This window comes from Pedobacter sp. KBW01 (assembly GCF_003852395.1).
GTDB lineage: Bacteria > Bacteroidota > Bacteroidia > Sphingobacteriales > Sphingobacteriaceae > Pedobacter.
Genome location: NZ_QAJQ01000010.1, coordinates 396,998 through 448,032, shown reverse-complemented (window position 1 = coordinate 448,032; position 51,035 = coordinate 396,998). Strand labels below are relative to the sequence as shown.

The following is a 51,035-nucleotide window of genomic DNA, read 5'->3' as shown; positions in this document are numbered from 1 at the left end:
TGGCACACAATAAAAAAGCCTCCCTTAAAAAAAGGAGGCTTCTCATTTATTATTGGAAATGATTACAAGCTAAATCCGTAAGCTAATCTGATACCAGCGAAACCAATGCTACCATTATTTGAATAACCTTCATATTTGGCTGCTAAATCTAATCCGTTACTCCAGGCATAACCAACTGCCGGTGAGTAAACGAAAGAAGTTCCAGAACCTTTATTTGTACCAAAACCTGCGCCAATTTCTGCTAAGCCATATGCACCCGCACCAGAATCATCAAAGAAATATTTTGCTCCTGCTTTAACCGGGATTACTCCAAAGCTTCCGCCTCCGTAAGAGTCTTTAATAGAAAAATTATTGTAACCTGCAGTTACCGGAATAGACAATTGCTTATCTACGTTAAACTGATACCGGATATCACCTCCAATCACTAAACCATATCCAGTTGACGTTCCCGCTCCTACATTTAATCCTATTCCTAAGTTCCGGCTTGATTGTGCATTAACATTTGTAGTAAAGAATAACGCTACAACAGCTGCTGATGTAGCAATAATTTTCGTAATTGTTTTCATGTTTAAGATATTGTTTTTGAGTTAAACTAATATGCTTCAACAAACACAAAGGCTGTGCCAAAAGGGCTTTTTAAGCACTTTTCAACTCATAAAGTAGCCTTAAAACGACTAATTTTGTTAAATTAAACTACGATGAAACTTTTTGCAAAACCAGCTGTTTTAACTGGTTGGTAGTAGCTGAAGCATCGAGCCAATTGATGTTTACATTGTCCTTTTCCATCTTTCTGAAAAAGGTATTCTGCCTTTTGGCATACTGGCAAATGGCAATGCCTAACCTGAGCTTTAACTCATCTAATGTATCTAAGCCCTCGAGGTAATTTACAATGAACTTATACTCGAGTCCGTAGAAGATGAGTATTTCTTTACTAATGCCTACCTGTAACAATTGTTGTACCTCTTCTATTAAACCTGCCTTAAACCGTTCTTCTAACCGGGCCAGTATTTTAGCACGCGTAACTTCTACCTCGTTCTTTAAGCCAAAAATTACCGGTTTGAGCAAAGGTCGTTCAACCATTTCGAGCGTATTCTCCTTTAAATAAGCTGCAATTTCTAAAGCCCTGATTAATCTTTTTTTAGAAGATAGATCGACGTGCCCTACATTTTGACTAGGATTGTTTTGCAATTGCATAGTCAGTTCTTCTTTTGGAAGCAACTCCAGTTGATCTCTCAGAGGCTGGTTAACAGGAATAGCTGTAAAAGTTTGGTTCTGCAGCAGGCTATGGATATACATGCCTGTACCACCACAAAGGATCGGTATTTTGTTTCGGCTGATAACCTGCTCAAAAGCTTCGTAAAAATCGTTCTTAAAAGCGTCTACATGGTAACGTTCACCGGGCTCTAAAATATCAATCAGGTGGTGAGGAATAGTTGTACCTGCTATATTATACTCCTGGAGATCTTTCCCGGTTCCAACATCCATTCGCTTAAAAACCTGACGACTATCTGCACTGATGATTTCACCATTTAACGCATGAGCCACCTGAACAGCTAATTTGGTTTTGCCAGATGCAGTTGCACCTAAAATGATGATAAGGTTGTGCTGATTCATTAAAATTTGAGGATGAATTTTAAACTCCCGGTATTGAATATTTGTGCATCTCCAATTTGTGCGTCTTTGATTAACTGGCGTTGAAGCTGTCCGTTTAATCCATAATATTGAGGAGTTACCACTGCTGTTTGTAAGAAACCAAGCCTTAAATACGCTTCGCCTGCCGACCAATCCCGATCGGCGTAAGTCATTAAATCGTTTGGTTGATATAATGCTGCAAAATACGAAATGAGTTTGCTCAGGCCTCCAGTAATAGAATAACCTGCCTTCACTGCAAAGCGGATCAGCTCTGCCGATTTATAATTTTCGGTATGGTTCATTTTACGGAGGGCAGAAAAAGTAGCTACAGCAACGAGTTCGTCCTTTTCGAACAAACCAATTTTATAGCGACTGCTCACTGCACCCTGCAAATGGTTTTCGTTTAAAAAAGTATCGGCTTCGGGTTTGGCAATCTTATGAATTTTTGTTTTCCGGCCATGAACTCGTTTATTCTGACCAAGCAATGAAGTAAGTCTGGCCAAAACCTGTGCAGGTTTTAGGTACCAAATATCTTCCCAGAGGTGAATAAGCTTAAGATTCGCTATGGCATACTTTTCCTGAAGCTGAATAAGGTTTTGGGGATCAAATGGATTATTTAAACTCACCAAATTAATGACGAGTTGATCTGTTAACTTTAACAATTGAAACTCCCCCTCTAAAAAGAATCTGCAATCTACCTTACAAGCGGCAAGTGCTTTTATTAATTCATTATGCCAGCTGCTATCGGAAGTTAAAATGCTCAATCACCAGAAGTTTAGTTCAGAAAAAATTCAGGTGCAAATTTAGCATCAAATTATTAAATCCACTCTTTTTCTTTAAAGTTAGTATGGATAATTTCAATAAGGGTTTCCACTTCCCTTAGTCCTGCGTCATCGAGTGAGGTATTTTTTAAACCTGCTTTATTTGATCCAAAGTCTTCTAAATGCTGGTTCGAAGCAGAAAATTCTTCGGTATTAACCTTCACCTCTACCTCCTTACCGTTAATATAAACCCCTGAAAAAAAACGCTCGGTTATTTTTTCACCATTAACGGCTATATTTTTTTCGCTGTATAGGTCGTAGCCTGTTTCAGAATTTTCGTGCACGGTATAGCCACGTGTAGCGTAAGGCTGCATACCAGCCCTAATGGTTTGAAAAATTTCTACAAGATCGGTTTTCATGATGGTATTATTTTTCAATTAAACACCGCTAAGTAATTATTGTTTAATTTTTATGCTTCAAGCCACCAGTTTTCTGTTGGCATATATTGGTTTAAAATTATTGTTTCGCCTAAACGTGGGGTAACCAGAGGCAAATGTTTAACAGCAGCGGCTTCTACTACCCTTTTAACCGGTTCGTTCCACGGGTGCATGGCTAAGCTAAATTTACCCCAGTGTACCGGCATTAAAACTTTTGCCTTTAAATCAATAGCGGCCTGTACCGTATCTTCCGGAAACATGTGTATGTAAGGCCAATAGGCATTATACTGCCCGCATTCTAATAAAGCCAGATCGAACGGTCCATAGGTCCCTCCAATTTGGGCAAAATGTGTATCGTAACCAGAATCACCACCTAAAAACAGTTTACAATTAACAGTTTTTAATACGAAGGCCGACCAAAGTGTTCGATTGCGTTTAAATTTCCTTCCGGTAAAATGCCTGGCCGGAACTGCCGTTAATTCGTGACTATCAAATAAAGTTATCGATTGACCCCAGGCCAGTTCAGTAATTTTATCTGGCTTAATTCCCCATTTTTCTAAATGTTCGCCTACACCAAGTGAAGTAACAATCGTTTTTGCACCGGGCGCAATGGCTAACATACTCTGATAGTCGAGGTGGTCATAATGATCGTGGGTAATCACCAGCACATCGATATTTTTGAAATCAGCTGCTTTTACTACATCGGTACCAGGGAAAGCCTTGCTCCCAATAAATGAAAAGGGCGAAGGTGCTTTACTAAAAACCGGATCGACCAAAATCCGCAATCCATCAAGCTTGATTAAATAAGAAGAATGCCCAAACCAGATAATTTCGGGCGCATTGCTTTTAGGTTGGGTATCTAAATCAGGTTGATTAAAAGGAAGTGCCTGCACAGGGATCTTACCGGGATGCTTTTCGAAAAAGAATGCCTTTAATATGGTAAAGAAACTTACACCTTCGGGTTGCATTGGCGTAACTGAAAGATTTTGTAAGGCTCCCTGATTATAATTGGGTAACTGTTGGGTTTTGGCCAGTCTTAACCCTCTTGGTAAGCGACCAAAAACAGGCAGATTGGTTATTACTAAAAACGCAATAACGAGAAAAAGTATTATGTATAAGGCTATCATGTTATTTATAAATTGGAGCAAAATATGAATATGCTTTTATAAATATAATACACTAAAGATAAATGACGTATGGATTACTTGCGGGTTAAAACAAAAAAGTTCTCCGGTTTTAGTGCCGGAGAACTTTTTCAATTGATTAAGAGCGAATTATTTTAACAGCCACATAGCCTGGTTTACATCATCGTTACCTCCGTACTGGCTGGCAATGGCGGCCGAAAGGTTAGCCGAATTGTAACTCAGTTCGTTTGAAGGATACAACCATCTTAAAGGAAAATTAGTAGATGGCGAATTTAAGTTTGTAGTAGAATTAAGTTTAAATACCGGATAACCCGTTCTTCTGTTTTCGAACCAACCCTGATATTTGTTCCCCTGCAAAAAGCTGGCTAGATACTTTTGTGTAATTACCTGTGCTATTTGCTGCTCGGTAGTTCCCGTTAAAGCCACAGTAGCCGGAAAAGCATCGATATAAGCCGCATCCATTTTCATGTTATGGTTATAATCGGCCAAATCAGGGGTGTATTGGGCTATAAACTTCATTGAGTTGGTAATACCGTTGGCATAATAAGTTTGCGCAGGTGTACCGGTTATCCAGCCGCGTATGCTAGCTTCGGCCAGAATAAATTGTAAATCCCAATAGTTAAAAACGCCTACAGGCTCTGCGTTTACCAGGTTTACGTAACGGGCATTGATATCGGCATAGTCTTTATTCACCCTTCTGGTTTGTAAACTCGAAAATGAATCGGAAGGCTCTACACTGGGATATGCTGCCATATCGCTTTGCGAAACACCGGCAGTAATTTTAACCGGAGATGGCTTGGCATAATAGAAAAGACGCTTATCGTTAGTTCCCTTTAGTGGTTCTAATAGTACATTGGTTAACATGGTATAATTCGACTTAACGAATGAGTTACCCGATCCAGCGGGAACATCGCTCCATGGATAATTCTGACCAGCAGTTGCATTGTAAGCCAATGCAAAGTTATCATTGAAATCGCGCATTAAAGGGCGGTTGGCTACGATATCCTTAAAGCGTTCAATCACTTTCAAATCGGCATCACCTGTTTTTTTATAGAGATTGATTAATACATGCAACTCGAAACTATTGGTTAACCTTCTCCATTTATCGGTACTGCCAGCAAAAATAGGATCGCCTTCAAAGGTAGCTCCTGATGCAAATAAGGCATTGGCCTGATCCAGCTCGTTCAAAATACCAAGGAAAACCGTTTTTTGGCTATCATATTTAGGTTGTAATATCGCCTCCGATTCGCCTTTAACAGCATCGGTATAGGGAATATCACCAACCTGCATGGTGGTCATAAAAAATTGCCATGCTCTTACAAAATGGCCCAATGCCTGGTAGGATTTTTTTAGCCCATCGCTGGTGGCGTAATTTTCCATAGGGGTAATATTGCGCAAGAGGGTTATCCTACTAAAATCAGTGCGGCTAATTTTGTTGTATTGAAAATTCTCTTGTCCTTCGCCCCAGGTTAGATATTTGCCCAGTAAGAATGGCTGCATAAAAGATTTGGTGCTGCTGATATCTCCTCTGGTAATATTTAAAATCATACCCGTAGCCAGCATGGCTGAATTTACCTGTGTTGTTGTATTGGGATTGGTATTGATATCGTCGAACTTGCTACAACCGTTACTTAATAGTGCCAATGCAGGCAATAGTAAGCTATATTTTAAAAATTTACTTTTCATAAAACCTTCTTTAAACAATAAATAACTAGAAACCTACCTTAACATTAAAACCTACCATTCTCATTGATGGTGAGTTTAAGTTCTCGGTATCAACATCGGGATCTGAGTATTTGAAATTGGTCCACATAAACAGGTTCTGCCCGGTTAACGAGAAAGATGCGTTCTTTAAGCCCAGTTTAGTTGCTGTTTTTGATGGTAAGCGGTAACCCAGTGAAACTTCACGTAGCTTAACAAACGATTCGTTCTGTACCCTTGCATCGCCACCACGGTACCATTGTGCATAATCCTGATAGCCAATTGGCACATCATTTACGGCATATTTACGGGTATCGCTGGTAATCTGACCGTATTTATCGTAAGTAACACTTCCTGATACCACTTTAACCCCCTGGCCAACATAATTATTCTGCCCAAGTACTACCTGATTGTAACGATATTCGTTATCTGTTTCGGGAGCAGTACCTGAATCGAACATTTTATCGTAAACGTAATTGTACATTAAGCCACCAATACGCCCGTCGATATTAACGCCAAGCGACCAGTTTTTATAGGTGAAATTATTGATAAAGCCAAAACTGAAATCGGGATCTCCGTAACCTAGTTTTTTAACATAATCGCTCCAAACCGGGTAACCACTTTCGTGAATTACATTCCCTTCGGGATCTTTAACCCAGTAATTATCAGTATAGGTATCTAACCTTTCTCCTTTTTTAACCCATAAATTATCAGGAGAGTATACCGGATCTAAATTTACATAATAACGGTGCTGGTTAGACCAGTTGATAGTAGAATACCATTCGAAATCTTTGTTTTTGATCACTGAACCATCCACTGTAATTTCAAGCCCCCTTCTTTCAAAAGTTTCCTGGGTGTTTATAATAGCCATAGAAAAGCCCGAAGAATTTGGCAAGAATGCTGTATTACCATTTTGCTTCAAATCGGTTTGTCTGTTGTAATAGTATTTATTAAAATAGGCTACATCAAAATGCAGGCGTTTTTTAAATAAATATCCGGCAGCTCCAATCTCGTAAGTTCTGTTAGAGCTTGGTAATAAACCTTCCCCGATAAGGTAATTTGGATAACTTGCAGAATTTAGGCCATTCCAGGCAGCAGTAGTTGTACCGTATGCTTTATTAATTGCAAACGGATCGAATGCTGTTTTAAATACGGCCCACGAACCACGGATCTTGAACATATCAATAACCTTTGGTAGTTTAACCAATTCAGAAACTACGATACTCGAACCAATTGATGGATAAAAGTAAGACCGCGACGCTTTTGGTTGTGCAGAATTCCAATCGTTTCTACCGGTAAAATCAAGGAAGATGGCATCGTTATAGCCAATAGAAGCCCTGCTATACAAACTGTTGATCTGTCTGGTTCCATATCCTTGTGATACTGTTGGTGGCTCTACCGAACCTGCTAACGAATAAAAAGTTGGCGAAATTAATCCGTTCTTAGTTGTTCCACTTAAGGATTCGTCTATATAATAATAAACCGTTCCACCCGCCAAAGCATCTATTGTAAACTTGTTAAGTTTCTTTTTATACCCCAGTATTAAATCATCATTTGTACTAAAGCCTCTCGAATCCTGAATAGAATACATTCCTCTGGCATTCCAACCACTTCCATTCACCGCACCACCACGGGTAGAAAATATATTTGCAGTTGGGTTGCGGAAAGTAGTTTTGTTATTATAGTTATCGTAACCTAAGCGTACCAATAAATTAAAGTCGCTATTGATCTGATAACTGGCCGTAACATTCGCATTTAAGGTATTGTTTTGGGTACCATTTAACTTCTCGTAAGCGATTAAATATGGGTTATCGTACCAGTTGGTGTACATCCAGTTCTGGGTTTTATAAGGCACTTTCCAGTAATCTTTATAATCGCGAATATCGTATTCAGTACCTGTCCACATAATTAACTGGTACAAATAACCCTGGTTGTTATAACCTCCGCCCCAAATTTGGTCGGCCCAGCGGCGGCTTACCCCCATGTGTCCTTCCAGTTTAAATTTATCGCTTAGCTTCATCTCACCGGCCATGGTTAAATTCACCATGTTCAGGTTCTGATTTGGGAATTGTCCTTTATTGTAAATATCATTTAATCCAATCCTAAAGCTTCCGTTCTCGCCGGTTTGGGCAATACTGATATTGTTATTTAAAATAATCCCTGTAGATGTAAAATTCTTCAGGTTATCTTTCCCTTTCGATACCAAAGGCATATTATCTTCAAACTGCTTGGTAACAGGATTCCAGTCTCTGGCAGTTTTACCTGCATCAAGCTTAGGACCCCAAACGTAGTCGTTATCAATAACGCCATTCTGTCCCCTGCCATACGAGCTTTGTACCTTAGGTATAGCCAGGAAACCCAATGATGCCATGGTATTGCTGTTGATATCAATTGAGAATCCTTTACCTGCAGCACCTTTTTTGGTTGTAATTAAAAGTACACCTCCCGATGCTCTTGAGCCATACAATGCAGATGCGGTTGGGCCTTTAAGTATATCCATACTTTCAATATCATCAGTAGGCACATCTCTTAACGACATGTTACCATAAGGCACACCATCTATAACCAACATAGCTGGTTCGCCACGTAATTCAATAGTAGGACGGGCATTAAATTCGGTTGAGTTTTTTATTACCAAGCCAGAAACCCTTCCGGTTAATGAAGTAGCAACATCTACACCTTTAACGGTTTGCAGATCTTTGCCCGCTACCTTTTGTACGGCATAACCCAACGATTTTTCTGACCGTTTTATTCCCAAAGCTGTAACTACCACATCTGTTAATTCGGTTGTGGCAGCTTGTAAAGAAATCTTATAATCACGTTTGCTGTCAATAACAATTTCTCTGGTAGTGTAACCAATAAACGAGATAATCAGCGTGGTACCTACATTGGCATTAACTGAAAAGTAACCATTAGCATCAGTTGAAGTTACCGACTTGGTTTCTTTAACCATTATGCTAGCGCCAACAATAGGCAAGCCATTTTCGTCTGAAACTCTGCCACTAATCGTTTCGAAAAACGGATTTGAGATCAGCTCATTTTTTTTTCTGAGTACAATTGTTTTATCAAATATTTTGTAGCTCAGTAACTGATTTTTAAGGCATAAATTAAGCACCTGCTCAAGTGGTGCATTTTTCACATCGATGCTTATATTGTGTGCATTTTGCAGTTCAAGATTATCGTAAAGAAAAACGTATTGGGTTTGTTTCTCTATCGATTTAAATATCACTTCCATCGAAACATTTTTTTGTTTCAATGTGATGTTCTGACTATAAACACTTGCGCTTACCTGGCACAGACAAGCGAATAAAAATAGTGCGGTTAGTTTCATCACCAATATTAATTGTGTGGGCTTACGCCGGATTAATGATCCGGTCATAAAAAATGTACTAAAATTCATGATTGAATTTGGGTTTAAAACATAATTGCTTAGATAACTTATTGTGTCCCTGCTGCAGATCAGCTGGCGCAGGTTTTTACCCCACTCATTGCAAATAAAGTGGTACGAACACTTTGCATTGCTTTTAAGCGGATTGAGATCGAATGTCTGGAGTATTATATCTTCATATGCTGCACTTTATAGTTTGATTTGGTTTGGTTATTTATTTAGGGTTCACTGTAATCTGATTGTATTCTACTTTGCAATGAATACCACTGTAAGCCAGCATTTCGACTAATTTTGCTATACTCACATTTCTAGGTATTTTGCCTGAGTATTGTTTTGCCGGAATTTTGCCATTGTAGATCACCTCCGCATCATACCAACGCGAAACCTGGCGCATCACTGATGGGAGATCTGACTTTTCGAACTGGAAGTAGCCATTTTTCCAGGCAACTACAGCCTCGAGATCTGCTATCTCATTTACTGCAATACCATCAACTTTACCATTCAGGCTAGCCTGTTGACCAGGTTTTAAAAGTGCCTTTTTATTGCCCCGTTTAATTTCAATACTACCTTCGAGCAAGGTAGTACGCTGATAAGCTTCATCAGCATAAGTATTTACGTTAAAATGAGTGCCCAGCACTTTAATATCAGATTGATCGGTATGAACAATAAATGGCTTTGTTTTATTTTTAGCTACTTCAAAGTACACTTCACCGGTAACTTCTACTTTACGTTCATTGCCAACAAAAGCGGAAGGAAATTTAACCGACGAGCTTGCATTAAGCCACACCTCAGTACCATCTACCAGAATTAAATGGTATTGGCCACCGCGTGGGGTGCTTACTGTGTTGATGGCTGCTGCTTTTGCAGTTGTGTTACCTGTAAACCTGTAAAGCAACTCGCCGCTTTTCGTTTTAATTACCTGCACCCCGGATTGGTTTGCAACTTGCCCATCAGCAGTTTTATTGAGGATAACCTGAGAACCATCGGCCAGTTGCAGTACTGCATTGTTGCCTCCCGGAATAATTGGTTTTGTATTTGTTTTAATTGAGGTAGCCAAAACGGGAGAGCGATCGCTTTGGTTGAAATAGCTATATATACCCGCAATTAAAGCAATTAAAATAACCGCCGCTTTAAAAAACAGTGCATAATTTAATTTAATCTGCTTAGGTTTTGGTTTATCGATATGGATTATTCTAGCAGTTACCCGATTTAAAATTTGTTTTTTAACTTCAATATCTGCTAACTCGTTATGTGTTAAATCAGCACCATCAATACGCTCGTACCACTCCTCTACCAGCTTTTTTTCGGCTGGTGTAGCAGTTTGGTTATTGTATTTTTCGATTAAATATTTGATTTCGTTCGTATTCAAAATAGTGGCTTTTATATGTGTATACGGTTGCCTGGCATAAAGTACCATGGCATTATTATTTTTTTTTTATAATAAATTGCTAAAACCTGCCTAAAGGTCTATCAAAGGCATTAATAACCAATTATTGGGCAAAATGAAAAGGAAAATTATAAGTGTTTGGCAATAAACAGAGCCAGTAAGGCTAGCGAAGAATCATAATCCTTAACACGCGTACGCAAGCGCTGGTAAGCCATTTGTAACTGATTTTTCACGGTTTGCTCGGATAAAGACAAGTCCTGTGCGATTTGCTTTATAGAAAGGTCGTCCTCTCGTTTAAGCAGGTAAATTTCTTTCATTCGTACCGGCATCCGTTCTACTTCGGTATCAATAATGGCTTTCAGTTCTTTTTCTAAGATTGTATTTTGAGAATGTATATCGGATGACGCTACATTAGCGGTTACACTAATGGCATATTTTAAGCGAACGCTGTCTTTTTCGTAAAGTTTTAAGATTTTGTTGCGGAGGATCGCAAATAAATAGGCCAGCACACTGCCTTCGGCATCCAATAATTCAATCTTATCCCACAAACTTACAAATACATCCTGAACCAGATCCTGGGCCAGATCGGTGCAGTGTACCTTTTTATAAGCTTGTTTGTATAGCGCATTCCAGTAAGCATCGAACACCAGGTTAAATGCTTTATTTTTGTCTAATTTGACCAGAAGAAAAAAGTTACTTTCTAATGCTTTGTACATAAACAATCTGGGATGACGGTTAAGGTTTTTAAGGTGCGCCAAAGAAATAACATCATTATTAACCTAATGTTAAATTTATTAAATTATTTGGTACAGCGTTGTTAAATTAAAAATTTGCTGATACAAAAAAGAATACCTGATATAACTGGGATGTGATTATTTGATGTAAAAAATGGGTTTCTACTTATCCTTTAAGTGTACTGGTTATCTATTTGGTTAAAAATATATTGCTGCACAAGATAGCATTTCCTGCAACAAATTACCCTGTTAAAAAACGCTTAAAATTTATACCTTTGAAAAGGGTTAACATATAGCTTAGATAACTTATTGTTTCCTGCTTGCAGGAATAAACCCGATTTAACGAGGAGTGGTACGAACACTTCTCGTTTTTTTTTAAAACACCCCTCGTTACAAGGGGCATTTCTGTTAATCATTGGGGGTGTTTCTTTATTCTCGCTAAGACTAATAATGTGCTAAAACCATTTTTTTAGTCTCCAGGAATTGCTTTCTATCTATAAATTTTATATTATTAAGTATTAATCAGGCAATCTGTTTTGTGGCCCGAATGTATCGATATTTAATGCTTTGAAGAAAAGATTTGAAAGAAAAAAACAACGCAAACGTTTGATTAATTTTGTATTATTACATATTGAAGAAATTTAATGTAGTTTAGCACTTAGAATGCAATCGAAACCAACAACCATAAAGGAAATAGCCAGAATTTTAAACATCTCACCCTCCAGTGTATCAAGAGGGCTGCATGACCATCCGAGTATTGGAGCAGTAACCCGTGAGAAGATTAAACAGCTGGCCAAGTCTCTGAACTATGAGCCTAATAATGCGGCTATACTTTTTCAAAAAGGCAAAACTTACACTATTGGAGTAATTTTACCAGAACTTTCTGAACACTTTTTCTCTATAGCCATTTCGGCAATTGAAGATGAGGCCATCAAGAAAAACTATACGGTAATTTTTGCCCAGTCGCACGATAACTATGAACAGGAAGTAAAGCTGGTAGAAAAAATGAAAAACCAACGTGTGGATGGATTATTGGTCTCGATCAGTAAAGACACCTCGAAGTTTGATCATTTTGAAAAATTAAATTCTTTCAATATTCCGGTAGTATTTTTTGATCGGATCCCTCCTTTTAAAAATGTCCACTATGTAGCTTGCAGCCTCGAGAGCGCAACCATTAAGGCGGTAAACTACCTGCTTAAAAAAGGGCACAGAAGTATTGGTATGATTAACGGGCCAAGCACACTGTACGCCAGCGAAGAGCGTAAAGATGGGTATATGCAAGCCATTACTTTTAACCGTTTAAAGTTCGATCCATCTTTAGTAGTCAACTGCGATTTAACCGAAGAAGGTACCATAGAAGCTGCTGAACAGTTTTTAAACCACAAAAGGAAACCAACCGCAATTGTTGCATTTAACGATTATGTGGCTTTGTTTTTAATCAAGTACTTTAAAAAATTAAATGTAATTAACGATTTCGATGTAGTGAGCTATGCCAATCTGCCTATTATCAGTTACCTGGATAATTCGCCGGTTGCTTCGGTAGAACAATACCCCTATTTACAAGGACAAAAGGCTGCAAACATCCTGTTGGATTTGATTCATAGCCCCGTTCCCGAAAATCAGGCCTATTACAATACCATTGTAGAATCAGACCTGATTATTAATGAGGTTAAAGAATAGTACGGGCAAACGTTTGTGCTAAATAATTAATGCTTATTTAAACTACCTGGCAAAACCTCGTATTGTTTTTTAAAGGCAGCAATAAAATGCTGCGTGTTTTTATAACCTACCAAAAAAGCGACTTCGTTAACCGTTCGCTTTTCTTTAGCCAGGTAGTAATGTGCTTTTTCCATTCTGATTTTATACAGATAGCCAAATACTGTATGGCCGGTTAGCGCTTTAAAACCTTTTTTAAGTTTAAAATCGTTAATACCGGCTTTGCGCGAGAGCTCAATTAAAGAGCTTGGCCTCTGCAGGTCGCGCTCTACCAGTTGCCGGGCATAAATAATCTTTTTTAAATCTTCTTCCTTTAAAACAACCCGTTGTTTATCCAACTTTTGGTTACTGTGGATCACAATTAGATCAAGCATACGCGCTTCTAAAAACAAACGCTTTACCCTGCCCGAATGATTGGCATGACTTAAGCTTTGTAAAATTGAGCTTACTTCGGGTGTTATCGGTTCTCTTAAAGGCAAAAGCGCGTCCTGATGAAATTCGCGTCCCATTGCCTTCTGAAAATAAGCTTCGGTAAGTTGAATATATACCAAACTTGTTTTTTCGGCTACCCGGAAAGCAATGTGGTTTACTTTACCCAGATTAAGGTTTTGCTGGTTTTTAGTCAGCGATAAAAAATTTTGTTCTGCCCCACTACAGGATGTTAAGCTTCCGTTTAAACAAAATAACAGCCCAATGTGCTCGTGTGATGATTCAAAACATAAATCTTCAGGTTGATCACTTTCAAGCTCAACCAAACTGATATGAATGCCTTCGAACCACATTTCCTTTACATCTACATGCATATGTGGTGTGTTAATGGCAATCTCTGCTTCCTCTATATCCTTTAAGCCTGCAAAATTTGCCGGATAAATATTTTTATAGCATACCGTTCCATTAGCCTTTATTGAGCGCTTAATCTTCATTGATAACCAATTTATTTAATTCTTACGGGTGATACTTTCCTATCCTTTTGAGCGATATAAAAAGCCTAATCCCTATCTGTGCTTTCAATTTAATCCGTTTAGCGGCATTAATTATCCGTTTAACGTTATCTCCTTTTGGTGATAATGCACAAATTTGCACAATTATTTATAATTAGTCTAAATAAATGAGAATATATTTATCAATTGCCTTATCGCTTTGTGGATTTGTTACTGTGGCTCAAGAAATTAAAGTTGATACCGCTAAGGCAAATGATTTAAAAGAAGTTGTCATTACCGGTCAGTTCGGCCCACAATCGTTACGTAACTCAGTTTACAACATCAGAACCATTAGCGCAGAGCGGATTAAGCTTCGTGCAGCAAATAGCGTACAACAGGTTTTAAATACCGAATTGGGCTTTCGTTTCAGCAACGATTTAACTTTGGGTACAACCGATGTTTCTTTAATGGGCATGACTGGCAGAAATGTTAAAATATTACTGGATGGTGTGCCCCTTGTTGATCGCTCGGATGCACGAGAGAGCTTAAACCAGATCGACATTAATACTGTAGAAAGGATAGAAATTGTAGAAGGCCCCATGTCGGTAGTGTATGGTACAGATGCCCTTGCAGGTGTAATTAATATCATCACCAAAAACCCCGGCAAGGCCTTGTTAAGTGTTAATGCGCGCATACAGGAAGAAACTGCAGGAAATGAATATAACCTGCTCAATGGTGCAGGGCAACACAATCAAAATTTAAGTGTAAGCTGGCAGAAAAATGGCTGGAGTGTACTGGCCGGTGCCTCGCATAACGAGTTTGGTGGATGGAATTTAGCACCAAAAGATGCTTTTATACAAGAATTTAGTTTATACCAAAACCAATGGAAACCCAAAGCACAATGGCTTGGAAATGCCAAAATTGGTTACCGCAACCAGAACTTTAATATCTGGTACCGTTTGGATGGCGTTAAAGAAGATATCGACAGTAGGTTTGGAATAAATTCTACCACTTTTGAGGGGAAGCTTGCCACTTACACCACCAAACGTTATAATCAACAGTTACAATCTGAATGGAGGATAAACAATAAACTACAATTAACTGCAATTGCCGGTTATACCGATTTGCAGAGATCAACCCACACCGTTATCCGTAATTTCACCAGTAACAGCGAAAGATTAAGTTCGGATAAGGGCGAACAGGATACCGCCAAATTTAACAATGGCATTTTTAGAGCTACAGCTATCTATGTACATAATCCATCTGTCTCATTTCAACCAGGAATTGAATACAACCGCGATGCTGCCAGCGGACAAAGAATTAGCGGATCGCCGGTGATTAACGATTATTCGGCATTTGTTTCTGCAGAAATTAAGCTTTCACCTAAAATTAACATTAGGCCCGGATTAAGGTTTATTAAAAATTCGGTGTACGATGCGCCACCTGTAATTCCGTCATTAAATACCAAATTCATTATAGCCAAAGATCTCGATTTACGTCTTGCTTACGCACGTGGCTTTCGCTCTCCGGCCTTAAGAGAGTTGTTTTACGATTTTATAGATGCCAGCCATACTATTTTAGGCAATCCCGATTTAAAGGCTGAGCAATCAAACAGTTTTAACGGCTCTCTGGCATGGTCGGGTATACACCGTGGAGCTATACAGTTCCGTTCTACCTTATCGGGTTTTTATAACCTGTTTAAAAACAGGATTATGTTTGCGGCCTCACCTACCGACAACTCAGTTACATCGCTATTTAACGTATCAAAATACAAAACCACTGGCGGCACTTTAGATAATACCTTGATTTACAAAAATCTGCAAGCCACACTGGGCATATCTTACATAGGACGATATAATGAATTAAGCGAAAACAAAACCATTGAAACACCAGAGTTTACATGGGCTACTGAAGTAAACTCGAATATTACCTACTCCTTCACTAAAATAAATGCCGGGATTAGTCTTTTCTATAAATATACTGGCAGTTTACCCAGCTACCAATCGGTTACAACAAACAATGAGCAGACCATAAAACTGGTTAAAATTGCTGCTTTTCATACAGCTGATTTAATGTTTAACAAAAACCTGTTTAAATCATTAACCCTTAATGTGGGTGTTAAAAACCTGTTTAATGTTACACAGCTTTCTAATACATCAACAGCAAGCGGTGGTGCACATAGCACTGGTGGTGATGTTCCATATAGCTATGGCAGATCGTATGTACTGGGCCTTACTTACAACTGGAATAAACTTTAAAATTAAAACAACATAATTAAAATAACATGAATAAATTAAACTCAATGATCGCAATCGCCTTTTTAGCGATAAGCTTTACGGCTTGCAAAAAGGATGCTGATGAACCTGTATTTGTTGCGCCACCATCAGACGGGAGCACTTTAACCCTTAACGGATTAATAGGTGCCGAGGCCGGAAGTGCTGCTGGAAACAGCGTTTATGTAGATTTTAGTGCCGATAAACAAACTTCAGTTGAAAGAGATAGCTGGGATTTGGGTTTTTATTCAGGAGCTGATTTTAAAGTTATCTTAAACTCTACTAATGGTGCTTCTGCCCTGGTTATTAATAAAACAGACTTAAACGCAGTAACCGCCGCTGATTTTGACCCAAATGCATTAAAAGTTGGTCAAGGTCAAGGTAGCTTCACTATAGTTGACGACGGCAGAGAGGCAAATATTTTAAACAAAATCGCCATTGCAGCAATTTCTGCAACTGATACCGAAAACAAAGTTTATATCATCAATAGAAAAGGTGGTGCAGCAACTGTTTTACCTAACGATGAACTTTATAAAATCAGGATAATTAGGAAAGGTACAACAGGTTATACTTTACAATATGCAAAAGTAACTGAAACGACTTTTAAAACATTAGATGTTACCAAAAACGTTGATGCTAATTTTCAATTTACTTCTTTAGTAAAAGGAACTGTTGTTTCTGTTGAACCTGCAAAAGCAAACTGGGATATTGTTTGGGGCTATAGTATGTACTGGACTGCTACTTTCCCATATGCATTTTCGGATATGGTTTTCATTAATAATTTGGCGGGTGTAACTGCAGCATCTGTTGCTACCACTGTTAAAAGCTATGCTGCTTTTTCAGAAGCAGACATTGCAAGTGTAAGTTTTTCATCAGCAAGAGATGTGATTGGCTCAAAATGGAGAACCTCACCTAATCAACAAGGTGTAGGTGGAGGTGTTAGCTCAGATTTCTTTTACGTGATTAAAGACGGATCAGGAAATGTATATAAATTAAAATTTGTTAGCTATATCTCAGGAGATGGCGGTACCCGCGGTAAACCGGTAATCGAGTATAAATTGGTTAAAAAAGGTTCGTAGCCAATAACCTCAATCAAAAAAAATATGTTTTGTTAGTTGGATAGATGCTCTCCGCGATGGGGAGCTTTATCTTTTTATAGGGAGGCAACCTACTATCGAAAAATCGAAATATAAGCGTCTTGCTGAACTTGTTTCAGCATCTCTCTAATAAAGAAGGCATGATGAAACACCTGTGTCTGGATATCCGGGAATTTAAACACAGCAACCGCCTAATACTCCCCCCTGAAACTAGTTCAGGAAGACGAGCTAAATAGCATTTCTTATCTCTGCACATTAATGCAATCAATCGCACCAGCCTTCGTAAGGTGCTTAAACGCAAAAAGGGCTCTGGCGTACCAGAACCCTTTTTGTTTCTTACTCGCGAAATATTATTTGCCAGAGTTTTTCTTGTCAGTTACTTCTGCACGGATTTCTTGTGCTAAAACTTTAAGATCTTGCATTGCTTTACGCACACGAGTACCAGCAGCTGCATTGCCAGCATTATAAAATTTTTCTACATCTGCTTCAATCGCAGCAACAGCAGCTTTAACTTTTGAGAATTTTTCCATCGCTAATTGATGTTTTTAAGGTTTAAAAAATTTATTTTTTTCAATAATACATATTTACCTTGAATATACAACAGAAAGCAAATATTAATTTAAAATAAGTTTTGCACATTTTCACAAATCAAAAAAATGCCCTGGCACTATTATAGACGTATTTTTTCGATTTTCAGGATTAAAATTCAGCAACTTAGTTGAGTTGTTTCGCCAGGTTTATGAGGTTATTAAAGGTAAGATTGGCACTATTTATACAGGCTTCGTAATCGGCCTCTACAACCCTTTCATTAAGCACAGAAACAAAGGTTTTCCATTTTACACTCAATTCGTCGCCATAAACGCCGTAGTAATTTAAGCCTTCTTCGTGCCCCTCAAAGTGCTTATTGGCTAAAATATGGCGCTTAATTACGTTTCCACCCAGTGTAGCCCCTTCAAACACATATAAAGCTCCCAAAACTTCGCCTGTATTTTTCTTCGGAACAAAGAGTTCGAAATCCAGACCGGGTAGCGTTAAATTATCAATTTGCCAGTAATTAAGATCTTTCTCTAAGGCAGCGAGTTTTAACCTGCTGTTCATATCCAGTTCAGCGGCAATATCTGCATCGAGCATATTGCTCAATTCGTTTTCGAGCTTTTGGTGGATGATGTAATTAACAGTTAGTAATTTTCTATATTGTTCTACACTTAAAGTGTTATTCATTATTTCATTTACGAACATTAAAGATTCGAGCGCTGTGTGGTTCGCGGCCGTTTCGCTTCTCAATAAACTGGCAATCATAAGGGGTATTTAAATTTAAGTATTAATAAAAGAAGAAAAGATCCGGCTTTACAACCGGATCTTTTAATATAATTGTTGCTAATTTAACCTGAGATGTTGATTAAACCAAAAATCGTGCACAGAGTGTACACATTTCACCAGGTTATCGTAGCCATTAGGTTTCGTTAGATAGGCATTGGCTCCAAACTCCATCGAAGCCTTTACGTCTTCTGGATTGTCGGATGTAGAAAACAAAATTACCGGAATTGATTTCAGATAAGGAATATCCCTGATAAACTTCAACAAATCGAGTCCTGATAAACCGGGCAGGTTTAAATCAAGTAAAATTAATTTGGGTTTGATTTTACTCTCAGCAAAATTTCGCAGCTTCAACAGCGCCTCGCTCCCATCTTCCACAATGGTGAGGTTTAAAGTATCTTTAACTTCCTGCACTGCACTCTGCATAAAGAATGCATAATCTATATCGTCTTCTACGTAAAATATATCTGGTGTTTTCATTTTATCTGTTTTTAAATGCCACATAAAAGGTAGAACCTGCGTTGAGTTTACTATCAAACCAAACTCTTCCGTTATGCCGCTCTACCACTCTTTTTACAATAGCTAATCCTACCCCTGTTCCTTCAATATCCTTAACATTATCCATGCGCTTAAAAAGCTCAAAAACCCTGTCGTAATATCTGTTATCAATCCCAATACCATTGTCTTTAATGGCATAAACCGTTTCTTCGCCATCAACATAACCCGAGATCTCAATTCTGGGCTTATCGACCGTTGATGAGTATTTTACTGCGTTCCCAACCAAATTGGTAAACACCTGAGCAATCATCGTTCTATCACCCTTTAAATTAGGTAACTGGCCAAAAACCAATTCAGTCTTATCTGCTTTAAAAGCATTCCAAACTTCGGCTTCTATTTCCTTTAACAACAAAGGCATGTCAACTGTTTCAAAATTTATATCCGAACGGCCAACTCTGGCTAAATTTAGTATCTCCTTAATCAGGAAATTCATCTTATTGGCGCCATGCAAAATACGGTCGAGCATCTTTTTGCCATTATCGTCGATACTTTTGTTTTTAAGCAACAGTTCGGTATATGTCTTAATCGAAGTTAAAGGTGTTCTTAGATCGTGCGAGATGGTATAACTAAAGGTATCCAGCTCTTCGTATGCAGCCTGTAATTTCTCGTTAAGCAGCCTAATCTCGTTGGCTTTTTTATTGATATCGGTAATAATGATCTCGCGAATGCGTAGAACAGAAGAAATTTCTTCGGCGCGCCAATTTTCGGAAGTATTGTTTACCACTTGCGACCAGGTTTCGAAAGATTTTCTGGGCGACAGATTTAATAAACCATTTCTATCAGGACTTACTGGTTTCTCGGGATTACCCGCCCAGTTAACAGTGGTGATCTGTTCGGGCTTAAACCAGATAATCATTTCGCCCAATTCTTTATTTAGGGTACAGGAAAGCATTCCCGATGCGATCTCTTTATATTTTTTTGCTGGCGAATGTATTTCCGATAAGCGGTGGGTGTAATAAATAGACTCATCGGTGGTTTTCTTTAACCACTCGGCCAGTTCCCGAATATCCACCTCAAGCGGCACTTCTCCAATGGTTTTGAGTTCATTTTCGAAAATAATGGCCACGCCTGATGCCGTTGTAGCATCTAAAATCGTTCTTCTATGCCCTGTTATGGCTTCAATTAAATACTTATCGCGTGTTAAATACTCTGAAAGCACGTTAGCCGTATCTTTAAACTGCTCTACTACTTCTGCTTCTTCCTCTTCCTGGCGGTATTCTAAGGCCGATGAGAGAATTTGTCCAATCAGTTTAGAACCTTCCCTTGCCTTATAATCAATAAATTTCGGACTGTAATTGTGACATGCAATTAATCCCCATAGCTCGCCATGCGAAATAAGTGAAATGCTAAAACTCGATTGAACGCCCATATTTTTTAAATACTGGATATGTATAGGCGAAACGGCTCTTAATCCTCCGTTGGTTAAATCGAGCGGCTCATTTTCTTTAAAGGTTAAAATGGGTGCATCGAGCTTATTTACATCGGCAATTAAACGGGTAAGGTTCAGTTTGTAAAGCTCCCGAGCCTGTTTTGGTATATCGGAAGCAGGATAATGCAAGCCAAAAAAAGGCTCTAAATCAGGTTCTTTTTCTTCTGCAACTACCTCACCATGACCATCGTCTAAAAACTTGTAAATCATGATCCTGTCGTAATTGATCAGTTTTTTAACCTCGAGTGCAGCACCGCTTAGCAAAGCAGAAACGCTCTTGCCCTGAAGCATGGATGATGCCGAACGGCCAATTGAACTTTGTATATCGTATTGCAGGGTTACCGGTTCAAACTCCAACAACCAGTTTTTTTGGGATGAAGAAATGATCAGGTAAAAGGGATCACCGTCCAGCTCAACAGGGTGCGGACTAATGGCGTCGAAATTATCGCGGATAATACCCAGCTTAAGCAGATCTTCTATATTAAACTCTGGATCTTGTTGTTTAATAAATGTATTAACCACAGCAAGAGGTTTATTTAACAGGTTTTTAGCCTGCTCACTAAAAAAATCTCCTGCATTTTCGCTGATGTAACTTATGGTAAGATCCTTTTTATCAACGGCTATCAGAAAACCGTGCGACTGAATTTTACCAGGAATGTGAATGGGTTCTTTATCACAATTGGTTAAGTCGACAGAAAATTTATTCATATATTATAGATAAGACAAACGCATTTGAATTTACGAATTAACAAATATTAGTTTATTTTTTAGCATGCTGTACGAATTCGACAAATTCGGTTTCAAGGATAGTTTTTTATTCTATATTTGTTCCAACTAATAAAAAACATCCCCGTTTTGGCAAAAAAAAACATTTTGGTTATCGAAGATAATCATGCAATCCTTGATGTTATTACCCTAATTTTAGAAAGCGAGGCTTTTAATGTGGCCGGTTTAAATAAGGGCGCAGACTTCATCAGCCATGTCCACGATTTTAATCCAGATGTGATTATTATGGATATTATGCTGCCAGACACCGATGGAAGGGTACTTTTGAAGGAAATTAAGGGTACCGATACAACACAACACATCCCGGTTTTAATGATTTCGGCACGTTATAATGCAACTAACTATATCCTCGATGGTATTGAAGCAGATGATTTCATGGCCAAACCTTTTAACATTGACGATTTGATGGATAAGATCTACGCCTTACTCAAAAAAAGAGTAAGTTAATCAGGCATTCCTGGTAATTTTATTCCGTCCAGTTTTAGGTTTTTCATCAATTCCCGCTGAAAAGATAATTTTGTATCGGTAAAACCATGTGCCTTTACCCAAATATTGAAAATTACTTTATAACCACTTTCTTCTAAAACCGATACCCCTATTCTCCGCTCGGGTGTTTTTAAGCAAGCCTTAAATTCATCTACCGTTTTATTAAAAATCCCGACTAACAGATCATAATCTATCCCGTAACTAAATTTCATCTCAATATCTACCCGTCTGCTGCCTTCTCTGCTAATGTTGATAATAACTTCGTTTGATAATTTTCCATTCGGAATAACTACCGTGCGGTTATCGAAAGTTTTAACAATGGTATAGAATATCTGGATAGATGTAACCGTTCCCTCCTGCCCCTGTGCAATGATATTATCGCCTACCACAAACGGCTTAAGCAATAAAATAAGTACTCCGCTTGCAAAATTTTGTAAGGTTCCGGATAAAGCCAAACCAGCTGCAACGCCAATACCTCCTATCAGTACGGTTAAAAATGTGAGCTGAACACCAATAACCTGCATTATGGTTAGTACCAGTAAAATGCGCAGTGTAATCAATATTAAACTGGTAAGAAAAGGACGCAACGATGGGTTTACATCTTTACCGTGCATTCCATTTTGCAACCATTTGCCAAGCAGCTTAATAAGCCATAATCCTAAAATGAGTAAAACAATACCTAATATTACTGAGGGGCCTTTGGTTATAATCCAATCGTAAGCTTTGTTATAAAAGCTGTTTAGGTTAGCGGTGTCTAATGTCATAAAACTGGTTCAAAAAAATTACGGTTTCTTATGTTTTACCGGAGCATCTTTGGTTACCTCTACTTTTTTGGCATCCTTGGCCGATGTTACTTTTTCATCGGCTCCTTTTGCTTTTGCATTTTTCAGCGCTGTAGCCTTGCTACTTTCAGCCGGCGTTTTTGAATTTTTCATAGGTAGTATTTATTAATCATTATTGAGTAACCAGGCTTTGGCCGCTTCAAGTTCATCGGGCTTAAAACCTTTAGAAGAACCGGGAGTGGCTACAGTAAAAATATCGGTAAACCACTCCACCCCTTTTTCGGCAGTTACAACAGCTATTTTTTTCCATTTGGTAAAATTTTGTAGTCCTGCCATGGCATCCTGTACCCAGGCGCCTGCGGTAAAATTTTTAACATCGGTATCTAAAACAAGTAAATACCTGATTTCATTAAACTTATCGGCTGTTCTTTTAAGGCCTGGCTGCAGAACATGTTTAATATCTTCGCTGGTTACTTCGCCTGTGGCCCTTACCCCAAAAACCTGATCGGGTAAGCCCGTTATTTCTGCTAACATATTTTTTTTATAGTTAGAACACCATAAAAGATAAAGATGTTTGGATTTTGATCAGATTCTACCAAGTTGTAAGGCGGTAAAAACTCTTAACTGATTCACACTGTTATAGAAGCAACAGAAATAAAATTAAACTCATGAAAATCAAACATTTAAAAAACACAGCATTTTTACTTGCGGGTATAATGTTGCTTTGGGCATGTAGCAGCAATACCAAAACGAGTAGCACGAACGATACTACCTTAACCGATTCTACTGCTGTTACCAGTTTAAAACCTGTTGGTCCACCACCCGAATGGGGTAAAACCATTAAACCTGAAATGCAAACGGTTATCGAAAAATTAGCCAGTTATGGCGATAAACCCCTTGAAACATTAAGCGCTACCGATGCCCACAAAAACCACACACCTACTGATGCTGTTATGGATCTGGTTGAACAAAACCGCATTAGCCTGCCTACACCAAAAGTAGATACTACCGGTAAAGATATAGCTGTTAGTGGGGGTAAGATACATCTGCGTATTTACACTCCAAAAACAGGTAATGGCCCTTACCCACTTATCGTTTATTACCATGGAGGTGGTTTTGTAATTGCAAACCTCGATGTGTATAATGCTTCGGCTCAGGCTTTGGCAGAACAGGTTGGCGCGGTTGTAATTTCGGTAGCTTACCGTTTGGCGCCTGAAAATAAATTTCCAACAGCCCATAACGATGCTTTTGCTGCCTACGAGTGGGCGGTTAAAAATGCATTCGATTTAAAGGCCGATCCTGGCAAAATTGCAGTAGCAGGCGAAAGTGCGGGAGGAAATTTGGCAGCCAATGTTTCGGTTATGGCGCGCGATAAACAGATTATGATTCCGGTACATCAGCTTTTGGTTTATCCCATTGCACAAGCCAATATGAATACTACATCATACAAAACATACGAAAAGGCCAAACCTTTGAATAAAGCCATGATGGGTTGGTTTACAGAAAAATATTTAAACACCATGATTGAAGCCGAGGATCCTAAAATTTCGCTGGTAAATGCCAACTTGAAAGGCTTGCCGCCAACAACCATTATTACCGCCGAAATAGACCCGCTACACGATGATGGAGTAATGTTGGCCGATAAGCTTAAAGCCGCCGGTGTTAAGGTGTCGAGTAAAAATTACGATGGTGTAACGCACGAATTCTTCGGGATGGCCATTGTTGTTCCGGAAGCTAAAGCAGCACAGGCTTACGCAGCAGAGCAACTGAAAGCCGCTTTTAAATAAACCTTAAATAATGGAGCGAAGTGATAAACCGCTCCATTATTACCTTTATACTTCAGCTTGTTTTGGGTTTATTGAGTTGCATTTACCAAAACCGCAAACTATTTAGACTTAGCAATGTTGTTTAAATACGAATTTAGCTGACCTACCTATGAAAATCGCTTATATTTCTACATCCCTGCCGCGCGAGTGCGGTTTGGCAACATTTAACCACAACTTAGTTACTGCTTTAAGTTTAAATGGTGATTATGATCCGGTAAAAAGCTTTATTGTTGCACTTAACGAATCAGATAATATCGGTGAACATGTTTACGGAAAGGAAGTTAAATTTGTAATCAGGCAGCAAAACCAGCACGATTATATTGAGGCAGCCGATTTTATAAATAATAGTGAAGTTGATACCTGCATTATAGAGCACGAATTTGGAATATATGGTGGTAACAGTGGTGTGTTTTTATTATCTCTGGTAAACAGATTAAATAAACCTTTTATCATCATTTTGCATACGGTTTTAAAGGAACCTAATTTTATGCAGCTTACTATCCTCAAGGAGCTTGCGCGTAAATCGGCCAAAATTGTGGTGATGAGCAAAAAAGCGGTGATGTTTTTAACCAGCATTTACCAGATTCCTAAGGCAGCCATCCGCTTAATAGAACATGGTGTACCCGATTTAGAGCCAGCTACAAATAATGAAATTGCGGAAAACAGCCTGTTTAGAGACCGTAAAGTATTGTTTACTTTTGGTTTAATTAGCCGCAATAAAGGCCTGGAAACTGTAATTAAAGCCTTGCCTAAAATTGTAGAACAGCACCCGGAGGTTTTATATGTTATTTTAGGGAATACGCATCCTGGTGTAGTAAAACATAATGGCGAAGAGTACCGCAACAGTTTAAAAGCATTGGCAAAAAATTTAGGCGTAGAAAACAATATTACTTTTGTAAACAAATTTGTATCAGAAAATGAGTTACATCAGTATTTAACAGCCTGTAGCATCTACATTACTCCTTACTTAAATGAAGCACAAATTACCAGTGGCACCCTATCTTACGCCGTTGGTGCCGGTGCAGCCGTAGTTTCTACCCCATATTGGCATGCTCAGGAGCTATTGGCCGACAACCGGGGCAGATTATTTGATTTTAAAGATGACGCACATCTGTCCTCTATTGTAAATGAATTGCTAAGCGATAATGATACCTACCAGCAACTTAAACAAAATGCTTATGCTTATGGCTTAAATTTGCGGTGGCCTGCTATTGGTAATGTATATCTTAAAACTTTACGAGAAGCATTAAATGAGGAAAAGAAACCCGAAAGAGCGATTCCTCCAATTATTGATGTAGAACGGATGCCCGCACTTAACCTGAGCCATATTGCATTATTGACAGATGATACCGGAATTATTCAGCATGCACGTTTTGGAATACCCAACCTAAAAGAAGGTTATTGCATTGATGATAACGCAAGAGCCTTAATTATGTCGCTAATGGCTTGCGAGTATGACAAGAACCCTAATGCATTAAAATTTATGCCGGTTTACCTCAGTTTTATCCAATACATGCAAACCGAAAATGGAAATTTCAGAAACTTTTTAAGCTTTAACAGAAAATACCTCGATGAAGTAGGCTCTGAAGATTCTTTCGGCCGCACCATTTGGGCGCTAGGTCACTTAATATGTAGTGCCCCAAACAATTCTTACCGCGAATTTGGAAGAGAACTTTTCTGGCATGCTGTTCCACATTTTAGAGATTTGAAATATATCCGTGGAAAAGCCAACACCATAATTGGCCTTTCTTACTACCTATGTGCACATCCCGGCGATGAACTGATAGTCAATGAAATTAACCAATTAGCCAACGCACTAATAACTGCCTACCAGCAAAACAAAGATGGCGACTGGCACTGGTTTGAGGATATTTTAACTTACGATAATGCCATTTTACCCCTGGCATTGTTGCACCACTATGAAGTTACCGGCCATGCAGCATCGTACAAAACTGCAATGGAAAGTATTGCATTTTTAAATACATTTTCTTTTCAGAATGGATACTTAAACCCGGTGGGAAATGCCGGATGGCTTAAAAAACATGGTAAAAATCCGGTTTACGATCAACAGGCTATTGAAACTATGGCTATGGTGTTGCTGTATGCCAAAACTTTCGAAATCACTAAAAACGATCAATATCTAAGTTTAATGCACACCAGCTACGAATGGTTTCTGGGTAAAAACAGCCTACACATTCCGTTATATGATTTTGAAACCAACGGTTGTGCGGATGGCCTGCAGTTTAACAGCGTAAACAGAAATCAGGGTGCAGAAAGTACTTTAGCTTATTTCATTTCACATTTGGCTATACTTAAAGCCGCAGAAGCCGAATATGAGACTTTATTATCGCCTTTAGTTGAAGCAGATAAGTGTAGTTAGTCTAATTGTACTAATTAATTTGCGAGTGTTCTACACAGATTACTTCAGCTCACATAGCCCTGCTTCGCAATAACGAATTCTTTTAAGTTTCGAAGCAGGACGGATTGGCTTACCAGAAACCTAATTATTCTCAAGTAAGCGGTTCAGCAATAATTCTAAATTTACAGTAGCAAACGAAGAACTATAATCCGATAATCCGTAAGGAATGATTAATTCGCCATTGCTGATAATGGAACCACAAGAATAGACTACATTGGGTACGTAACCTTCCCGCTCATCGCCATTAGGTATAATTAAAGGCTCTTTTAAATGACCGATTTCTTTCCTCGGATCTTCCAGATCGAGCAGACTTGCACCAATACAATACCGCCGCATAGGCCCCACTCCGTGTGTAACTACAATCCAACCCTTTTCTGTTTCAATTGGCGAGCCGCAATTACCGATTTGAACCAGCTCCCAGTCATAACGAGGTTGTTTTAACAAAATCGGATTTTCCCAAACGTTAATCTTATCCGAAAACATGAGGTAATTATTCCAGCCATCAATGCGGCTCATCATCACAAATTTTCCGTTAATTTTTCGTGGAAACAATCCCAGGTTCTTATTCTGCGCACCATCACCATACAATGGAATAACTTTGAATTCATAAAAATCCTCCGTTTGCACCAGTTTGGGTATAATCAGCGAACCATCAAATGCAGTATAAGTGGCATAGTATAAAACCTTGCCATCGTCTCTTACAAATTTTACAAAGCGGGCATCTTCAATGCCTTTGCGTTCAAATTCCGAGATCGGAAAAATAACACGATCAGAAATATCGGTATCTTTAGAAAAACTGATGGTATGGTAAGTATCTGAAAGCCAAAGTATCTTATCATATTCGATTAAGCGTGCAGGGTTTTCTTTATTGAGGCTTTTAGAATCTTTGATGAGATTGCTTAAACTGGTATATTCAAATCTATCATCCAGTTTAGCCTCAATTTCTTCCAAAACAGACGGATCGATCTGTGCATAAGCAGCCTTTTTTAAAAACAGTTTTTTAGCATAAATGGCATTCTTTACCACTTCAGCCTCATCTACATAATTGCCTACAGGCAAAACCTGAATATTATTATTTTTATCGATTAAAGCCCGGCGGAAAACAATGGAAGATATATGCCCCTCGCCCACAGCCCTAAAACTGATGATTACCCTTTTCTCTCCCTCAACCAAATCGGTTTGATCGGGATCTTCGACTATGCTTGGATTAAAAAAAGCAGCCGATTCAATAGAATATTCGTGTGTAAAGTAAGCGCCAATCAGCAAGCGTGTATATTCGTCAATATGCTCAAACGAGGTACCGAGTGTGGTAAACTGCTTTTTTAGTTTTTTACAATGTCGCGTTAAAACTTTGGTTATGTTTCTATGCCGTTTAGAATATTCCTGCAGTATTGGCGATACCAGAGAAAATACTTTTTCATCAGAAAACAGCAATACTTTTTTAATTACTTCTAATGCACGTTCCTCTCCGTTAAAAAAAAAACGGGCAATAACTCTTTTTGTATCAGGATAAACCTTAACAGGCTTACGTTCAATATATAGTCTCATTATTTATTTATTTGGTGGTAATTAAACAATTGGCCTCCCTTACCTGCAACTTTATATTAACTAAATTTACTACTTAATTGTTTATATTATTTATCAGTTTAATCATAATCTTTACCTTTATCGCAACATCTCTTTATTTAAAACAATCAGGCCATGCACAGTGAAAAAGTAGTTGAAAATAACAAGTCCCAATACGAAGCGCTGCGCTTAGCTAAACTAATGCATTACGAAATTCTGAATACTACAGCCGAATATACTTTCGACAGAATATCCCATTTAGCTGCTGGTATATTTGACGCAGCCGGTGCAGGCATCTGTTTTGAGGGGAACGCATCGCTCTTCCAAAAATCGATAGTTGGTCATCCATTGGTTAATCCTAAATTGCCACTTTGCAATAATGTTAATGTTGTAACCGAAGGAGGCAGCTCCATCATAACCGCTCCGCTCCTAACTCCGGAAGGTTATCTGCTGGGCGTAATTTATGTTTCTACGGTTGAAACGATAGCGCCAACCGAAATACAAACAAAAATGCTCAACCTGCTGGCAGAAATGGTGATGGACAAACTGGAATCGAGAATGGCAATGCGTAATGCGTTCAGGGCTTATGATGATCGCCTGCACGTGCTTATCCATGACCTTAAAAACCCAATGACTACCATTTCCCTGCAATCGGAGTTGATGGGCAGAATACCTGCTATTGATGATAAGGCTGTATTAATTGCCGGTAAAATCAATTCGCAGTCGAAAAAAATGGTCGATAGCCTGAATGAAATTTTAATTCCGGCTAAAAAAGCTGCTACCGGATATAAACCAGAAAAAGCTCAGATTGATTTAAAAGAAGTACTGGAATCCGTAAAACTAAACTTCGATCTGCAGCTAAAAAACAAAGGCCAATCCATTTCGATCAATATTTACGAGCCCCTCTTAATATTTGGAGATGTAAATAAACTTACTGTAATTTTTAGCCAGCTGGTTGATAATGCGATTAAGTTTTCTCCATTGGGAACAGAAATCAAAATAACACATCAAAGCACTGCTACCGAGCTTACCATTGCTATTAATGACAAAGGTGTAGGCTTAACTAATGAAGACCTGGAAAATACTTTTATCAAATTTGCTCCATTGAGTGCCGCACCTACGCAAAAAGAAAGTAGCAACGGTCTTGGCTTAATTACAGCAGGTGCATTTATAGATATGCATAAAGGAAAATTATGGGCAGAAAGTGATGGCAAAGGTTTAGGTGCAACTTTTTATGTGAAACTACCGATTAGGTAAATCTGTTTCTACTAAAAGTTCAAGCTTCATTTCTTCGAGCACAATTCTTTGTGGCTGGCCCGTTCTATGGCACGACCATTTAATTAAGCGGATTAAACCATTTTCAATTTCTATCCCGGTAATATCGCCATCATTGAAACAGCAACAGCCACTGTTAAAGTAATTGGGTTTATATTTCCTAAACCTCGGAGCCTTATCACCTGCCCGGGTTTGCTTAACCAGCTCTGCGTTTAAGGCTGCAATAACTTCCTGGCTATTATCTCTTTTGGCTTGCTGTAACTTAAGATAAATTCTTTCTAAATGTGTTAATGAAGCAAAAACGGGTTGGTGTGTATGCCCCGTAATTAATACTTTATTGGTTTGTGTAGCCACCCAGCTATACATCATAATATTGTGTGCAGTTTTTAGTTGGTTATCGTATGCCGGTGTATTGGGGTTAATTTGAAGATAAGCCTGCAGCGGAGCCCATACTGTACTTACAAACCATTTACTAAACCAGTTTCCATCACTTTGCAAATCGCCCTGATGACCATGTGTAAGAAAAATATCCAATAATTGAGCGCCAATAGGCGTGCGCAATATAGCCCCCTCATAAATGGGTATTTTTTTGCCGTAAATCCTGTTTAAGTTAAAACCTGAAAGCGGGTCGTTGTCCCAATACAAATCGTGATTACCAAATATTTTGGTAAACATCCCCTTATTTATAAAAACCTTTTCCGCCTCGAAAGTCTTTTTATTGTGCCTGATAACTGATTCCATCAAGTTTTTCCAAAGCTCTTCACTATCGCCTAAATTGATATAATGGAAATCGTTTATGGCATAATGTTCAAGTGCTTTAAGATAGTTTATTTCCGCAAGGGTAAAATCGTCAGCGTTATCGCGAGCACCTTTATGCTGGTCGGAAAAGATGATAAACCGGTCTGCTTCGGTAATTTCTAAAACGGGTCCACGCTTGTCGGGTGTTTTAACAATGGTTCTAAATAGTTTGTTTAATGCGCCATGTATACGCCTGCGGTTGGGCCGTGAGCCGTATTTATTAGACATGCGAATAATCCAATTGTTCAATAAACGTTGAAGAAATTTGCGCATCAGCTGTTTTAAATTTATGCCTCCGGTTGAAGATAACAAAATATAAGGCCAATCGTTTAACCAACACGGAAGTATTTTTAAATTCCAAAACCAAAGCATAAGATCAATTGTAAGCCATGGAGACACGGATTAGCACGGAAATATTGTTGATTCTAATCTCAGCGGCAATAAACAGAAATTATTTCCCTATAGCGCAATATTTTTACTAAATTTGTTAGTATTGAAAAGATCAGGAAGCGCAGATTTACCTTTACATTACGGCCAGGTTCCACCCTGGTTGGCACAACGTATGGCCAAACTGGGTCTTGCGATAACTGAAGCTATTTTAGCTGAGTATGGCAAAGCAGAAGTAATACGGCGATTAAGCAGTCCGTTTTGGTTTCAGAGTTTAGGTGCAGTAATGGGCATGGACTGGCATTCATCGGGTATTACTACTTCCGTAATGGGTGCCTTGAAAAAAGCCATTAATCCACTTTCAAAAGAACTGGGCATTTACATTTGTGGTGGTAAAGGGAAGTTAAGCCGTGAAACTCCAAACGAACTTTTGCGCGTTGCAGAAAAAACCGGATTGGATGGGCAAATGCTCGTGAGATCGAGCAAGCTTAGTGCAAAAGTTGATAATACGGCTATTCAGGATGGTTTTCAGCTTTACCTCCATAACTTTATTTTAAGCAGTGATGGCGATTGGGCCGTAGTGCAACAAGGGATGAGCAATTTCAGCGGCACAGCCAGACGCTACCATTGGCACTCTGAAAACTTAAAATCCTTTGTAGAAGAACCGCATACAGGGATTTGTGGAATTAACCAGGGCCAAATATTAAATTTAACCGCCTCTGCAGCCAATCCTACCCGAGAAGCCATAATGGGACTGACTACCGAAACACCTACCCGAATGATCGCCGAAATACAAAAACTGGTATTACCTAGGCACCATGAGGTGAAAGCAAAAGATATAAACCTAAAAAGATTGGGTAGTATTTTGTGGCTGACACAAGAGAAAAGACCAAGTGATTTTGAAGAGCTGCTCTTACTCGAAGGCATAGGACCCCGCACACTACAATCTATGGCGCTGGTGAGTGAGGTAATTCATGGAACGCCATCACGTTTTACCGATCCTGCCAGGTTTTCTTTTGCACATGGAGGTAAAGATGGTCACCCTTTTCCAGTTCCGGTAAATGTGTACGATGAAACCATAGACTTTTTACGCCAGACAGTTGAGAAGGCTAAAATTGGCAATACCGACAAACAAGAAGCCATAAAATCGCTGCATCGTATTGCCGGTAATGCAGAAAAAGACTTTGTGCCCAACATGGAATTTGAGAAGGTGATTGAGCAGGAAAGAAAAAACAGCTGGAAATACGGTGGAAGAACAGTGTTTGGTAAAGAGAAACAACCGAAGGATGAGCAGCTGAAGTTGTTTTAGATTTGTGTTATGATTGCACTAGAATATAGCCACGGATACCCAAACTACACGGAGAGTTTTTTCTACAAGCGAAAGGTCGGTGTCCCCACCGACCTCTTTATTTAGCACTCGTTGTCCATTATTTGTTTCGGTCGGTGCGGACACCAACCGATAGAATAAGACTCCGTGTCAATCCGTGCATCCGTGGCAATAAATAGATGCAGCTTAAAATATTTTTTATAGCATCTGCTTCAATTGGTGAGGACACTAACCGATAGGATAAATCTCACCATCCATAGTCATCTTTAAACAAAAAAAGCCGTGGTTTGCACCACGACCTTAAAAATATAAATTTTAAAACCTACTAAGCATAAGCAATTGCATCTCTCGAGGCCAGTTTAGTTGTTCCCATTAAGTATTCATCTACTTTACGGGCAGCTTCCCTACCTTCTGAAATGGCCCAAACTACCAACGATTGTCCGCGGCGAACATCGCCCGCTGCGAAAATCTTAGCAATATTGGTTTGATAAGTGTGTTCAGAAGCTTTTACGTTTCCTCGGTTATCTAGCTCTACACCTAATTTTTCAATTAATCCCTCTTTTTGTGGATACAAGAAACCCATTGCAAGAAGTACCAATTCGCAAGGCAACTCTTTTTCCGATCCCGGAACTTCCTTAAAAGTAACCGGACGACCATTTGCATCAATCTCCCACTCTACATCTACCACTTTTAATGCCTTAAGGTTTCCGTTTTCATCAGCAATAAAGTTCTTGGTATTTACAGACCATGCCCTTTGTGCACCTTCCTCGTGCGAAGAAGTGTTTTTCAATAGCATCGGATAAGTTGGCCAAGGCATATTTTCGCTACGCGCTTGTGGCGGCATTGGCATAATTTCGAACTGCGTTACCGATTTAGCACCATGACGATTTGAGGTTCCGATACAATCTGAACCTGTATCACCACCACCAATTACGATTACATTTTTACCTGTAGCCATAATATCTTCGGTTTCAACCTTGCGGTTAGCCACACGTTTATTTTGTTGTTTTAGGAAGTCCATCGCAAAATGAACACCTTTAGCCGAACGACCATCAATTGGCAAATCGCGTGGAATAGTAGAACCACCAGCCAATACAATGGCACTAAAATCTCTCAATAAGGTACCAATCTCTACGTTCTCACCTACATTGGCGTTACATTTAAAGATGATGCCTTCTTCTTTCATTAAATCGATACGGCGATCGATTACATTTTTCTGAAGCTTAAAATCAGGAATACCATATCTCAATAAACCACCTGGTGCATCGTCGCGTTCGAAAACGGTAACTTCATGTCCAACCTTATTTAACTGAGCAGCAGCAGCTAATCCTGCCGGACCTGAACCAATAACTGCAACCTTTTTACCGGTTCTGATTAATGGTGCCTTTGCTTTGATAAATCCTTTTTCAAAAGCAATTTCGATAATATGCTTTTCAATTTCCTCGATAGAAACCGGCGGACGGTTAATACCCAGTACGCAAGCCGACTCGCAAGGCGCCGGACAAATCCTGCCTGTAAACTCAGGGAAATTGTTGGTACTTAATAAAATGTTGGCAGCCTGCTCCCATTTGCCCTGATAAACTGCATCGTTAAATTCAGGTATTACGTTACCTAGTGGGCAACCCGATTGGCAAAAAGGTACGCCGCAATCCATACAGCGCGCAGCCTGATTATTTAATTCTTTTGCGGGCAATTCGTTTAAAAATTCCCCATAGTGTTTTACACGCGTTGCAGCCTCTTCTCTGGTGGGCGCAACTCTATCGTATTCTTGAAATCCTGTTACTTTTCCCATGGCTTAGTGTGTTTTTACTTGTTGGTTACGTTTTGCTAAAACTGCTTTGTATTCTTTAGGGAATACTTTTACAAAGTGAGCTGATTGTGTTTTCCAATCACTTAAGATAAACTCAGCTACCTTACTGTCTGTTAATCTGATATGCGATTTAAGCAAAGCCAAAATACGCTCTTCATCTTCAGCCTGCAACGGATCTAAATCAACCATTTCCTTGTTGCATTTGCGTGCAAAAGTTCCGTTTGCATCGTAAACCCAAGCTACACCACCACTCATACCTGCAGCAAAGTTACTTCCTGTATCACCAAGAATTAACACCTCACCACCGGTCATGTACTCACAACCGTGATCGCCAACTCCTTCTACAACTGCTGTTGCACCAGAGTTACGTACGGCAAAACGTTCACCAGCTTTACCACGTGCAAATAACTCGCCCGAAGTAGCACCATACAATGCCACGTTACCGATAATAATATTTTGCTCAGGTATAAAAGTTGAATTTGCAAAAGGATAAACTGCTAATCTTGCACCCGATAATCCTTTACCCACGTAATCGTTCGCCTCACCTTCCAGTGATAAAGTAACCCCACGGGTATTGAATGCGCCAAAACTTTGTCCGGCCGAACCAACAAATTTAAAGTTGATGGTATCAGGCGGCAAACCTGCACTTAAATGTACTTTAGAGATTTCGTTAGATAACATAGTACCTAATGATCGATCGGTATTTTTAACTTCGAAACTTGCAAAAACAGGTTCGTTGTTTTCAATAGCAGATTGTGCCGCTGCAATTAGTTTATGATCTAAAACGTGATCTAGACCATGATCCTGTGCTTCGGTGTTAAATAAAGGCAGGCCGTTATCTTCAGCTTTGTATAAAATAGCCGATAAATCAAGGTGTTTTAATTTCCAGTCGATTGCAGGCAACTCGCGTGCTTTTAAAACATCAGCCTGACCAATCATTTCGTGAATGGTTCTGAAACCTAATTCAGCCATAATTTCGCGTAACTCTTCTGCAAGGAAATAAAACAAGTTTACTACGTGATCGGCATCACCGGTAAATAATTTTCTCAATTCCGGATCTTGTGTTGCCACACCAACCGGACAAGTATTCAGGTGGCATTTACGCATCATGATACAGCCCGAAGTAACCAATGCAGCAGTAGCCACCCCCCATTCTTCAGCACCCAATAATGCTGCAATAGCAATATCCCTACCTGTTTTTAACTGACCATCAGTTTGTAAAACGATTCGGTTACGTAATTTGTTTTTAACCAATGTTTGGTGTGCTTCTGCCAAACCAAGCTCCCAAGGTAAGCCAGCATGCTGAATAGAAGTTAACGGCGAAGCACCGGTACCACCATCAAAACCCGATACCAGAATTACATCGGCATGTGCTTTAGCAACACCGGCTGCAATAGTACCTACACCTGCTTTAGATACCAGTTTAACGTTGATCCTTGCAGCGCGGTTGGCATTTTTAAGGTCGTAAATTAACTGGGCCAAATCCTCAATCGAATAAATATCGTGGTGCGGAGGAGGCGAAATTAAACCTACACCTGGTGTTGAGTGACGAACTTTCGCAATCCAGTCATCCACCTTGTGACCAGGTAACTGACCACCTTCACCAGGTTTTGCACCCTGAGCCATTTTAATCTGCAACTCATCGGCATTGGTTAAGTAGTAACTGGTTACCCCAAAACGGGCAGAAGCTACCTGTTTAATGGCCGAACGCATACTATCGCCATTTGGCAATTTAGTATAACGCATTTCGTCTTCACCACCCTCACCGGTATTGCTCTTTCCGCCAATGCGGTTCATAGCAATAGCTAAAGTAGAGTGAGCCTCGTGAGAGATAGAACCGAACGACATTGCTCCCGTTGCAAATCTTTTTAAGATCTCGGTAGTAGATTCTACCTCATTTAACGGAACCGCCGGACGGGTATAATTAAATTCGAACAAACCTCTGATGGTATAAGCCTGTTGAGTTTGCTCATTTACCAGTTTAGAGTATTGTTTGAAAATGTTAAAATCGTTTTTACGCGTCGCATTTTGCAACAAGTGGATGGTTTGCGGATTAAATAAATGCGCTTCACCTCTGCGACGATATTTATAGGTACCACCAGCAGGCAATAAGTTTTCGGTCTGCGTTGCCGGACCAAAACTGCGGTGGTGCTTAATTAATGTTTCTTTTGCAATTTCATCTAAACCTAAACCACCAATACGCGAAACAGCACCAGTGAAATAAGTATTAACCACTTGTTTGTTTAAACCTAAAATTTCAAAAATCTGTGCACCTTGATATGACTGCAAGGTAGAGATACCCATTTTAGAGAAGATTTTTAACAAGCCGCTGTTTACTGCGTAGATATAGTTTTTAGTTAATTCTTCTGTAGATAAACCAGATTCTTCCTGAAAACCACCAATGGTTTCTAGTGCCAGATAAGGGTTAATTGCTGTAACACCAAAACCTAATAACGTAGCAAAATGGTGTACTTCCCAGATATCACCAGCCTCGATAACAATACCAACAGCGCCACGATAACCTTTACGTATTAAGTGGTGGTGTACTGCCGAAACTGCCAATAATGAAGGCATTGCAGCATGTTCAGAATCGATAGCCCTATCACTTAACACAATTACCTGGAAACCATCTTCAACCGCATCAACCGCATAACGGCACAAACGATCTAAAGCTTTCGCCATTGCACCCGGCTTACCATCGGCCCTGAAATAGGTTTGTAAAGTTTTAGCCTGGAAAACACCGGTATCGATACTTCTCAGTTTTTCTAACTCCTGGTTGGTTAAAATTGGATGCTTAATTGCAACACAGTGTGCTTGTCTAGGATTTTCATCTAACAAGTTACCGTTGCTACCCATAAAACTAGCCAAACTCATTACCACTTTCTCCCGAATCGGATCAATAGGCGGATTGGTAACCTGAGCAAAAAGCTGTTTAAAATATGAAGATAAATGTTGCGGACGTTGTGATAAAATAGCAAGTGGCGTATCGGTACCCATCGAACCAATAGGCTCTTTACCTTCAAGTGCCATTGGCTTAAGCAAAAGATCTACATCTTCCCTGCTGTAGCCAAAAACCTGCTGATATTTAAAAATAGATTCGGTCGATAAACCGGTAAACATTAAGCGCGGCTCAGGCAACTCCTCTAAACGAATCTGATATTGGTTAATCCAATCCGCATAAGGACTTCCGCCACAAACCTGTGTTTTAATTTCTTCATCGCTAATGATCCTGCCTTGCTCCATATCCACAACGAACATTTTACCTGGCGTTAAACGACCCTTTTCGATAATTGTACTTTGATCAATCGCTAATGCACCAGCTTCAGATCCCATGATAACGCGATCATCGGAAGTAATAGCATAACGCGAAGGGCGTAAACCATTACGATCTAATGTGGCACCAATTAATTTACCATCGGTAAAAGCAATTGCAGCCGGTCCGTCCCATGGCTCCATTAAAGTAGCGTGGAATTCGTAGAAGGCTTTTTTAACCGGGTCCATATCATCGTTACCATCCCATGCTTCAGGCACTAACATCATTAAAACATGAGGCAACGTTCTTCCGGCGTGGAATAACAATTCGATTACGTTATCCAAACAGCCAGAATCGGAGTTGGTTTCGTCGATAACAGGTAAAAGCATATCCAGCTCTTCAGGCGTAAAATGCGAAGAAGCTAATGATTTAACACCTGCCCTGAACCAGTTTAAATTTCCCTGTAAGGTATTAATCTCCCCGTTATGTGCAATAAAGCGGAAAGGCTGTGCAAGTCTCCACGACGGGAATGTATTGGTTGCGAAACGTGAGTGAACCAAACCTAAGGCCGAAACCACACGTTTATCGCTTAAATCGCTAAAATAAGTACGAACCTGCAAAGAAGTTAACTGACCTTTATATATAATAGTTTGCGCAGATAGCGAAACGATATAAAAATCTTTACCGCCATGTACGGTATTAACAATCAGTTTAATCAGGTAATTCTTAAAAATATAAAGCTTACGCTCAAAATCTGCTCCTGATGCTACGGCATACGGACGGGCAATAAATACCTGTTCAATTTCCGGCTCAACAGAAAGCGCCATACTACCTATATCTGTTGTATCTACATCAACTTTTCTGAAACCTAAAATCTCCAGACCAAGTTTTTCTGCAGCACGGTAAATCAGCTCTCTACACTCTTCTCTTGATCGGATATCTTTTGGCATAAACAGCATACCTACACCATAATTATTGGTTTCCGGTAAGCTGAAGCCAGCTTTTAAACATTCATCATAAAAAAATTCGTGAGGAATCTGAATCATAATCCCAGCGCCGTCGCCAGTATTCGGTTCTGCTCCACTTGCCCCTCTATGGTCTAGATTCTCTAAAATAGTAAGTGCATCGGAGATGATTTGATGCGATTTTCGCCCTTTCACATGCGCAACGAACCCAATACCGCAGGCATCGTGTTCAAATTGCGCATCGTACAATCCACTGTTTGGTTCCATTCTTTGCTCGTTAGTTGTTAGTGTATAGGAAACACTAAGATATAAAAAATTTCTGGTAAATTACAGAGTTGACATATTTTTTTGAAAAATTTTATCCCTTATTCAATTAAAAGCAGTTAAAATAGAAAATTTATAATTAAACAGCTATATAATTACAATTAACATAATGATAATATTGTACAATAATTTCACTTTTTCTGGTAAAATCAAGCCTAAATCGATTTAACTATTAATTCATATATGAATTAAATACTCGAATATAAATAATTCATGAATGCATCAATTATTTTTGGTTTTATATAGCCTATTTAAAAGTACACAATTAAATTTTATTAATTTACTAATCAGTCAGATAGCAACAATCTATAAAAAATTCAAGAAATGGGTTTTGCAAAACAACTTCTTTTTCTACCTTTGTGGCCGGGCAAGTCTTTTACGACCAGCTCCCTTTGAACTCCCCCAGGATGGGAACATAGCAAGGGTAGAAGGTTGTAGCGGTGCGATAGAAGGTGCTTGCCCTTTTTTTTACCCCCTAACCCCCTGAAGGGGGGATATTAAATTCTTCAGGGATTCTAACAGCAGAACCTAATAATCACTTTAAGAATTTATAAGCATGAAATTTTTTATTGACACAGCAAATCTTGATCAAATCAAAGAAGCGCAAGATCTTGGCATTTTAGATGGTGTAACTACCAACCCTAGCTTAATGGCTAAAGAAGGTATTACTGGCGATGAAAATGTAATTAACCACTACAAAGCCATCTGCGATATCGTTGATGACAACGTAAGTGCTGAAGTTATTTCGACCACTTTCGAAGAAATCATCAAAGAAGGTGAAGCATTAGCTGCTTTAAACCCTAAAATTGTGGTTAAAGTGCCAATGATTAAAGATGGTGTTAAAGCCATTAAATATTTTTCTTCAAAAGGAATCAAAACCAACTGTACTTTAATTTTCTCTGCCGGACAGGCTTTATTGGCTGCTAAAGCAGGAGCAACTTATGTTTCTCCATTTTTAGGTCGTTTGGATGATATTTCGAGCGATGGCTTGGTTTTAATCGAAGATATCAGAACTATTTTTGATAACTACGGTTACGAAACACAAATCTTAGCAGCATCAATCCGCGGACCATTACACATTGTAAACTGCGCTAAATTAGGTGCTGATGTAATTACAGCTCCTTTAGCCGCTATTGTAGGTTTATTAAAACACCCTTTAACTGATAGCGGCTTAGCTACTTTCTTAGCAGACCACGCTAAGGCAGCCAGCAAATAGTCTGGAGAATTAAGCTTGGAGTTTTGAGTTCCAAGCGCATAAAAAAAGTCCTAAGTTAAAACAACTTAGGACTTTTTTATGGACTACATTTTAAAAGAATAGCCCGTACATTTAAGGAATTATCAAATGTTCTATTTTGGTTTAGACAATTGGCGACTCCAAACTCCCAACTTAGAACTCTAAACTAAACCAAAGACTCACGACTAAGAACCTCTTTAACCGTCTCGTAACTGATCTGCTCATCTGGCTCAATCAGAATCCCCTTCACTCCTGCTCCGTTGGCCGCTTCCACGTCGCGCGGTTTATCGCCAATCATTACCGATTGCTTTGGGTCAATATCGTACATATCGATAGCGTCCAGAATCATTCCTGAAGCCGGCTTTCTGCACTTACATTCACCACCAACAGTTGGATGATGCGGGCAATAGTAAAAACCAGCTATATCGGCACCTTTCGCTACAAAAGCATTGCGCAGCATCTGGTGCATAATGGCCAGCTCCTGCTCACTGTAACGCTTTAAGGCAATGCCACCCTGGTTGGTAATTACAATTAACAAGTAACCCTCGTCAAAAAAACGCTTTAAAACGGGAATCTGATAATCAAGGATTTTAAAATCTTCAATACGGGTAATATAATCGTATATTTCGTGATTGAGTACGCCATCACGGTCGAGAAAAATAGCTTTATTCATTATTGAGATATGAGTATTGTGATTTGAGGTACAAGATTCGGACCTCGTTTATAATTCGCCAAAATAACTGAAAATTAATGGCAAAAGAAAGCCCAATCTTTTCAGACCGGGCTTGACTCATAAAATTTATTTGGTTTGGGTTATTTTATATTTAATCCGGCTTTATGTCCTTTAATAGCAAAATAAAGAATGTAAAGGTAACAAGGCAATACCGTTAAAAGGTAAGCCAGCTGGAAATGAACATGTAATTTTTCGTTTAAGAAAGCATATAATAATGGCATTAAAGCGCCGCCTGCAATACCCATAATCATAATTGCCGAACCTATTTTGGTAAATTTACCCAGATGGCTAATACCCAGCGGGAAAATTGCCGGCCACATTAACGAGTTTGCCAAACCTAGTAGGGCCACAAAGATAACGGCAAACCAGGTAGAAATAGCGAAAGATAAAACGGTAAACACGATACCTAAAATGGCGCAAATTCTAAGTGCTTTTTGCTGAGAGATGTATTTCGGAATGGCTATGATCCCCACAATATAACCTATTAACATACTGAAAAGCGTAATCGAAGTTAATTTCCCGCTAATTTCAGGGCTAATACCTAACTCACGACCATAAATCCCGATGATATCTCCAGCCATAACCTCTGCCCCTACATATACAAAAATACATAGCGAGCCTAAAAACAAGTGTGGAAACTGGAAGATGCTTTTATGTTTTACCACTTCACCTTTGGTTTCGTCAACCACATCTTCTTCAACTTCTACTTCTGGTAAATCGGTAAATTTAATTACTACAGCAAACAGACAAAACACAATGGCCAATACAATATAAGGCATGTTAACGCGACCTAAAACCTCGTTTAACAATTGTTCGTGCGCAATGCCGGTTGCTGCTTTAATTTGCTTTTCAACCTCCGATGCATTTTTTAGAAACAAGCTACCCATAACCAAAGGCACAATCATACCTGCAAATTTGTTGCAGATACCTGCCATACTGATACGCTTTGCAGCACTCTCGATTGGACCAATAATTGTTAAATATGGATTTGAAGCTGTTTGAAGCAAAGCCAAAGCTGCACCCTGAACAAAAATACCAGTTAAGAAAAGACCGAAAGTACGGGTTTGTGCTGCTGGTATGAAGATTAGAGAACCTAAGCCTAAAATAACCAGCCCTAAAACAATTCCATTTTTAAAACCTACTTTTTTCAGTATCCACGATGATGGTAGAGCCAAAAAGAAGTAAGCCATATACGAGGCAAAGGTTACAAAGAATGCCTGTAAATTTGATAAGCCAAAAGATAACTTAAAGAAAGGAATTAAGGTTCCGTTCGCCCAGGTTACAAAGCCAAAAATAAAGAATAAGGCACATATAATAACGAGCGGTTTTGGTCCCTGCGTTTGGCCTGGTTTTGTTGTTTGTTGCATAAATATTCGGTTCGGTTTAATTTGATTGCGCCAAACTAAACAAATATTTCAATAATTTACACAACAAACGTTTGCGTGATTTTAAATTTAACAAGCTCCAGCTTAATTGGAACTAACGCACCTGAAACCGGTATGCTCTAAGCCAGTATCGGCAGAAGTTTTCATTCTCGAAGTTACCCGATAACCTTTGCAATAAGAAGCATTACACATAAACGAGCCTCCTCTAACCACACGCTTAGGTACTGTTGGCTCCATTGGGTCGTAACTATCTGCCGGGCCTTGTGGGTTACTGGCAATTCCCGAAAGTTTAGCATAATAATCAGGACGGTACCAATCGTTACACCACTCCCATACATTACCTGCCATATCGTAAAGGCCGTAGCCATTGGCTTTAAACAATTTTACCGCTGCCAGGCCATTGTAGCCATCCCAATCGGTATTTTTTACAGGAAAACTTCCTTGCCAGGTATTGGCTTTGGGTTTCCCCTTTTCAATATCTTCGTTACCCCAGGGGTATTTCTCGTTTTTTAAGCCGCCACGTGCTGCAAATTCCCACTCGGCCTCTGTGGGTAAGCGTTTGCCCGACCACTTGCAATAAGCCATGGCATCATCCCATGAAATATGTACTACCGGATAATTTTCCCTGCCTTTAATGCTGCTCTTTGGCCCGTGCGGATGTTTCCAATCGGCACCTTTAATCCAGGCCCACCATTGCGAGGCATCGTTTAAACTGATAACGCTTTTAGGTTGATAAAAAACCAGCGATGCGGCTACGAAAACACTATCGGGTGGCTTGGGTGTACCCGGAGGCAGCTGTTTTTTCATTTCTTCCCAATCGGGTTTACGCTCTGCAGTGGTTACATAACCGGTAGCATATACAAATTTCTGGAAACTGGCATTGGTAACTTCGGTAACATCCATCCAAAAAGAAGACAGCTTAACCTGGTGTTGTGGATATTCGTCTTCCCTGCCCTCTTTATCTCCGGCGCCCATGGCAAACTCGCCTGCGGGAATTAACACCATACCTTCATGACTCAGTGCCTTACTGGCAAAACTCGAAGTATCTTTTACTCCACCAAAACGGCTGGGCATATTTTTTTCGCACGAAACCAGCGAATCTTGTTTGTGTTTGGCCTGTGCCGCTTCATCAGATGATTTAGACTGGCAGGAAAATAAGCAAAGCGAAGGTAGAAAAAAGAGTAAACGGAAAGATTTGTGCATGATGGATGTTAAATATTGAGCGATAAAAATATCAATTATGTTTAAAAAAGAGAAGGCAAATAATTAATTCACCTATAAATCAATACAGTTAGCAGTTTTGATAATTTTTTATTTGCAGGAAATAGGTTAGAACCCTATATTTGCACCACTTTAAAGGAAACGGATAACGTTTTAAGCAAAGTAGATTCCGTAGCTCAGCTGGTAGAGCATTACACTTTTAATGTAGTGGTCCTGGGTTCGAATCCCAGCGGGATCACACCAAAGACTATCAAAATGTACAAAACCCTGCAATCGCATGATTAGCAGGGTTTTTGTTTTTGGGGAATTGCCAAAAATCGCACGAATTCACAAAACTTTGGTGAGTGATTCGGTGAGTAAGGCAAAACGGTTAAAATTGACTCACCGAATGGCGTATGATCATTTAATGTACAGGTTGTTATAAACTGAACATCTTGTGTAGATTTAGTTGCAAAGCTATTTTTGTTTCACCTTTAATCGTTAGATTATGAAGACCAATTTTAGCCTGCTTTTCTATCTGAAAAAGCAAAAGAACTATGTAAGTGGAAATGTACCGATCTACATGAGGATTACCATAGAGGGAAATCGTGCAGAGATTGCCACCAATCGGGATTGCGACCCTAAACGATGGAACGCTAAGGGCAGCCGGGCCATAGGCTCCAAAGAAGAGATCAAGGTGTTGAACACCCATCTTGACCAATTGCAGAATGCAATGTATTATGCCCATCAAAGTGTTTTCGATGAGGGGGTGCCGATTACTGCCGATGCAATTAAATCCAGTTACCTTGGTACACTCACCAATTCCCATACCCTATTAGAAGCGATTGCCGATCATAATTTAAAAATGGAGCAGCTTGTGGGTAAAGATTACGTCCGTGGCACATTGAACCGTTATAAAGTTTTGGAAAGACACCTGAAGGTTTTTATTCCTTTGAAATATGGTGCAGCCGATATGGACATTAGGACCATCGACCAGGCATTTCTGAATGGATTTGACCATTATCTAAGGTCTGATAAGAACTGTGCGAACAATTATGTGGTAAAGAACATTAAGAACCTCGGGAAAATTCTTCGTATCTGTATGGAAAATGAATGGATAGACAAATCCCCATTTACCGCTTATAAAGGCAAAACTAAGAACCTCGACCGTTTTTATCTGAACAAAGAGGAATTGGCTCATATCGCGGGCAAAGAGTTTTTATCGGAGAGATTGAAGCAGGTAAGAGACGTTTTTATTTTCTGTTGTTTTACTGGTTTGGCTTATGTCGATGTCCTCAAATTGAAACAGGAGAATATCAGAAAGGGAATTGATGGCGACCGATGGATCTTCACCAATCGGCAGAAAACCAAAACAAGGTCATCGGTTCCGCTACTGTCAACAGCTGTTGAGATTGTCGATAGATATTCCACCAACAAAGTTTGCCATAATAAAGGCTTGCTTCTTCCTGTTCCCAGCAACCAAAAGATGAACGAATACCTGAAGGAGATTGCCGACCTCTGCGGAATTGAGAAAAAACTCACCTCGCATATTGCCCGCCATACCTTTGCCACTACCGTTACGCTATTGAATGGTGTACCCATAGAAAGCGTATCGAAGATGCTTGGACATACTGACATCAGGACTACCCAGCATTACGCTAAAATTTTGGATATCAAGGTAAGCGAAGACATGGCATTGCTAAAGAAAAAGTTAGCTATGATATAAATCAATAAATTTAATAACAACAATCAAATGACAAATATTTAAAAATATTAGGCATTAGTTCATGTTTTAGTTAGATTTGTAGGATGTTAAAGGAATTGAACAAAAGAGTAATCGTTGTGCACTGGAAAAGATTTGCCAGTACTGATATCGATGTGTTTTCAAGTCTGAAAGGATTTTGCGACAGCTACCCAACCTATAACTATCATACATTGAACAACTATCTTTCGAAAAAGAAGATTCCGTTCGAAAACGATGAAATCAAAATTGAAAGACAGCCACTGATACAAAAGGTCAGAAGACCAGACCTTCCAAAGGTACTGTTCTGGGACTTTGATTTCGATAAACTGGACTGGAACAGGAGTTACAAAACCGTTATCGAACGGGTGTTTGATAAAGGTAGTCCTAGGGATTGGGAGGAAATGATCAGATTTTATGGGCGAGAAAATGTAGTGAAAACGCTTAAAGAAGACATCACATACCTTTCTGACATGACCATGGAAGCCGTTTGCAAATATTTTCAGTTGAGCAAAGAAAAACTCAGATGTTACACAAAGAAACAGTTACACAAGGGACACTGGATCTAATCCAGGCACTGATGCAAGACCATCAGCTCAACTCCTTTTACCTTGTTGGAGGTACCGCACTATCTTTGAGGATTGGACACAGGGAATCCATAGATATCGACCTTTTCAGCTCATCGGACTTTGATGGTGATAGACTCGCCGTACATTTAAGGAACACCTATGGCGCAGATGTAAAACGCCACAAGGGCAACTATGTAAGTGGTAGTATTGGCGAAGTTGATTTTGATTTTATCTCACACAAGTATCCATCTATCAGGCCAATAGAAACCATTGAAGGCATAAGGATGATGTCCAACCAGGATATATCGGCCATGAAGATCAATGCAATAGTAAATAGCGGACAACGGATTAAGGATTTTATCGATATGCATTACCTGTTAAAAGAAATGCCATTGAACGAAATATTGGATTACTACTGCCAGAAATACCCAAATGTCGATCCTAACACCGCTAAGTCATCCCTGATGTACCATAAGGATATCGACTTTAATGTTCCCGTAAAATTAATGGACACAAAGCTAAAATGGCAGGATGTGCAGAAAAGCATCATAAAGGCAGTACGTGAATACACCAGTCTATTAGAAAACAGGGAATTGTATCGTAAGCTTCAGGAAGCAAAAAATAGCCAGAAAAATGACCGTGGCAGAGGGATGAGTCGCTAGACTTACACAAATAACAGGGATAGGTTATCACGAAATGTGATAACCTATCTTAAGGTAACAAATAAGCACCTTAAGATAGGAAGGCATTTTAATTTTCTCCTGATTTGTTCAGAGAAAAATGAGTTGGATATTAAACCCATCCTCGATATTATTATAAAAAAACTACTGTATTTCCAAAAGCTGTAATAACCCAAAATCCTCAACCCTCAACTCCATATTCTGGTTCCTGCAATTTTTGAGGTATAATTTTAATTAGGTTCCGAATTCTTAGTGGCCCACCTTCAAGTTTTGATTCTCTCTTTGAGATCCATTCTTCTAATTCAGTCAATGAGATCGGTGTCAACATGCTAAAAGTCGTAAACTGTTATTTCAATATTTTTCTCGAACTTAGAAATATACCTAGATTTTTAATTTACATGAATAATATTTCAAGAGTTAGGGATTTTCCTTATTCATTAGTTCGAGATGCGCAAGCTTATATCTTGAACAGTTCGGCTTTTCTATTAATCTATTTCAATATCTGTTTTTGAGGGAAATTCATCCAAAACAACAGATTCATTCCCATAAAATCTCCTTAAATCAGAATAGTGTTTGTTGATTACTCTTCGTTTACTCATTAATATTCTTAAGGAATCAAGCAAACTCGTATCATCAAACAGCATCTTTTTTGAATATTTATGCGTCACGTGTTGCTCTACTCCTTCTTTAAACAATAAAGGAAAACCCGTATCAGACCTAATGACAAGCTATAGCAGGACGAGATAATGCTTCGTAACAAATCAGATCTTCGGGCATTTTGGGCAAATCATATAGATTGCACAACTCATTGAAAGCCATTTCAGCTTGCTGGAAAGTTGATTCTTCAATTGATTGTATTTTAACGAGTAGGTCGTTCAGTTTTTGATCATTTTTAACCCATTGCTCAAAAGTAGGTATCATGTGATATTGTTTGAAATACGTGTTGCTCGTATGAGTTATTTATATCGGTTTTTTCGCTCATTATGTAGCCATTCGATCGAATTTAAATTACTTGGTGCAAATTCAATTCCTGTAAATCCATGCTGTTCAATAGTTTTTTTAAAGTTTTCAGAAGCATAGTATCCTACACCCCCGTCAACATTACCCAATGCAAACACATCTTCAACAGTACCTTCCTTGATGTAAACATGATCTATTGTTGTTTTCCAACTGTCTTCACCTTGAAGGGTTAAATACTTGTGGAATTCATTTAAGGTTGATAGTGCCGCTGGTTCCAGATAAGTACCGCCTTCAGGTTTGCGTTTTCTGGAAACAACATCAGATCTTGAAAAATCTACGTTTTCGAACATAGAAATGATTGGACTCACTATCCAGTATTCAATTGTTGTATCTTTACTTAAGACGTGGCATTTAAAATATTGAAAAAGTCCACTGTCAAACCTTTCGAAAACCCCTTTCAGTGCTTTACTTATAAGCAATTTTCTTGTGAATCCTGCAGGTACAGCACTTATTAGATCTGTTAATTTGGATCTTTTGTGTAAAGTTCCGACAGGAGTAATAGGTTCAAAGCTAACTTTTTGAAATTCAATATTATCAATGAATGCTGGATTGGTATCCCAGCCTTCAGGAAGCTTTGCATCATGAATTTGGCTGGATTGTCCAATAATTTTCAAATCTAAGCTGTGTTTAATTCTATAATACATCAAAAAAGTAATTGATTAAGGGGAACGTTGGGGTAACTATTAATAGCATTGCGAATATCGCTTATTATATTTAAAATTTCATCATAAGTCTGCTCTGGTGATAAATTACTTGAAATTTGATCGAGTCTAAGCTGCACTAAATCATCGTAATGCGAATGACTCCCACTGTGTGGGCATTTCGGTAAAAGTGTACGTGCGTTTCGCATTTATGCTGACACCTTATTTCGCTCCAAACTGAACGCCTGTTTCGCTCCAAGCTGTACGCCCTGATCCCATGGTCAGGAATTCTTCAGCCAGCAGTTCCAATAATATTTCTAAGTTCAAGCCAAATTAAAGCCCCAGAGGTAAAATCGTACCTGGTGTGATCCTGCGCCATCAGAATGGTTTTAAATGCTTTAGAGCGCCTTTTTGACGGATTTTCCGGGTTCATCCGGAGGATTATGGAATGAAGATCTAAAGAAAAGCTTGAATTTTAAAGGCCGAACCGAAAGATAAGGAGCACCTGGAGGAAGAAGTAAATTTGCAGCCGCGCCGCTATGCGTTCAGAGGGAAAGGAATGACTTAGCAAAAAATCCGGCAGCCGAATTCGCGTACAGTTTGGAGCGAAACGGACTGTACAGTTTTAGTGAAATACGCATCTTGGGATACTTGTCTGTCTGACATACTTTAAATATTTGTTAGTTTCTTGAATTTCTTGTGGTCTGGGTAAATTTCGGCTTACTCCGTTATACCAGACATAAATATTCTCCAATCCAGCCGAAAGTGGTTGTATTGATGCGATACATTAGCCGCCTTAGCCTTACTAATATAATAAATTATAAATAATCAAAAGGACTTTTATTTGTTATATGTTATTGGTAATCAAATGCCTGTAAACTTTTAGTCTTTTGTTATCAATGCATAAATGCTGATCAAACTATTCAAAAACTTATAGCATTAGTCTTAATTATATTACTAATTGCTCTTCATGATCAGGTAATTATTGAAAAAACCTTATTCCGTTATATTTTATTGGAAATGCTGAAGGCCCCTCTTTCATAATCACCTATAAAACATACCTAAATAATCCTATTTCTCTTAATGCAACATTTGCAGAATATAAAGCCATTTTGATAAATTTCAATATCAAGGCAGACCGCGACTCAGAGCATATCCAGATATTATTAGTTGAGAAAGGAAAGCGATGAACCACAGATGTCTAAATTTAAATCAAAATATAAGACAAAAAGGTGAGTGATTCGGTGAGTCATTTCAATAACCCTCCCAGATAGTCGTTAAACGCTGAAAACTGAACGAAGTTCACACCCCAGCGGGATCACAGAAAATAGTATCAAAACTACGTAAAAGCTTGAAAATCAAATGATTGAAAGCTTTTTTTTTATTTTAGTGGAAAAACTAAATTACTCACCGATTCGGATCAAGCGGGATCAAGCGGAAAAGTTGGGGGTAATGGAATAATTTATTTCTTTTGTAGTTTTAATACCAACATCTATTTCCTTGACAGCAGCCGAACAAACCCTTATTAGTTTTTTATTGCCAGAAGGCATCTTAGATTATTTCGAACTTACTAAAGCCGATAAAGCGACCAAAGAACTGCACATCTACCTTGAAGAGAAGAATATAGCGCCTGATGGTTACCACAAAGATGATCTTGAATCCAAAGGATTCTTTCCCGAAGTTCAGATACAGGATTTCCCAATCCGTGGGCAGAAGGTGGCCCTGTGCATCAAGCGACGTAGGTGGACAGTAAAAAAGACTGGAGAGATTATTAGCAGGGATTGGGATTTAATACGCAAAGGGACTCGAATGACTACGGAATTCGGTCTTTTTTTAAAAGGAATATTTGGATAACCATCCCATTAGCTGTTATCATTTAGGGCACTACTTCCAGGTTGATGGCAAATAGCTCAAAGAACAATATAAAGAGCATATCAGTGATTACAGTGATTGGGATCAGAAAGCGCATGCTGATGAATGGATGCTTTTTGGAGAGAATATAAGTCCTAGGCTTAGTATTGATGAAACCGCTTTATCCAATGGGGAACTCTTACTATTGTAACCAATAAGGAAGCCAAGGGTAGAAAATGCACTATTGTCGCGATGATAAAGAGTACAGTGGCCGAAAATATTATATCTGTACTGAAAAAGACCCCAGAAAAACTTAGGAAAAGGGTGCAGGAAGTAATCATGGATATGGCTGCCAACATGCAATTGGCCGTAAAACGGTGTTTTGTAAACGCGCACCGGGTAATTGATCGTTTCCATGTTCAGAAATTAGCGTATGATGCCGTTCAGGAAGTAAGGATAATCTAAAATATATGGCTAAAATAATCCCTCCCTCAACTTTTCCGCTTGATCCAAAGTTCCATTGATCATAAGGGATTAATACTTCGGTAAATTTTCTAACCTGTTTGATTTCCCACTCGTTTATAGGATGGTCTTTGTGATAAATATCTCTGGCTAGAAGTACTTTTAACTGTCGTTCTATGAGTTCCCAAAGAAATTCAAAAAATACTTCTTCCTTCCATCAGGGTGGGTTTCCAGATAATATGCTAAATGTCGCTGGTAAAATTCTTCAATGCGTTCTTCGCTTATGGCAAAAATTCTTTTAAATAAGAGTTTTAGAAAATTTTCACGGCTCCAAGATATGGGGTTTCCAATATCTAAGGTGTCTTTGCTAAAATCAAAACGGTCACGTTGTTTAAAATAACTGCTACTCATAGGTCAAAGAATTAGTTAAAGTTGGTAATATATTAAGCTTCTGGCATAAAGTCATTAGCGGTACTCTATTCAAGTTATTATTCTATAATATCAAACTTAACCTGCACGGAGTAAATAAATCCAAACTCTTTATTGCCAAAAACAACTTTTTCATTTCATGTAACTAGGATAGGAATATTTAAACCAATTTATGAAGTTTTAAAAGCGATAGAACCGATTTTAGAAAACACAACTAAAAAACATCAGTACAGCACTTAGTGACCCCTTAACAAATAATTGATATACAAGTTATACTCCTCTAAGGATATTACTTAGCATTAATATGCAATAAGTTTTTAAATACAAATTCTAGAACCGCATCCCTGTTTCCAAGTATGTCCTCAACAGAGTTTGATACCTGATAATCAGGAATAGCGCCTCTTTTTTGCATAGCTGGGTTTATTGCATACACACCATGTAAAAGCGGTATTGTTATGGCGGTTTCAGTATGGCCGCCTAATATTGATATTTTTTGAACCCCATTACTAATGCCTGCATATCCGGAGGTTTCACTTCCGACCAAAATAGCATTCGTATATTCTTTTAGAAGTCCTGCGGCTGTGCCAGCCG

General features: G+C 38.9%; 42 protein-coding genes, 1 tRNA gene and 1 other RNA gene (1 of these 44 cut by a window edge). 16 read left to right on the top strand and 28 right to left on the bottom strand.

Annotated features, from left to right (window positions below; translation table 11 throughout):
* Positions 1 to 62: 62 nt before the first annotated feature.
* The 9 genes from DBR40_RS12460 to DBR40_RS12420 all read right to left on the bottom strand — a co-directional run bounded on the left by DBR40_RS12460 (position 63) and on the right by DBR40_RS12420 (position 11,167).
* On the bottom strand, positions 63 to 566 hold the full coding sequence (locus DBR40_RS12460) for a hypothetical protein (protein ID WP_124560058.1): 504 nt from the start codon (positions 564 to 566) through the stop codon (positions 63 to 65).
* A gap of 127 nt (positions 567 to 693) precedes the next feature.
* Entirely contained in the window at positions 694 to 1,614 is a 921-nt protein-coding gene (gene miaA / locus DBR40_RS12455; RefSeq protein WP_124560057.1) for a tRNA (adenosine(37)-N6)-dimethylallyltransferase MiaA, read from the bottom strand.
* Positions 1,614 to 2,396, bottom strand: coding sequence for a hypothetical protein (locus DBR40_RS12450; RefSeq protein WP_124560056.1), 783 nt, complete (start codon positions 2,394 to 2,396; stop codon positions 1,614 to 1,616). Before DBR40_RS12450 ends, miaA begins: the two co-directional genes overlap by 1 nt.
* A 53-nt stretch (positions 2,397 to 2,449) precedes the next feature.
* Positions 2,450 to 2,812, bottom strand: coding sequence for a hypothetical protein (locus tag DBR40_RS12445; protein WP_124560055.1), 363 nt, complete (start codon positions 2,810 to 2,812; stop codon positions 2,450 to 2,452).
* 50 nt (positions 2,813 to 2,862) lie between these two features.
* A complete protein-coding gene (locus DBR40_RS12440; protein WP_124560054.1) occupies positions 2,863 to 3,957 on the bottom strand; it encodes an MBL fold metallo-hydrolase in 1,095 nt (364 codons plus the stop codon).
* A gap of 147 nt (positions 3,958 to 4,104) precedes the next feature.
* The gene (locus tag DBR40_RS12435; RefSeq protein WP_124560053.1) at positions 4,105 to 5,661 is read right to left on the bottom strand and encodes a SusD/RagB family nutrient-binding outer membrane lipoprotein; all 1,557 of its coding nucleotides are present in this window, start codon (positions 5,659 to 5,661) and stop codon (positions 4,105 to 4,107) included.
* A gap of 25 nt (positions 5,662 to 5,686) precedes the next feature.
* Positions 5,687 to 9,076, bottom strand: a complete 3,390-nt coding sequence (locus DBR40_RS12430) for a SusC/RagA family TonB-linked outer membrane protein (RefSeq protein WP_199748326.1) — start codon at positions 9,074 to 9,076, stop codon at positions 5,687 to 5,689.
* Positions 9,077 to 9,278: 202 nt separating this feature from the next.
* Positions 9,279 to 10,433, bottom strand: a complete 1,155-nt coding sequence (locus DBR40_RS12425) for a FecR family protein (protein ID WP_158674040.1) — start codon at positions 10,431 to 10,433, stop codon at positions 9,279 to 9,281.
* Positions 10,434 to 10,579: 146 nt separating this feature from the next.
* Positions 10,580 to 11,167 carry an RNA polymerase sigma factor gene (locus tag DBR40_RS12420; protein WP_124560051.1) on the bottom strand — a complete coding sequence of 196 codons (588 nt, stop codon included), beginning with the start codon at positions 11,165 to 11,167 and terminating at the stop codon, positions 10,580 to 10,582.
* A 681-nt stretch (positions 11,168 to 11,848) separates the two neighbouring features.
* Here DBR40_RS12420 and DBR40_RS12415 point away from each other — a divergent pair.
* Positions 11,849 to 12,865, top strand: coding sequence for a LacI family DNA-binding transcriptional regulator (locus DBR40_RS12415; protein ID WP_039482617.1), 1,017 nt, complete (start codon positions 11,849 to 11,851; stop codon positions 12,863 to 12,865).
* 26 nt (positions 12,866 to 12,891) lie between these two features.
* Here DBR40_RS12415 and DBR40_RS12410 read toward each other — a convergent pair whose 3' ends face one another.
* Positions 12,892 to 13,824: a helix-turn-helix transcriptional regulator gene (locus tag DBR40_RS12410; protein ID WP_124560050.1), complete on the bottom strand. Its 933-nt coding sequence runs from the start codon at positions 13,822 to 13,824 to the stop codon at positions 12,892 to 12,894.
* 185 nt (positions 13,825 to 14,009) lie between these two features.
* Between DBR40_RS12410 and DBR40_RS12405 the strand changes: the two genes are divergently transcribed.
* Both DBR40_RS12405 and DBR40_RS12400 read left to right on the top strand, forming a co-directional pair.
* Positions 14,010 to 16,079, top strand: a complete 2,070-nt coding sequence (locus DBR40_RS12405) for a TonB-dependent receptor plug domain-containing protein (protein ID WP_124560049.1) — start codon at positions 14,010 to 14,012, stop codon at positions 16,077 to 16,079.
* A 26-nt stretch (positions 16,080 to 16,105) separates the two neighbouring features.
* Entirely contained in the window at positions 16,106 to 17,173 is a 1,068-nt protein-coding gene (locus tag DBR40_RS12400) for an HmuY family protein (protein WP_124560048.1), read from the top strand.
* Between the two features lie 368 nt (positions 17,174 to 17,541).
* Here the strand turns inward: DBR40_RS12400 and DBR40_RS12395 are convergent, their stop codons facing one another.
* The 4 genes from DBR40_RS12395 to DBR40_RS12380 form a co-directional block, all read right to left on the bottom strand.
* Positions 17,542 to 17,721 carry a hypothetical protein gene (locus DBR40_RS12395; protein ID WP_010602585.1) on the bottom strand — a complete coding sequence of 60 codons (180 nt, stop codon included), beginning with the start codon at positions 17,719 to 17,721 and terminating at the stop codon, positions 17,542 to 17,544.
* 184 nt (positions 17,722 to 17,905) lie between these two features.
* Complete coding sequence (locus tag DBR40_RS12390) at positions 17,906 to 18,490, bottom strand: biliverdin-producing heme oxygenase (protein WP_124560047.1); 585 nt, start codon at positions 18,488 to 18,490, stop codon at positions 17,906 to 17,908.
* 78 nt (positions 18,491 to 18,568) lie between these two features.
* Positions 18,569 to 18,988 (bottom strand): response regulator, encoded by a 420-nt coding sequence (locus DBR40_RS12385; RefSeq protein WP_124560046.1) that lies wholly within the window; start codon positions 18,986 to 18,988, stop codon positions 18,569 to 18,571.
* Between the two features lies 1 nt (position 18,989).
* Positions 18,990 to 21,203 (bottom strand): ATP-binding protein, encoded by a 2,214-nt coding sequence (locus DBR40_RS12380; RefSeq protein WP_124560045.1) that lies wholly within the window; start codon positions 21,201 to 21,203, stop codon positions 18,990 to 18,992.
* A 147-nt stretch (positions 21,204 to 21,350) separates the two neighbouring features.
* On the opposite strand from DBR40_RS12380, the gene DBR40_RS12375 reads away from it, so the two are divergent.
* Positions 21,351 to 21,728: a response regulator transcription factor gene (locus DBR40_RS12375; protein WP_124560044.1), complete on the top strand. Its 378-nt coding sequence runs from the start codon at positions 21,351 to 21,353 to the stop codon at positions 21,726 to 21,728.
* Here DBR40_RS12375 and DBR40_RS12370 read toward each other — a convergent pair.
* Genes DBR40_RS12370 through DBR40_RS12365 form a run of 3 tightly spaced genes read right to left on the bottom strand, consistent with a single transcriptional unit; the run spans position 21,725 to position 23,083 of the window.
* A complete protein-coding gene (locus tag DBR40_RS12370) occupies positions 21,725 to 22,531 on the bottom strand; it encodes a mechanosensitive ion channel family protein (RefSeq protein ID WP_124560043.1) in 807 nt (268 codons plus the stop codon). The genes DBR40_RS12375 and DBR40_RS12370 overlap by 4 nt on opposite strands.
* A gap of 18 nt (positions 22,532 to 22,549) precedes the next feature.
* Positions 22,550 to 22,702 carry a hypothetical protein gene (locus tag DBR40_RS26705; RefSeq protein WP_158674039.1) on the bottom strand — a complete coding sequence of 51 codons (153 nt, stop codon included), beginning with the start codon at positions 22,700 to 22,702 and terminating at the stop codon, positions 22,550 to 22,552.
* A gap of 12 nt (positions 22,703 to 22,714) precedes the next feature.
* Positions 22,715 to 23,083 carry an STAS/SEC14 domain-containing protein gene (locus DBR40_RS12365; protein ID WP_124560042.1) on the bottom strand — a complete coding sequence of 123 codons (369 nt, stop codon included), beginning with the start codon at positions 23,081 to 23,083 and terminating at the stop codon, positions 22,715 to 22,717.
* Between the two features lie 134 nt (positions 23,084 to 23,217).
* On the opposite strand from DBR40_RS12365, the gene DBR40_RS12360 reads away from it, so the two are divergent.
* Together DBR40_RS12360 and DBR40_RS12355 are read left to right on the top strand one after the other, a co-directional pair.
* On the top strand, positions 23,218 to 24,336 hold the full coding sequence (locus DBR40_RS12360; RefSeq protein WP_124560041.1) for an alpha/beta hydrolase: 1,119 nt from the start codon (positions 23,218 to 23,220) through the stop codon (positions 24,334 to 24,336).
* A 148-nt stretch (positions 24,337 to 24,484) separates the two neighbouring features.
* Positions 24,485 to 26,755 carry a glycosyltransferase family 4 protein gene (locus DBR40_RS12355; RefSeq protein ID WP_124560040.1) on the top strand — a complete coding sequence of 757 codons (2,271 nt, stop codon included), beginning with the start codon at positions 24,485 to 24,487 and terminating at the stop codon, positions 26,753 to 26,755.
* 120 nt (positions 26,756 to 26,875) lie between these two features.
* Here DBR40_RS12355 and DBR40_RS12350 read toward each other — a convergent pair whose 3' ends face one another.
* Positions 26,876 to 28,342, bottom strand: coding sequence for a glycoside hydrolase family 130 protein (locus DBR40_RS12350; RefSeq protein ID WP_124560039.1), 1,467 nt, complete (start codon positions 28,340 to 28,342; stop codon positions 26,876 to 26,878).
* Positions 28,343 to 28,495: 153 nt separating this feature from the next.
* Here DBR40_RS12350 and DBR40_RS12345 point away from each other — a divergent pair, with 153 nt between their 5' ends.
* Positions 28,496 to 29,617, top strand: a complete 1,122-nt coding sequence (locus DBR40_RS12345) for a sensor histidine kinase (protein ID WP_124560038.1) — start codon at positions 28,496 to 28,498, stop codon at positions 29,615 to 29,617.
* Here the strand turns inward: DBR40_RS12345 and DBR40_RS12340 are convergent.
* Positions 29,603 to 30,706 carry a metallophosphoesterase gene (locus DBR40_RS12340; protein WP_124560037.1) on the bottom strand — a complete coding sequence of 368 codons (1,104 nt, stop codon included), beginning with the start codon at positions 30,704 to 30,706 and terminating at the stop codon, positions 29,603 to 29,605. The two genes, DBR40_RS12345 and DBR40_RS12340, sit on opposite strands and share 15 nt — an antisense overlap.
* A gap of 220 nt (positions 30,707 to 30,926) precedes the next feature.
* Between DBR40_RS12340 and DBR40_RS12335 the strand changes: the two genes are divergently transcribed.
* On the top strand, positions 30,927 to 32,129 hold the full coding sequence (locus DBR40_RS12335; protein WP_124560036.1) for a DUF763 domain-containing protein: 1,203 nt from the start codon (positions 30,927 to 30,929) through the stop codon (positions 32,127 to 32,129).
* Between the two features lie 343 nt (positions 32,130 to 32,472).
* On the opposite strand, the gene DBR40_RS12330 is transcribed toward DBR40_RS12335, so the two are convergent.
* Entirely contained in the window at positions 32,473 to 33,939 is a 1,467-nt protein-coding gene (locus DBR40_RS12330) for a glutamate synthase subunit beta (protein WP_124560035.1), read from the bottom strand.
* A gap of 3 nt (positions 33,940 to 33,942) precedes the next feature.
* Positions 33,943 to 38,442 carry a glutamate synthase large subunit gene (gltB, locus tag DBR40_RS12325; RefSeq protein ID WP_124560034.1) on the bottom strand — a complete coding sequence of 1,500 codons (4,500 nt, stop codon included), beginning with the start codon at positions 38,440 to 38,442 and terminating at the stop codon, positions 33,943 to 33,945.
* 422 nt (positions 38,443 to 38,864) lie between these two features.
* Here gltB and ffs point away from each other — a divergent pair.
* Together ffs and fsa are read left to right on the top strand one after the other, a co-directional pair.
* Positions 38,865 to 38,964: signal recognition particle sRNA small type (ffs, locus tag DBR40_RS12320), an RNA gene on the top strand.
* A 91-nt stretch (positions 38,965 to 39,055) separates the two neighbouring features.
* Complete coding sequence (fsa, locus tag DBR40_RS12315) at positions 39,056 to 39,715, top strand: fructose-6-phosphate aldolase (protein WP_124560033.1); 660 nt, start codon at positions 39,056 to 39,058, stop codon at positions 39,713 to 39,715.
* 184 nt (positions 39,716 to 39,899) lie between these two features.
* Here the strand turns inward: fsa and DBR40_RS12310 are convergent, their stop codons facing one another.
* From DBR40_RS12310 to DBR40_RS12300, 3 genes are all read right to left on the bottom strand, one after another.
* Entirely contained in the window at positions 39,900 to 40,406 is a 507-nt protein-coding gene (locus tag DBR40_RS12310; protein ID WP_124560032.1) for a D-glycero-alpha-D-manno-heptose-1,7-bisphosphate 7-phosphatase, read from the bottom strand.
* Positions 40,407 to 40,546: 140 nt separating this feature from the next.
* Complete coding sequence (locus tag DBR40_RS12305) at positions 40,547 to 41,833, bottom strand: sugar MFS transporter (RefSeq protein ID WP_124560031.1); 1,287 nt, start codon at positions 41,831 to 41,833, stop codon at positions 40,547 to 40,549.
* 102 nt (positions 41,834 to 41,935) lie between these two features.
* Positions 41,936 to 43,054, bottom strand: a complete 1,119-nt coding sequence (locus DBR40_RS12300) for a formylglycine-generating enzyme family protein (RefSeq protein ID WP_124560030.1) — start codon at positions 43,052 to 43,054, stop codon at positions 41,936 to 41,938.
* A 183-nt stretch (positions 43,055 to 43,237) separates the two neighbouring features.
* Between DBR40_RS12300 and DBR40_RS12295 the strand changes: the two genes are divergently transcribed.
* The 4 genes from DBR40_RS12295 (at position 43,238) to DBR40_RS12280 (ending at position 46,023) form a co-directional block, all read left to right on the top strand.
* Positions 43,238 to 43,310, top strand: a tRNA-Lys gene (locus DBR40_RS12295).
* Between the two features lie 249 nt (positions 43,311 to 43,559).
* Positions 43,560 to 44,777 carry a site-specific integrase gene (locus tag DBR40_RS12290; protein ID WP_124560029.1) on the top strand — a complete coding sequence of 406 codons (1,218 nt, stop codon included), beginning with the start codon at positions 43,560 to 43,562 and terminating at the stop codon, positions 44,775 to 44,777.
* Positions 44,778 to 44,872: 95 nt separating this feature from the next.
* A complete protein-coding gene (locus DBR40_RS12285) occupies positions 44,873 to 45,361 on the top strand; it encodes a DUF6922 domain-containing protein (protein ID WP_124560028.1) in 489 nt (162 codons plus the stop codon).
* Positions 45,319 to 46,023, top strand: coding sequence for a nucleotidyl transferase AbiEii/AbiGii toxin family protein (locus tag DBR40_RS12280; protein WP_124560027.1), 705 nt, complete (start codon positions 45,319 to 45,321; stop codon positions 46,021 to 46,023). Before DBR40_RS12285 ends, DBR40_RS12280 begins: the two co-directional genes overlap by 43 nt.
* Before the next feature lie 735 nt (positions 46,024 to 46,758).
* Here the strand turns inward: DBR40_RS12280 and DBR40_RS12275 are convergent.
* A complete protein-coding gene (locus DBR40_RS12275) occupies positions 46,759 to 46,962 on the bottom strand; it encodes a hypothetical protein (RefSeq protein ID WP_124560026.1) in 204 nt (67 codons plus the stop codon).
* Between the two features lie 35 nt (positions 46,963 to 46,997).
* On the bottom strand, positions 46,998 to 47,675 hold the full coding sequence (locus DBR40_RS12270; protein WP_124560025.1) for an imm11 family protein: 678 nt from the start codon (positions 47,673 to 47,675) through the stop codon (positions 46,998 to 47,000).
* Positions 47,676 to 49,202: 1,527 nt separating this feature from the next.
* On the opposite strand from DBR40_RS12270, the gene DBR40_RS12265 reads away from it, so the two are divergent.
* Together DBR40_RS12265 and DBR40_RS12260 are read left to right on the top strand one after the other, a co-directional pair.
* Positions 49,203 to 49,556, top strand: coding sequence for a transposase (locus tag DBR40_RS12265; RefSeq protein ID WP_124560024.1), 354 nt, complete (start codon positions 49,203 to 49,205; stop codon positions 49,554 to 49,556).
* A 249-nt stretch (positions 49,557 to 49,805) separates the two neighbouring features.
* Complete coding sequence (locus tag DBR40_RS12260) at positions 49,806 to 50,018, top strand: transposase (protein WP_233603878.1); 213 nt, start codon at positions 49,806 to 49,808, stop codon at positions 50,016 to 50,018.
* A 171-nt stretch (positions 50,019 to 50,189) separates the two neighbouring features.
* Here the strand turns inward: DBR40_RS12260 and DBR40_RS12255 are convergent, their stop codons facing one another.
* Both DBR40_RS12255 and DBR40_RS12250 read right to left on the bottom strand, forming a co-directional pair.
* Positions 50,190 to 50,426 carry a hypothetical protein gene (locus tag DBR40_RS12255; RefSeq protein ID WP_124560022.1) on the bottom strand — a complete coding sequence of 79 codons (237 nt, stop codon included), beginning with the start codon at positions 50,424 to 50,426 and terminating at the stop codon, positions 50,190 to 50,192.
* A gap of 307 nt (positions 50,427 to 50,733) precedes the next feature.
* Positions 50,734 to 51,035: the 3' portion of a S41 family peptidase gene (locus DBR40_RS12250; protein ID WP_158674038.1), read on the bottom strand. The gene runs 1,444 nt beyond the window's last position; the window shows 302 of its 1,746 coding nt (coding positions 1,445–1,746); its start codon lies off the right edge, out of view; the stop codon is at positions 50,734 to 50,736.

Coding starts and splice junctions, on each gene's coding strand:
- DBR40_RS12460 (WP_124560058.1), bottom strand. CDS start 566: ATGAAAACAATTACGAAAATTATTGCTACATCAGCAGCTGTTGTAGCG.
- miaA (WP_124560057.1), bottom strand. CDS start 1,614: ATGAATCAGCACAACCTTATCATCATTTTAGGTGCAACTGCATCTGGC.
- DBR40_RS12445 (WP_124560055.1), bottom strand. CDS start 2,812: ATGAAAACCGATCTTGTAGAAATTTTTCAAACCATTAGGGCTGGTATG.
- DBR40_RS12440 (WP_124560054.1), bottom strand. CDS start 3,957: ATGATAGCCTTATACATAATACTTTTTCTCGTTATTGCGTTTTTAGTA.
- DBR40_RS12435 (WP_124560053.1), bottom strand. CDS start 5,661: ATGAAAAGTAAATTTTTAAAATATAGCTTACTATTGCCTGCATTGGCA.
- DBR40_RS12430 (WP_199748326.1), bottom strand. CDS start 9,076: ATGAATTTTAGTACATTTTTTATGACCGGATCATTAATCCGGCGTAAG.
- DBR40_RS12420 (WP_124560051.1), bottom strand. CDS start 11,167: ATGTACAAAGCATTAGAAAGTAACTTTTTTCTTCTGGTCAAATTAGAC.
- DBR40_RS12415 (WP_039482617.1), top strand. CDS start 11,849: ATGCAATCGAAACCAACAACCATAAAGGAAATAGCCAGAATTTTAAAC.
- DBR40_RS12410 (WP_124560050.1), bottom strand. CDS start 13,824: ATGAAGATTAAGCGCTCAATAAAGGCTAATGGAACGGTATGCTATAAA.
- DBR40_RS12405 (WP_124560049.1), top strand. CDS start 14,010: ATGAGAATATATTTATCAATTGCCTTATCGCTTTGTGGATTTGTTACT.
- DBR40_RS12400 (WP_124560048.1), top strand. CDS start 16,106: ATGAATAAATTAAACTCAATGATCGCAATCGCCTTTTTAGCGATAAGC.
- DBR40_RS12395 (WP_010602585.1), bottom strand. CDS start 17,721: ATGGAAAAATTCTCAAAAGTTAAAGCTGCTGTTGCTGCGATTGAAGCA.
- DBR40_RS12390 (WP_124560047.1), bottom strand. CDS start 18,490: ATGATTGCCAGTTTATTGAGAAGCGAAACGGCCGCGAACCACACAGCG.
- DBR40_RS12385 (WP_124560046.1), bottom strand. CDS start 18,988: ATGAAAACACCAGATATATTTTACGTAGAAGACGATATAGATTATGCA.
- DBR40_RS12380 (WP_124560045.1), bottom strand. CDS start 21,203: ATGAATAAATTTTCTGTCGACTTAACCAATTGTGATAAAGAACCCATT.
- DBR40_RS12370 (WP_124560043.1), bottom strand. CDS start 22,531: ATGACATTAGACACCGCTAACCTAAACAGCTTTTATAACAAAGCTTAC.
- DBR40_RS26705 (WP_158674039.1), bottom strand. CDS start 22,702: ATGAAAAATTCAAAAACGCCGGCTGAAAGTAGCAAGGCTACAGCGCTG.
- DBR40_RS12365 (WP_124560042.1), bottom strand. CDS start 23,083: ATGTTAGCAGAAATAACGGGCTTACCCGATCAGGTTTTTGGGGTAAGG.
- DBR40_RS12360 (WP_124560041.1), top strand. CDS start 23,218: ATGAAAATCAAACATTTAAAAAACACAGCATTTTTACTTGCGGGTATA.
- DBR40_RS12355 (WP_124560040.1), top strand. CDS start 24,485: ATGAAAATCGCTTATATTTCTACATCCCTGCCGCGCGAGTGCGGTTTG.
- DBR40_RS12350 (WP_124560039.1), bottom strand. CDS start 28,342: ATGAGACTATATATTGAACGTAAGCCTGTTAAGGTTTATCCTGATACA.
- DBR40_RS12345 (WP_124560038.1), top strand. CDS start 28,496: ATGCACAGTGAAAAAGTAGTTGAAAATAACAAGTCCCAATACGAAGCG.
- DBR40_RS12340 (WP_124560037.1), bottom strand. CDS start 30,706: ATGCGCAAATTTCTTCAACGTTTATTGAACAATTGGATTATTCGCATG.
- DBR40_RS12330 (WP_124560035.1), bottom strand. CDS start 33,939: ATGGGAAAAGTAACAGGATTTCAAGAATACGATAGAGTTGCGCCCACC.
- gltB (WP_124560034.1), bottom strand. CDS start 38,442: ATGGAACCAAACAGTGGATTGTACGATGCGCAATTTGAACACGATGCC.
- fsa (WP_124560033.1), top strand. CDS start 39,056: ATGAAATTTTTTATTGACACAGCAAATCTTGATCAAATCAAAGAAGCG.
- DBR40_RS12310 (WP_124560032.1), bottom strand. CDS start 40,406: ATGAATAAAGCTATTTTTCTCGACCGTGATGGCGTACTCAATCACGAA.
- DBR40_RS12305 (WP_124560031.1), bottom strand. CDS start 41,833: ATGCAACAAACAACAAAACCAGGCCAAACGCAGGGACCAAAACCGCTC.
- DBR40_RS12300 (WP_124560030.1), bottom strand. CDS start 43,054: ATGCACAAATCTTTCCGTTTACTCTTTTTTCTACCTTCGCTTTGCTTA.
- DBR40_RS12290 (WP_124560029.1), top strand. CDS start 43,560: ATGAAGACCAATTTTAGCCTGCTTTTCTATCTGAAAAAGCAAAAGAAC.
- DBR40_RS12280 (WP_124560027.1), top strand. CDS start 45,319: ATGTTACACAAAGAAACAGTTACACAAGGGACACTGGATCTAATCCAG.
- DBR40_RS12275 (WP_124560026.1), bottom strand. CDS start 46,962: ATGATACCTACTTTTGAGCAATGGGTTAAAAATGATCAAAAACTGAAC.
- DBR40_RS12260 (WP_233603878.1), top strand. CDS start 49,806: ATGATAAAGAGTACAGTGGCCGAAAATATTATATCTGTACTGAAAAAG.
- DBR40_RS12255 (WP_124560022.1), bottom strand. CDS start 50,426: ATGAGTAGCAGTTATTTTAAACAACGTGACCGTTTTGATTTTAGCAAA.